The sequence below is a fragment of the Maribacter sp. 6B07 genome, assembly GCF_002700155.1.
GTDB lineage: Bacteria > Bacteroidota > Bacteroidia > Flavobacteriales > Flavobacteriaceae > Maribacter > Maribacter dokdonensis.
On the sequence record NZ_PDUT01000003.1, the window covers coordinates 57672 to 115150 of the forward strand.

60 protein-coding genes (2 of these 60 cut by a window edge) are annotated in these 57479 nt (G+C 34.4%); 20 read left to right on the forward strand and 40 right to left on the reverse strand.

From position 1 onward, the window contains the following. Together CSC80_RS12840 and CSC80_RS12845 are read right to left on the reverse strand one after the other, a co-directional pair. Positions 1-766 carry the 5' portion of a C4-type zinc ribbon domain-containing protein gene (locus tag CSC80_RS12840; protein ID WP_058105943.1) on the reverse strand. 14 nt of this gene lie to the left of the window's left edge, so the window shows 766 of its 780 coding nt (coding positions 1-766); it begins with the start codon at positions 764-766; the stop codon falls past the left edge of the window. A gap of 1 nt (position 767) precedes the next feature. After that, complete coding sequence (locus tag CSC80_RS12845; RefSeq protein WP_099192379.1) at positions 768-1862, reverse strand: Nif3-like dinuclear metal center hexameric protein; 1095 nt, start codon at positions 1860-1862, stop codon at positions 768-770. Between the two features lie 50 nt (positions 1863-1912). On the opposite strand from CSC80_RS12845, the gene lpxK reads away from it, so the two are divergent. Further along, entirely contained in the window at positions 1913-2914 is a 1002-nt protein-coding gene (gene lpxK / locus CSC80_RS12850) for a tetraacyldisaccharide 4'-kinase (protein WP_099192381.1), read from the forward strand. On the opposite strand, the gene CSC80_RS12855 is transcribed toward lpxK, so the two are convergent. The 9 genes from CSC80_RS12855 to CSC80_RS12895 all read right to left on the reverse strand — a co-directional run bounded on the left by CSC80_RS12855 (position 2895) and on the right by CSC80_RS12895 (position 11809). Then, positions 2895-5114 carry a response regulator gene (locus CSC80_RS12855; protein ID WP_099192383.1) on the reverse strand — a complete coding sequence of 740 codons (2220 nt, stop codon included), beginning with the start codon at positions 5112-5114 and terminating at the stop codon, positions 2895-2897. The genes lpxK and CSC80_RS12855 overlap by 20 nt on opposite strands. Further along, a complete protein-coding gene (gap, locus tag CSC80_RS12860) occupies positions 5111-6121 on the reverse strand; it encodes a type I glyceraldehyde-3-phosphate dehydrogenase (protein WP_099192385.1) in 1011 nt (336 codons plus the stop codon). The genes CSC80_RS12855 and gap overlap by 4 nt, the downstream gene beginning before the upstream one ends. 100 nt (positions 6122-6221) lie before the next feature. Then, positions 6222-7097: a lipoyl synthase gene (lipA, locus tag CSC80_RS12865; RefSeq protein WP_099192387.1), complete on the reverse strand. Its 876-nt coding sequence runs from the start codon at positions 7095-7097 to the stop codon at positions 6222-6224. Positions 7098-7198: 101 nt separating this feature from the next. Beyond that, the gene (locus CSC80_RS12870) at positions 7199-7759 is read right to left on the reverse strand and encodes a sigma-70 family RNA polymerase sigma factor (protein WP_058105948.1); all 561 of its coding nucleotides are present in this window, start codon (positions 7757-7759) and stop codon (positions 7199-7201) included. Positions 7760-7801: 42 nt separating this feature from the next. Next, complete coding sequence (locus CSC80_RS12875; protein ID WP_058105949.1) at positions 7802-8005, reverse strand: hypothetical protein; 204 nt, start codon at positions 8003-8005, stop codon at positions 7802-7804. 74 nt (positions 8006-8079) lie between these two features. Further along, positions 8080-8838: an anti-sigma factor gene (locus CSC80_RS12880; RefSeq protein ID WP_058105950.1), complete on the reverse strand. Its 759-nt coding sequence runs from the start codon at positions 8836-8838 to the stop codon at positions 8080-8082. Further along, entirely contained in the window at positions 8835-9398 is a 564-nt protein-coding gene (locus CSC80_RS12885; protein ID WP_058105951.1) for a sigma-70 family RNA polymerase sigma factor, read from the reverse strand. The genes CSC80_RS12880 and CSC80_RS12885 overlap by 4 nt, the downstream gene beginning before the upstream one ends. Before the next feature lie 204 nt (positions 9399-9602). After that, positions 9603-10619: a UDP-N-acetylmuramate dehydrogenase gene (gene murB, locus CSC80_RS12890; protein WP_099192389.1), complete on the reverse strand. Its 1017-nt coding sequence runs from the start codon at positions 10617-10619 to the stop codon at positions 9603-9605. Then, complete coding sequence (locus tag CSC80_RS12895) at positions 10619-11809, reverse strand: pyridoxal phosphate-dependent aminotransferase (protein WP_099192391.1); 1191 nt, start codon at positions 11807-11809, stop codon at positions 10619-10621. Before CSC80_RS12895 ends, murB begins: the two co-directional genes overlap by 1 nt. A 146-nt stretch (positions 11810-11955) precedes the next feature. Here CSC80_RS12895 and CSC80_RS12900 point away from each other — a divergent pair, with 146 nt between their 5' ends. Next, complete coding sequence (locus CSC80_RS12900) at positions 11956-13293, forward strand: aspartyl protease family protein (protein WP_099192393.1); 1338 nt, start codon at positions 11956-11958, stop codon at positions 13291-13293. Between the two features lie 54 nt (positions 13294-13347). Here the strand turns inward: CSC80_RS12900 and CSC80_RS12905 are convergent, their stop codons facing one another. Further along, entirely contained in the window at positions 13348-13740 is a 393-nt protein-coding gene (locus tag CSC80_RS12905) for a DUF1573 domain-containing protein (protein WP_082643031.1), read from the reverse strand. Between the two features lie 193 nt (positions 13741-13933). On the opposite strand from CSC80_RS12905, the gene CSC80_RS12910 reads away from it, so the two are divergent. From CSC80_RS12910 to CSC80_RS12920, 4 genes are all read left to right on the forward strand, one after another. Beyond that, positions 13934-16564 (forward strand): valine--tRNA ligase, encoded by a 2631-nt coding sequence (locus CSC80_RS12910; RefSeq protein ID WP_099192395.1) that lies wholly within the window; start codon positions 13934-13936, stop codon positions 16562-16564. A gap of 123 nt (positions 16565-16687) precedes the next feature. Beyond that, positions 16688-17572, forward strand: coding sequence for a dienelactone hydrolase family protein (locus CSC80_RS12915; RefSeq protein WP_099192397.1), 885 nt, complete (start codon positions 16688-16690; stop codon positions 17570-17572). Positions 17573-17711: 139 nt separating this feature from the next. Then, on the forward strand, positions 17712-17879 hold the full coding sequence (locus CSC80_RS19345; protein WP_027067903.1) for a lmo0937 family membrane protein: 168 nt from the start codon (positions 17712-17714) through the stop codon (positions 17877-17879). Positions 17880-17961: 82 nt separating this feature from the next. Then, positions 17962-18726, forward strand: coding sequence for a creatininase family protein (locus CSC80_RS12920; protein ID WP_201796638.1), 765 nt, complete (start codon positions 17962-17964; stop codon positions 18724-18726). Here CSC80_RS12920 and CSC80_RS12925 read toward each other — a convergent pair. The 7 genes from CSC80_RS12925 to rsfS all read right to left on the reverse strand — a co-directional run bounded on the left by CSC80_RS12925 (position 18720) and on the right by rsfS (position 24035). Beyond that, complete coding sequence (locus CSC80_RS12925; RefSeq protein WP_099192399.1) at positions 18720-19193, reverse strand: doxx family protein; 474 nt, start codon at positions 19191-19193, stop codon at positions 18720-18722. The genes CSC80_RS12920 and CSC80_RS12925 overlap by 7 nt on opposite strands. A gap of 79 nt (positions 19194-19272) precedes the next feature. Continuing rightward, on the reverse strand, positions 19273-19539 hold the full coding sequence (locus CSC80_RS12930; protein WP_099192401.1) for an acyl-CoA-binding protein: 267 nt from the start codon (positions 19537-19539) through the stop codon (positions 19273-19275). Then, positions 19514-20197: a phosphatidylserine decarboxylase family protein gene (locus CSC80_RS12935; RefSeq protein ID WP_058105959.1), complete on the reverse strand. Its 684-nt coding sequence runs from the start codon at positions 20195-20197 to the stop codon at positions 19514-19516. Before CSC80_RS12935 ends, CSC80_RS12930 begins: the two co-directional genes overlap by 26 nt. Then, on the reverse strand, positions 20187-20990 hold the full coding sequence (locus tag CSC80_RS12940; protein ID WP_058105960.1) for a phosphatidate cytidylyltransferase: 804 nt from the start codon (positions 20988-20990) through the stop codon (positions 20187-20189). The genes CSC80_RS12935 and CSC80_RS12940 overlap by 11 nt, the downstream gene beginning before the upstream one ends. Before the next feature lies 1 nt (position 20991). Beyond that, positions 20992-21603: an LUD domain-containing protein gene (locus tag CSC80_RS12945; protein WP_099192403.1), complete on the reverse strand. Its 612-nt coding sequence runs from the start codon at positions 21601-21603 to the stop codon at positions 20992-20994. A 41-nt stretch (positions 21604-21644) separates the two neighbouring features. Then, a complete protein-coding gene (ftsH, locus tag CSC80_RS12950; RefSeq protein ID WP_058105962.1) occupies positions 21645-23648 on the reverse strand; it encodes an ATP-dependent zinc metalloprotease FtsH in 2004 nt (667 codons plus the stop codon). 9 nt (positions 23649-23657) lie between these two features. After that, positions 23658-24035: a ribosome silencing factor gene (gene rsfS / locus CSC80_RS12955; RefSeq protein WP_058105963.1), complete on the reverse strand. Its 378-nt coding sequence runs from the start codon at positions 24033-24035 to the stop codon at positions 23658-23660. Between the two features lie 93 nt (positions 24036-24128). On the opposite strand from rsfS, the gene CSC80_RS12960 reads away from it, so the two are divergent. Further along, positions 24129-24860, forward strand: a complete 732-nt coding sequence (locus tag CSC80_RS12960) for a biotin--[acetyl-CoA-carboxylase] ligase (protein ID WP_099192405.1) — start codon at positions 24129-24131, stop codon at positions 24858-24860. Here CSC80_RS12960 and CSC80_RS12965 read toward each other — a convergent pair. Both CSC80_RS12965 and pyrE read right to left on the reverse strand, forming a co-directional pair. Continuing rightward, positions 24857-25249: an orotate phosphoribosyltransferase gene (locus tag CSC80_RS12965; protein WP_071340078.1), complete on the reverse strand. Its 393-nt coding sequence runs from the start codon at positions 25247-25249 to the stop codon at positions 24857-24859. The genes CSC80_RS12960 and CSC80_RS12965 overlap by 4 nt on opposite strands. A 3-nt stretch (positions 25250-25252) precedes the next feature. Further along, the gene (gene pyrE, locus CSC80_RS12970; RefSeq protein ID WP_058105966.1) at positions 25253-25897 is read right to left on the reverse strand and encodes an orotate phosphoribosyltransferase; all 645 of its coding nucleotides are present in this window, start codon (positions 25895-25897) and stop codon (positions 25253-25255) included. Positions 25898-25904: 7 nt separating this feature from the next. Between pyrE and CSC80_RS12975 the strand changes: the two genes are divergently transcribed. Then, positions 25905-26495: an NUDIX domain-containing protein gene (locus CSC80_RS12975; RefSeq protein ID WP_058106014.1), complete on the forward strand. Its 591-nt coding sequence runs from the start codon at positions 25905-25907 to the stop codon at positions 26493-26495. 2 nt (positions 26496-26497) lie between these two features. Here CSC80_RS12975 and CSC80_RS12980 read toward each other — a convergent pair whose 3' ends face one another. The 6 genes from CSC80_RS12980 to CSC80_RS13005 all read right to left on the reverse strand — a co-directional run bounded on the left by CSC80_RS12980 (position 26498) and on the right by CSC80_RS13005 (position 34095). Beyond that, positions 26498-28240 carry a M14 family metallopeptidase gene (locus tag CSC80_RS12980; RefSeq protein WP_099192407.1) on the reverse strand — a complete coding sequence of 581 codons (1743 nt, stop codon included), beginning with the start codon at positions 28238-28240 and terminating at the stop codon, positions 26498-26500. A 66-nt stretch (positions 28241-28306) separates the two neighbouring features. Beyond that, positions 28307-28711: a response regulator gene (locus tag CSC80_RS12985; RefSeq protein ID WP_058105968.1), complete on the reverse strand. Its 405-nt coding sequence runs from the start codon at positions 28709-28711 to the stop codon at positions 28307-28309. Next, positions 28698-30551 carry a PAS domain S-box protein gene (locus CSC80_RS12990; RefSeq protein WP_099192409.1) on the reverse strand — a complete coding sequence of 618 codons (1854 nt, stop codon included), beginning with the start codon at positions 30549-30551 and terminating at the stop codon, positions 28698-28700. Before CSC80_RS12990 ends, CSC80_RS12985 begins: the two co-directional genes overlap by 14 nt. Before the next feature lie 114 nt (positions 30552-30665). Further along, a complete protein-coding gene (locus CSC80_RS12995) occupies positions 30666-32513 on the reverse strand; it encodes an ATP-binding protein (protein WP_099192411.1) in 1848 nt (615 codons plus the stop codon). A 123-nt stretch (positions 32514-32636) separates the two neighbouring features. After that, positions 32637-33089, reverse strand: a complete 453-nt coding sequence (gene coaD / locus CSC80_RS13000; RefSeq protein ID WP_071340074.1) for a pantetheine-phosphate adenylyltransferase — start codon at positions 33087-33089, stop codon at positions 32637-32639. 31 nt (positions 33090-33120) lie between these two features. After that, positions 33121-34095 (reverse strand): D-alanine--D-alanine ligase, encoded by a 975-nt coding sequence (locus CSC80_RS13005; protein ID WP_091602336.1) that lies wholly within the window; start codon positions 34093-34095, stop codon positions 33121-33123. A gap of 176 nt (positions 34096-34271) precedes the next feature. Here CSC80_RS13005 and CSC80_RS13010 point away from each other — a divergent pair, with 176 nt between their 5' ends. The 4 genes from CSC80_RS13010 (at position 34272) to CSC80_RS13025 (ending at position 37157) form a co-directional block, all read left to right on the forward strand. Then, positions 34272-34862 (forward strand): PASTA domain-containing protein, encoded by a 591-nt coding sequence (locus CSC80_RS13010; protein ID WP_058105973.1) that lies wholly within the window; start codon positions 34272-34274, stop codon positions 34860-34862. Next, complete coding sequence (locus CSC80_RS13015; RefSeq protein ID WP_058105974.1) at positions 34863-35894, forward strand: RluA family pseudouridine synthase; 1032 nt, start codon at positions 34863-34865, stop codon at positions 35892-35894. 90 nt (positions 35895-35984) lie between these two features. After that, complete coding sequence (gene yaaA / locus CSC80_RS13020; protein ID WP_058105975.1) at positions 35985-36746, forward strand: peroxide stress protein YaaA; 762 nt, start codon at positions 35985-35987, stop codon at positions 36744-36746. Positions 36747-36791: 45 nt separating this feature from the next. Beyond that, positions 36792-37157 carry a hypothetical protein gene (locus tag CSC80_RS13025; RefSeq protein ID WP_099192413.1) on the forward strand — a complete coding sequence of 122 codons (366 nt, stop codon included), beginning with the start codon at positions 36792-36794 and terminating at the stop codon, positions 37155-37157. Positions 37158-37159: 2 nt separating this feature from the next. Here CSC80_RS13025 and CSC80_RS13030 read toward each other — a convergent pair whose 3' ends face one another. Beyond that, positions 37160-37288, reverse strand: coding sequence for a 30S ribosomal protein THX (locus CSC80_RS13030; RefSeq protein WP_071340068.1), 129 nt, complete (start codon positions 37286-37288; stop codon positions 37160-37162). A gap of 77 nt (positions 37289-37365) precedes the next feature. On the opposite strand from CSC80_RS13030, the gene CSC80_RS13035 reads away from it, so the two are divergent. Continuing rightward, a complete protein-coding gene (locus CSC80_RS13035; RefSeq protein WP_058105977.1) occupies positions 37366-38034 on the forward strand; it encodes a uracil-DNA glycosylase family protein in 669 nt (222 codons plus the stop codon). Positions 38035-38331: 297 nt separating this feature from the next. Next, positions 38332-40878 (forward strand): phosphoenolpyruvate carboxylase, encoded by a 2547-nt coding sequence (locus CSC80_RS13040; protein WP_099192415.1) that lies wholly within the window; start codon positions 38332-38334, stop codon positions 40876-40878. Positions 40879-40957: 79 nt separating this feature from the next. Here CSC80_RS13040 and CSC80_RS19510 read toward each other — a convergent pair whose 3' ends face one another. Then, on the reverse strand, positions 40958-41101 hold the full coding sequence (locus CSC80_RS19510) for a hypothetical protein (protein WP_167342577.1): 144 nt from the start codon (positions 41099-41101) through the stop codon (positions 40958-40960). Positions 41102-41198: 97 nt separating this feature from the next. Then, positions 41199-42698 (reverse strand): M20/M25/M40 family metallo-hydrolase, encoded by a 1500-nt coding sequence (locus CSC80_RS13045; protein ID WP_099192417.1) that lies wholly within the window; start codon positions 42696-42698, stop codon positions 41199-41201. A gap of 196 nt (positions 42699-42894) precedes the next feature. On the opposite strand from CSC80_RS13045, the gene CSC80_RS13050 reads away from it, so the two are divergent. Further along, a complete protein-coding gene (locus CSC80_RS13050) occupies positions 42895-44631 on the forward strand; it encodes a RagB/SusD family nutrient uptake outer membrane protein (RefSeq protein ID WP_099192419.1) in 1737 nt (578 codons plus the stop codon). Between the two features lie 8 nt (positions 44632-44639). On the opposite strand, the gene trpA is transcribed toward CSC80_RS13050, so the two are convergent. The 10 genes from trpA to CSC80_RS13100 form a co-directional block, all read right to left on the reverse strand. Continuing rightward, a complete protein-coding gene (gene trpA / locus CSC80_RS13055; RefSeq protein ID WP_099192422.1) occupies positions 44640-45404 on the reverse strand; it encodes a tryptophan synthase subunit alpha in 765 nt (254 codons plus the stop codon). A 7-nt stretch (positions 45405-45411) separates the two neighbouring features. Continuing rightward, positions 45412-46596 carry a tryptophan synthase subunit beta gene (trpB, locus tag CSC80_RS13060; protein WP_058105982.1) on the reverse strand — a complete coding sequence of 395 codons (1185 nt, stop codon included), beginning with the start codon at positions 46594-46596 and terminating at the stop codon, positions 45412-45414. Next, complete coding sequence (locus CSC80_RS13065; protein ID WP_074669763.1) at positions 46593-47219, reverse strand: phosphoribosylanthranilate isomerase; 627 nt, start codon at positions 47217-47219, stop codon at positions 46593-46595. Before CSC80_RS13065 ends, trpB begins: the two co-directional genes overlap by 4 nt. Continuing rightward, positions 47216-48007, reverse strand: coding sequence for an indole-3-glycerol phosphate synthase TrpC (gene trpC / locus CSC80_RS13070; RefSeq protein ID WP_099192424.1), 792 nt, complete (start codon positions 48005-48007; stop codon positions 47216-47218). Before trpC ends, CSC80_RS13065 begins: the two co-directional genes overlap by 4 nt. Before the next feature lie 50 nt (positions 48008-48057). Next, positions 48058-49053: an anthranilate phosphoribosyltransferase gene (gene trpD / locus CSC80_RS13075; RefSeq protein ID WP_099192426.1), complete on the reverse strand. Its 996-nt coding sequence runs from the start codon at positions 49051-49053 to the stop codon at positions 48058-48060. A gap of 52 nt (positions 49054-49105) precedes the next feature. Then, positions 49106-49669, reverse strand: a complete 564-nt coding sequence (locus CSC80_RS13080) for an aminodeoxychorismate/anthranilate synthase component II (protein WP_099192428.1) — start codon at positions 49667-49669, stop codon at positions 49106-49108. A 1-nt stretch (position 49670) separates the two neighbouring features. Further along, a complete protein-coding gene (locus CSC80_RS13085) occupies positions 49671-51068 on the reverse strand; it encodes an anthranilate synthase component I family protein (RefSeq protein WP_099192430.1) in 1398 nt (465 codons plus the stop codon). A gap of 262 nt (positions 51069-51330) precedes the next feature. Then, positions 51331-51912, reverse strand: a complete 582-nt coding sequence (locus tag CSC80_RS13090; RefSeq protein ID WP_180268621.1) for a YceI family protein — start codon at positions 51910-51912, stop codon at positions 51331-51333. 29 nt (positions 51913-51941) lie between these two features. Continuing rightward, a complete protein-coding gene (locus CSC80_RS13095; RefSeq protein ID WP_099192434.1) occupies positions 51942-52574 on the reverse strand; it encodes an NAD(P)H-dependent oxidoreductase in 633 nt (210 codons plus the stop codon). 8 nt (positions 52575-52582) lie between these two features. Beyond that, positions 52583-53029 (reverse strand): MarR family transcriptional regulator, encoded by a 447-nt coding sequence (locus tag CSC80_RS13100; RefSeq protein WP_058105990.1) that lies wholly within the window; start codon positions 53027-53029, stop codon positions 52583-52585. A gap of 139 nt (positions 53030-53168) precedes the next feature. On the opposite strand from CSC80_RS13100, the gene CSC80_RS13105 reads away from it, so the two are divergent. From CSC80_RS13105 to CSC80_RS13125, 5 genes are all read left to right on the forward strand, one after another. After that, positions 53169-53477, forward strand: a complete 309-nt coding sequence (locus CSC80_RS13105) for a rhodanese-like domain-containing protein (protein ID WP_099192436.1) — start codon at positions 53169-53171, stop codon at positions 53475-53477. A 56-nt stretch (positions 53478-53533) separates the two neighbouring features. Next, positions 53534-54811, forward strand: a complete 1278-nt coding sequence (locus CSC80_RS13110) for a DUF2851 family protein (protein ID WP_099192596.1) — start codon at positions 53534-53536, stop codon at positions 54809-54811. Positions 54812-54822: 11 nt separating this feature from the next. After that, positions 54823-55050 (forward strand): PspC domain-containing protein, encoded by a 228-nt coding sequence (locus CSC80_RS13115; protein WP_058105992.1) that lies wholly within the window; start codon positions 54823-54825, stop codon positions 55048-55050. 3 nt (positions 55051-55053) lie between these two features. Next, positions 55054-56061, forward strand: coding sequence for a potassium channel protein (locus CSC80_RS13120; RefSeq protein WP_058105993.1), 1008 nt, complete (start codon positions 55054-55056; stop codon positions 56059-56061). Positions 56062-56148: 87 nt separating this feature from the next. Beyond that, on the forward strand, positions 56149-57479 hold the 5' portion of the coding sequence (locus CSC80_RS13125; protein ID WP_074669758.1) for an alanine/glycine:cation symporter family protein. Its footprint extends 280 nt past the window's final position; 1331 of the gene's 1611 nt are visible here — the first part of the coding sequence; it begins with the start codon at positions 56149-56151; its stop codon lies beyond the right edge, outside the window.

The following is a 57479-nucleotide window of genomic DNA, read 5'->3' on the forward strand; positions in this document are numbered from 1 at the left end:
ACATTTTTTGCATTTTTTCACTTTCTTCTTCAGCTAGAACTGGGTCAACTAAAATACGACCACTATGCTCATCTGTAATGATTTTTTTTCTTGAAGCAATTTCAACTTGTACCTGTGGTGGAATTGTAAAGAAAGACCCACCAGATGCACCTCTTTCAATTGGAACAACAGCTAAACCATTTTTAACGTTGTTACGGATACGGGCATATGCCTTAACCAAACGCTCTTCAATTTTATCTTGGAATTTGATTGACTCTTCCAACAACGCTTTTTCTTCTTTTTCCGTTTCGGCAAGAATAGCGTTTAGTTCACCTTTCTTATGCTTTAAGTGTGCCTCACGCTCAGATAAACGTTCTTTGGTATCAGAGATAACAGCTTTCTTTTGCTCTATTTGAGCTTTGAATTCTTTAATGTTCTTTTCAGCTAATTGAATTTCCAATTCTTGGAATTCCAATTCTTTACTAATAGAATTGAACTCTCTACTATTACGAACATTTTTCTGTTGCTCGCCGTATTTTTTAATTAAAGCCTTTGCTTCTTCAATCAGGTTCTTCTTAGCACCAATTTCAAAGTTTATATTCTCTAAATCGGTTTTAAGCTTATCCATTCTCGTTTTTAGGCCAAGGACTTCATCTTCCAAATCTTCTACTTCTAAAGGTAGTTCACCACGAACATTCCTTATTTCATCAACCCTAGAATCAATTAATTGCAGATCATATAATGCTCTTAACTTTGCTTCTACAGACGAATCTTCTTTTTTTGCCATATTAAAAATAATTGATGGGATTTGTTATACTTTCCGATAAATGGATTGCAAAATTAGGAATTTTTTTTGTAAGATAATCAACTAAAAGGTTTTTTGTAAACTGCTCAGTTTCAAAGTGTCCAATATCTGCCAAAATTATTTGATTTTCAGACTCGTAAAATTGATGATATTTAAGGTCAGCAGTAACAAATACGTCTGCTTTGACAGCTTTTGCCGCTCCAATGGCAAAAGAACCACTGCCACCTAAAACGGCTACTTTTTTAATGGGTTTGTTCAATAAATTGGAATGTCGCACCAATTTTGCGTTCATTTTGAGCTTAAGGTCATTTAGAAATTGCATTTCTGAAACCTCTTGGTCTAATTCACCGATCATGCCCATACCAATATCTTGGTTGGTGTTTTCAATAGTTTGTATATCATAAGCTACTTCTTCGTAAGGGTGCGAGGTCAATAGCGCATTAATTATAACGGACTCCCGATCTTTACCAAACACGCATGTGAGCATCACTTCGTTCTCGGTATGTGTAGTTCCAATAGTACCAATGGTGGGGTTTGCACCTTCATTGGCTTTATAGGAGCCATTTCCTTCAACCGAAAAGCTACAATTGGAATAGTTGCCAATGTTACCTGCACCTACCTTAAAAAGCGCATTTTTCACTTCTTCAATAGCATTTTTGGGTACGTACGTAGTTAATTTTTTTATCGTGTTCTTTTGGGGAAGTAGCACTTTTGTATTCGAAAGACCTAGTACCTCACATATTTTGGCATTGACTCCGTAACGGGCATTATCAAGTGCGGTATGGTTAGAATAAATGGAAATATCATTTTTGATAGCTTTAATGACTACACGTTCCACATAATTTTTACCGGTAATCTTTTTTAAGCCACCGAAAATGATAGGGTGAAAACTAACAATAAGGTTACAATTCTTGGCGATAGCTTCATCAACAACATTCTCTAAGGTGTCTAACGTAACCAATATTCCGCTCACTTCATTTGTTGCATTGCCCACCAATAGGCCAACGTTATCAAAATCCTCGGCATAGGGTAGTGGGGCAAATTCTTCTAATATTCGGGTGATGTCTTTTACAGTCATTTTATGGAAAAATAAGATATTCAAAGATAAATTATTATAATTTCGTTCTAATGCAGCTAATACGAAAACTTCTTTTTCCCATATCACTCCTATACGGATTGATTGTTTTTTTTAGAAATCGGTTATACGACATGGGTGTTTTTTCTTCTAAAACGTTTGCTGCAAAAACAATCTCTGTAGGTAATTTAAGCGTTGGCGGTACTGGTAAAACACCTATGATAGAATTACTGGTACGTGAATTAGGTGAAAGTTTTAGAGTTGCTATATTAAGCAGGGGGTATAAGAGAAAAACGAAGGGATTTTTACTTGCCGGTAATCATACCAGTGTAGAAGAGTTAGGTGATGAACCGTTTCAATTAAAAAAGAAATTTCCAAAAGTTGCGGTCGCAGTTGATGCAGATAGAAGAAATGGAATAAACCAATTAATGACAGATATTGATCCCGATGTTATTTTATTGGATGATGCTTTTCAGCACAGAAAGGTAAAACCTGGTTTTTCAATATTGTTAACGGCTTATGATAATTTGTATGTCAATGACTGGTATTTACCTACAGGTGATTTAAGGGATTTTAAAGGAGAGGCAAACCGGGCAGACATTATAGTAATAACCAAATGCCCTTCAGATTTATCCAATTCCGATAAATCAACAATACTTTTACAACTTGCTCCCAAACACTACCAAAAAGTATTTTTTAGTTATTTGGATTATAATAGAGATTTAAAGGGTGTTGAAATGCCACTTGAAAGCTTAAAAACTAAAAACGTGACTTTGGTAACGGGTATAGCCAACCCGACTCCTTTGGAGATGTTTTTGAAATCATCCGGTATTACCTTTGAGCATTTGAAATTCAACGATCATCACTTTTTTACCGATGTTGAAATAGAGGATTTAAAAAAGAAGGAAACGATTCTTACTACTGAAAAGGATTACGTAAGGCTAAAGTCAAAAATTCCAAACCTACATTATATTGAAGTGAAACATGAGTTTCTATACGATGGGAAAGAAGCTTTGAGGCAGGAATTACTGCAGTTTATGACAAAGAATTCTTAGGCTTTTTGTCAAAAATATTTTCACCTATTTTTTGGTAGAAAATCTCTGGCTTAAATGGTTTTGTAACAACATCATTACATCCGGCAGCATAAAAACTTTCTAAACTATCATCTAAAGAAATTGCGGTTAAGGCAATAATAGGAGTGTCTTGATTGAACTTTCTAATTTCTATGGTAGCTTCTTCACCACTAATACCTGGCATGTGTATATCCATTAAAATGGCATCATATACATTTTCTTTGGCAAGATCAACCGCTTCATGACCGTTATTGGCAATATCACTGGTCATATCTCTTTTGGTCAACATTTTTTTGGTAATGACCTGGTTGATTTTGTTATCCTCAACAATCAATAAATGAAGACCTTTAAAGTCATAGTCTTTAGGAGCAATTTCAAAAGCAACATCCTCGGCAAGATCATCAATACTCTTCATTTTAATCTCAAAGAAGAATGAGCTTCCTTCTCCTAAATTACTTTCTAGTTCAATTTGACTATTGAAAAGACCCAAAAGACTTTTTACAATGGTTAAGCCAAGTCCCGTTCCGCCATATTCCCTGTTTATTTGAATGGACCCTTGCTCAAAACCTTCAAAAATACTTTTCTGTTTTTCTTTTGATATGCCTATTCCATTATCTTTCACTTCAAAATAAATGGTGACATCATCTTGATCCTTGTTCAGAAGCTTAGAAATCACCCTAACTTCACCTCCCTTGGTGAATTTGATCGAATTACCGATCAGGTTCATGAATATCTGCGATAACTTTAATGGGTCACTAAGTAAATGGCTAGGTATTTTAGGGTCATATTCTAAAATAAGGTTGGTATTGTTAGATTTGGCACTTTGTCCTAGTGAATTAATTACTTCGTTAATTACCTTTTTTAGATTGAACTCCATATTCAAGGGTTCAAGCTTATTGGCGTCAATTTTATTGATATGTAAAATATCATTAATGAAATTAAGTAAATAATCACCCGAAAATTTTAAAGCTTTTAAATGTTCTTTTTGGTGCTCTTCAGGGTTTTCTTCAAGTAATAAATGGGTGAGACCAGTAACAGCATAAAGTGGAGTTCTTAATTCATGACTTACTGTTGAGAGAAAGTTGGTCTTAGCTTCCATAGCTTGTACTGCACCGTCTCTTGCTATTTGTAGTTCTTTGTTTTTAGTCTGTAAAAGATCGTTGGTCTTTAATTTTATTTGATTGTTTCTATAAAGTGTAACAGCCAATAATGATATGATAATTAAAAAAGCGGATGTTAAAATAGCCGTTAGTTCAGATCTGTTCTGAGATTCCGTCAGTTCTTCAATTTTCTTTTCTTGACGGGCAATCTCTTCAGTTTTATAATTATCCCTTATTTTATCTGCAGTTTTTGCTTCTATTTTATTCTTTTCAACATTGAAAATGGAGTCCTTCAATTGAACTAAATTTTGACTGTTTACCAATGATTTTTGGTATAGTCCTAATTTTTCATAAACCGAGGTTAAGAGAATATTTGCATCTTTAATGTCTTCTAGAAAACCATTATGTTTAGCAACTTCCAAGGCATTCTCGCCATTTTTGGCTGCTTCAGAAAAATTTTCCTGGATTAGATTTAGTTCGGCAAGGGTAAGATATGCTTGACTTGTTAAATATTCTTTTTCAAACAAGTCTGTATTGACCAAAAGTGAATTCAAATTTTTAGAGGCACTATCGTATTTTTCAAGACTTAAATAAACCTTTGCTTCTGTCAACAATAGATTATTGTAAAAATTACGATCGTTATTTAGCTGCTTGGCTTCGTTGAGCATAAATAGGGATTGAAAGTTTCTATTACTTCTATGTAGTAATATAGCTTCAATATACTTGTGCATGCCATCACCGTATGGGTAAGAAATATCTTTTAATAATACGCTGGCACGATCCCAATAGAATTCTGTGTCACCTTCTTTGTCAATTCTTAAATATAAAAGTGCCAGTTCATGAAGACTATCAATTAAACCTTTAATGTCTTCACGTTTTTCTGCTTCATTGGCAGCTGTGTTCAACGTTTCTAGAGCAAGGTCTATTTTGTCTTGATTTTTGAACTTTCGTGCTTGATCAAAATAAGGTTGAATATCTTTTTGGGAAATAGGGTCTTGGGAAAATACGACAGTAGTAGTCGCCAAAATTATAATGGGGACTAATAAAACTTTAATTACTTTATTTAAAAATAAAATTTTCAAATATACTTTTTAAAACTAATGAAGTTAATTAAATCTATAATTCTACTACTATAACCTGTTTCATTATCATACCAACCAATGATCTTAACCATTTTACCTATGACAGAGGTCATTAAAGAATCAAACGTACAAGAATAGCAACTATTGTTTATATCTATAGAAACTATTGGGTCGCTGGTATAGTGAACAATATTTTTAAACTGGTTTTTAGCCGCTTTTTCAAAAGTAGCGTTTATTTCATCAATGCTCGTTTCCCTCTTTACATTAAGGGTAATGTCTGTTAATGAGCCGTTTGGAACAGGTACTCTAATACCGCAACCCCCAATAGTATCCGCTAGTTCAGGGAATATTTTGGTCAATGCTTTTGCAGCACCTGTAGTTGTTGGCACTATAGATTGTGACGCTGCACGGGCCCTTCTTAAATCTCTGTGAGGTTGATCGTGCAAACTTTGATCGGTAGTGTAGGAATGTATGGTGGTAATATATGCTTGCTCTATACCGCAAAGATCATTGATTACCTTGATCATTGGTGCAGCATTATTGGTAGTACAAGATGCGTTAGAAATAATATCATCTGTTGCCGTCAATGAATTTTCATTGATACCAAAAACAATCATTTTAATATCATCTTCGGTTGGCGGTACAGATAGAATTACTTTTTTAGCTCCGTTTTTAATATGGAAAGCAAGGGTTTCCCGATCCTTAAATTTTCCAGAACATTCTACCACTAAGTCAGTATTGGTTAACGCCCAATTTATTTTTGATGGATGAGATTCGTTGTGTAAAATTATGCGACCATCATTGACGATAATATGATTTTCATCACATGAAATATTAAGCGCCGAGGTACCATGAATACTATCATATTTTAGTAAATGTGAAAGTGTTCTGGCATCTGCCAAATCATTTATTGCTACAACATTTAAGTTAGGATGTTCTTGCAAAAGGCGAAATAGGGTTCTACCTATTCTTCCGAAACCATTAATGCCAATATTTAATTTCTGCATTGGTTATCGTAAATTTTTATACTTGTGAAATCGGAAGTTTAATGGAAACCATGGGTTAACAAATAAACTTTGAAAATCTAGGAGCGGTTTAAAAAATAAATTAAAGAATGTGTTTATGTGCTTTGTAAGATGATCTTACCAAAGCGCCACTTTCTACATGTCTAAAGCCCATTTCTAGACCTATATCCTCATATTTTTTAAACTGTTCAGGGGTAATAAACTCTTTTACAGGAAGGTGTTTTTTAGAGGGTTGTAGATATTGCCCAATAGTTACAACATCAACGTCTGCCTTTCGTAAATCTGCCAAAGTTGTTATAACTTCATCTTCATGCTCGCCTAAACCTAGCATAATACCAGACTTGGTTCTATTGATACCTTGTTTTTTTAGATAATTAAGAGCTTCAAGACTACGTTCGTATTTTGCTTGTATACGTACTTTCCTGGTCAGCCTTTTAACGGTCTCCATATTGTGCGATACCACCTCAGGGGCAACAGCAACAATTCTATCCAAATGCTTTTCTATTCCTTGAAAATCAGGAATTAAAGTTTCTAAAGTAGTTGTAGGGTTCATTCTTCTTATGGCCTTAACGGTTTCTGCCCAAATAATAGAGCCCATATCTTTAAGGTCATCTCTGTCTACAGAGGTAATTACAGCATGTTTGATTCCCATTATTTTAATGGACCTAGCTACTTTTTCCGGTTCTGCCCAATCTACGTTTTCAGGTCTACCTGTCTTAACACCGCAAAAGCCACATGATCTTGTACAAACATTACCCAAAATCATAAAGGTAGCCGTACCTTCTCCCCAGCATTCTCCCATATTAGGGCAACTACCACTGGTGCAAATGGTATGAAGATCATACTTATCAACTAAGCCTCTAAGCTGGGTATATTTTTTACCGGTAGGTAATTTAACCCGTAGCCATTTTGGTTTGCCTTTTGGTGGAGCAACATTTTCTTTTACAACTGTTGACATGCGATAATTTTAATACAAATATACGAACTATAAAAATGAGGATAAAGTAGAATTGTATTCTACACAAATGAAGGTGAAAAAATTACGTAATAACCAATATGTTATTTTTTTCTTGCTTCAATAATTTCTGAAAGTAGCTTTTTTGCCCTTAGTAACTTAACCTTTACACTATTAATAGGTTCATTTAATTGAGTTGCTATATCGGCATAGCTCAACTCATTAAAATATCTTAAGTTGATTACCGCTTGATAATGAGGTTTCAATTTTTTGATATCCCTTAGTAAATCGGCTAAATTCTGTTCTTGAATAAGTTGATCTTCCATAGAAGGGGTGGCATCTAAAGCTGAAGTTATGGCCTCTGTGTTGCTATGGGAGTCTAACAAACTCTTTTTTCGCTTTCTCACCAGATCAATATGTATATTCTTTGAAATGGTTATCAACCATGTCTTAAAAACATAAGCATCATTATAGGTGTGAATTTTATCGAACGCTTTTGAGAAGGTCTGTATGGTAATGTCTTCAGAGTCGTTCTCATTTTCGGTACGTTTTAGTTGAAATCCATACACATCGTTCCAAAACATATCCAATAAACGGCTGAACGCAATTTGATTGCCTTGTTTAGCTTTAAGAATTGTTTCTTCTAATTTGTCTGTGTTATTCAAATACCGATATTGTAAACTCCTTGTTTTAAGAAGTAAGTGTACTTATTCTGAGATTAAATCTTTTTTACAATCTTGTTCATCTGGCATTTTGCCACACATACCACAAGCTTGCCCATCTTGATTTAGAAACGGACTTTGGCTGGCACATGTACCTGCAAACTTACCATCTTTTTTAGACCATATTTTAATAGCTATTCCTGCAAAAGCCAATGCTAATAACCCAATGGTCAATAATACTAGTTTCATATGCTGAATTTTATACAAAGATAAAAAATAAAGCCCCAAATATGGGGCTTTAAGAATACTTTATGTGAGTTGACCTAGTAAGCTATGTTGGCAACTATATTTTCTACGGTCGGTGCTTGGTTGTTACCTTTTTGTTCTATGGTAATGTAACCAACGGCATTTTCTGCGTATGGCAGTGCAAGCAACTTTTGTTGGTCTCCTGCTTCCTCTATAATACCCAGATTGATCATTTTGCCATTAACCTCTGCCCACATTTGAAAACACTGGCTTTCTGGAATATTAGGTAATTTGCTAACATTAATATAAGATAGTTTTTTAACAGGATTAATGTATGCCACAGCTTTAAGCTCCTTTGCTTTTTGATTGCCTTTTACGTTATACTTTTTAGTCTGTGGATTGTTAAGTACAATAAATTGGTTGCGCACGTCTTCCAATTGCTCTTTCATATTCTCCTCTAACAATTTTATTTTATTGCTAACAACGCTGTTCTCTTCTTGTAAACTCTGGTTCTGATTCCAGAAGAAAGTTGAAATGCCAATAAATAGTATAGCGGTAATACTAGCTGCAATAGCATAGCTGTAAAATCTTTTTCTGCCTTTACGTTCAGCTTTAATTCTTGCGTTAATTTTATCCTTAAGTCCTTGTGGGGCTTCAATGGCGTGTAACTTAGCAAAAATCTCAAGGTTTTCCTGTAGCTCTGCATAGGTTTCCCTAACTTCAGGGTACATGGCAATGTAGCGCTCCACTTGTAAGCTTTCTAACTCTGTAGTGGTTCCTAAAAGATATTTTTCCAACAAATCTGAATCGAGGAAAATTTTTATTTTGTCTTTCATAATACAATATTTAATATCATGGCTATTACGGCAGGACCATAGATTTTGCCTAATTCGCGCAATCCTATCTTTAATCTAGATTTAATGGTTCCCAATGGTATATCCAACTCATCACTTGCTTCTTGTTGGGTCATGCCTTGAAAGAAAAGAGCTTCTAGTACAATTTGATATTTTTCTTCAATTTTGTCTAGATGTTCTTTTACATCCATTAATTCTGGTCTTGTGCTTTCAACACCTAAAGTATATACGTCTGAAACATCTATTTGGATTTCTTTATCACTTTTTGTGTTTACACTTCTTAATTTATCTATTGCAGTGTTACGTGTAATTCTAAAAAGCCAAGTAAAAAGTTTTGCTTTTTTAGGGTCGTATGAATCTGCTTTCTTCCAAATTTTCACAAACGATTCTTGAACCACGTCTTGCGCAAGTTCTGGATCCCGTACTACTTTATTGGCAACACCCAATAGGGTATCAGCATAGTTATCGTACAAAAGGGAAATCGCTTTTTCGTTTCGCTCTTGTAATAATTCAACAATATGATTTTCTAATAGAGTGCTCATAATTTAAAAAGATGTACATATTTTTTTATAATGGACATCCAAATGCTAAGATTGAACCGTATATGCTTAAACGCTAAATTATAAAATTGATTGTTAAAGTGGCGTTTTCTAAAAATATATATTGAATAAGTGGTCAGCTGGTAACTGCCCACTTTGTTTTTGGTTGGTTTGGTTTGGTAATAACCCCTGTAAATTTTACAGGGGTTATTTTATTAGATTAACCTCTGGACTTATTTCAATTTCAAACTTTCTTTTGACCTCTTCAATAATTTTTGCTGCAAGATCTAGAATGTCTTTACCTGTGGCATTATCATAATTGACCAGTACCAACGCTTGATTTTTATGTACGCCGGCATCGCCAAAACGTTTTCCTTTAAAGCCACATTGTTCTATTAACCAGCCTGCAGGAATTTTATAATAGTCCTCTGATACTTTGTAAAAAGGTGCCTCTGGATATGTTGTGCTGAACTGGGTGAAAATTTTTTTTGTGACAATCGGATTTTTAAAAAAACTACCACTATTTCCTAATTCTTTTGGGTCTGGCAACTTACTTTGGCGAATTGCTATTACGGCATTGGAAATATCTTTTATTGTAGGATTTGAAATAGACTCCTTAAGCAATTGATTTTCTATAGCACCGTAACCAGAATTTATGTTATGATTCTTTTTTGTAAAGGAGAAAGTTACCGATGTAATTACGTACTTGTCTTTGCCTTCATTTTTAAAGAACGAATCTCTATAGCCAAATTGACATTCCTCCTTAGAAAGAGTTACCAATTGTTGATCGTCTATTCTAACAGCTTCACAACTTACAAAACAATCTTTTAATTCTACCCCATAGGCGCCAATGTTCTGGATAGGAGCCGTACCGGTATTACCAGGAATTAAAGACATATTTTCCAATCCGCCAAAATCATGGTCAATTGCCCACATTACCATATTGTGCCAATTTTCTCCGGCCATTACTTTGACGGTCACATTATTGTCATCTTGTGAAACTATCTGCTTGCCCTTTAAATTAACGTGTATAAAAAGAGCATCAATATAGTCTGTAAGCAACATGTTACTACCACCACCAATAAGAATTTTTCTTGGATACGCGTTATTCTCTAAAATATCCTGTAATTCTTCAATAGTGGTTACTTCCACAAAGTATCTAGCCGTGGCATCAATACCAAAAGTATTGTAGTTCTTTAAAGAAAAGTGGTCATAAATGATCATTAACCCTTGTAATTTTTAAGTGCTTCGCTTAAAATGTGTACTGCGCGTTTTAGACTTTCTTTATCCAGAACGTAAGCAATTCTAATTTGTTTTTTACCCAGACCTTCTGTAGCGTAAAATCCAGCTGCAGGTGCTACCATGACAGTTTCGTTATTTAAGCTAAAGTCTTCTAATAGCCATTGCGCAAAATGGTCGGCATCTTCAATAGGCAATTCGGCAATACAATAAAACGCACCTTGAGGTTTCGCAATCTTAATGCCTTCTATTTTTTCAAGTTCAGTAATAAGAAGATTTCTTCGGGCAACGTATTCTTCTTTAACTTCGGCAAAATAACTATCAGGAGTGTCCAAAGCTGCCTCGCTAGCAATTTGTGCGTAGGTTGGGGGTGATAATCGCGCTTGTGCAAATTTGAGAGCCGTTGCAATAAAGTCTTTGTTTTTAGAAACTAAATAACCAATTCTAGCTCCGCACATACTATATCTTTTTGAAACGGAATCAATGACAATGGCGTGTTCTTCTAAGCCTTTTTCCTTTAAAATTGAAGTGTGTGTCTTGTTGTCATATGTAAACTCTCGGTAAACTTCATCGGCAACCAAGAATATATTATGCTTTTTAACCAGTGTTGCTAATTTTTGTATTTCTTCTTTGCTATATAGATATCCCGTAGGGTTACCTGGGTTGCAAATTAAAATAGCCTTGGTTCTTGAGGTAATCAATTTCTCGAATTCCTCGATTGGAGGAAGGGCAAAATTATCTTCAAGCTTAGAAACGACAGGAACCACAGTTACGCCACAGGCAGTTGCAAAGCCATTGTAATTTGCATAAAAAGGTTCTGGAATTATAATTTCATCGTCAGTATCTGCAATGGTATTCATGGCAAAGGACAAAGCTTCAGATCCACCAGTGGTCACTATAATTTCATTGGCATTTACCGGAATATCATTTTTAATATAATATTGGGCAATTTTGCTTCTAAATTCTTCAGAACCTTCGGTACGGCTATATTCCAAGACATTAATGTTGTTGTTCTTTACGGCATCTAATGCTTGTTGAGGAGTCTTTATGTCCGGTTGTCCAATATTTAAATGAATGACTTTAATCCCCTTCTTTTTAGCGCCTTCAGCGAAAGGAACTAGTTTTCTAATGGGTGATTGGGGCATGGTAAGCCCTTTATTTGAGACAGATGGCATATAATTATATTTTACGCAAAAGTGATAAATGATAATGGTACTTACAATTAAATTGTATTTTATTTAAACTTCTATGTGCTGTTAAATATAGCGATCGTATTAAAAATTTACGTATCTTAAAAAGGCTTAACTAATTCATATAGATTATGTTACGTAGATGTATCTTTTTTTTGATTCTCCTTGCTGGTTGTGCGGGTTCATCTGTAAATGCACAAACATACCAACTGCCAAAGGGCAAGAAGTTTCAAAAGGTAAAATTTCAGCTCATTAATAATCTTATGATTATTCCTGTAGAGGTGAACGGAACTGAATTGTCTTTTGTGTTAGATTCTGGTGTGGGCACGCCCATTTTGTTCAATTTGGCGGATCAAGATTCCATTCAGTTGAATAATGTTACTGAGATTACCATTAACGGTTTGGGGGAAGGTGATCCCATTAACGCATTAAAGTCTACTAATAATAGGGTGGAACTGGGTGGTGTAAAGAACCTTTATCAAAATATTTATGTAGTGATGGATGCGGGAATTAATTTTTCTCCAAGTCTAGGTATTCCTGTGCATGGTATTATTGGGTATGATTTATTTAGGGATTTTGTTGTGGATGTCAATTATATCAAAAAGACCATTAAGTTTTATGATCCAGCGCTTTACACATATAAAACGTCTAAGCATACTAGGGTAGTGGACATGTCGGTAATTAGAAGAAAAGCATATTTAGATGCTCATGTGATGGTCAATAAAACCGATGAAATTCCTGTTAAATTATTGTTGGATACGGGTAGTAGTGATGCGGTTTGGTTGTTTGAAGATGAGAGAATTCAACTTCCAAAAAAACACTATCAGGATTTTCTTGGCAAAGGTTTGGCAGGAGATATTTTTGGAAAGAGGACCAAAATAAATCATTTAAAGATTTCTGATTTTATTTTAAGCGATGCCAAGGCAGCATTTCCTGATATGGAAACATTTAATACTATTGCTGATTTTGGTGGTAGAAATGGTAGTCTTGGCGGGGAGATTATAAAGCGTTTTCATGTGGTGTTTGATTATGCTAATGAAAAACTCATACTAACCAAGAATTCAAACTTTGGTAAGCTATTTCAATATAATATTAGTGGTATTGATCTTCAACATGCCGGTATGCGGTATGTTTCAGAAAGAATTACCGATGCTAACGGTGTTGTAAATAGTAATGCAAAATCTTATGGAGATGTTCAAATCTTGCTTCAAGGAGCTACAAGGTTGAGTTTGGTGCCAGAGATAATTGTATCGGGAATTCGTCAAGGGAGTCCGGCACATTCAGCAGGCTTGCGTGAGGGTGATGTAATTTTGGCTGTAAATGGTAAGCGTATTCATAGATACAAATTACAAGAGATCATGCACATGCTTAATGTAAAAAAAGATAAAAGGATAAAGGTTTTGGTAGAGCGTTATGACAATGATTTGTTGTTCAGCTTTGAGTTAAAACCCCTTTTTGATGATCAATAAGACAAAAAAAAGCCCAACTTTTCAGTTGGGCTTTTAATTTTACATCAGTAATTTTTATTTGGTACCGGTAGAAGCTTTTACTTCTCCTTTGATCTTTAAAACTTTTGTTGGTGTATCTGCGTTAGATATTACCGTAATCGCTTTACGAATAGGTCCAACTCTGTTAGTATCATACTTAACTTGAATTTCACCTGTTTTACCTGGTAAAATTGGGTCTTCCGGTTTTTTTGGAATTGTACATCCACAGCTAGAACTTACTTTACTTACAATAAGCGGAGCAGTACCGGTGTTGGTAAATTCAAAAACTCTAACTCCGTCAGAACCTTTTGCTATTTCACCATAATCAACCGTTTCTGACTTAAACTCTATTTTGGCCGCAGTGTCTTGAGCGGTCAAGCTAAATCCTAGTAAGCCTACAAATAATACAAGTACTATTTTTTTCATCATTTTTAATTTTGGGTGGATTTCAAAATTAAATCTTTTCAGATCAACCTCAAAATCCTTTTGTTATACTCTAACGTTACTTATTTTTGTTTCGTATTTAATTTTAGGTAAAATTTAGCTGAAATGACCGTTAGAATGTCAGTTCGGCTTTATTTTTAATAACCACATATTTATTTATTCAAAAACTGTTCCAAATATGGAAATTCCTTCAAAATATAATCCGCAGTCCACAGAATCTCAATGGTATGAGTATTGGATGAAAAACGGATATTTTCATTCGGTTCCCGATGATAGGGAACCTTATAGTATTGTAATACCACCACCAAACGTAACCGGTATTCTTCATATGGGGCATATGCTGAACAATACTATACAAGATGTATTGATCAGAAGAGCTCGTTTATTAGGTAAAAATGCATGCTGGGTACCTGGTACGGATCACGCATCTATTGCTACAGAGGCAAAAGTGGTGGCTAAACTAAAAGAACAAGGTATCAATAAAAATGACCTGACAAGGGAAGAGTTTTTGAAACATGCTTGGGACTGGACACACCAGTATGGGGGTATCATACTAGAGCAGTTAAAGAAATTGGGCTGTTCTTGTGATTGGGACCGTACAGCGTTCACTATGGATCAAGAAAGATATGATAGTGTTATAAAAGTGTTCATAGACCTTTATAATAAAGGATTGATTTATCGCGGTTATCGAATGGTAAATTGGGATCCAGAGGCGCAAACAACCTTGTCTGATGAAGAAGTGGTGTATGAAGAAAAACAAGGTTTGTTGTACTATTTGTCATATGACATAGAAGGTTCAGATGAAAAAGTGACCATTGCTACCACAAGACCAGAAACTATTTTGGGTGATACAGCTATATGTATTAACCCTAACGATGAGCGCTTTACCCATTTAAAAGGTAAAAACGTTATTGTGCCTATTTGTAATAGGGTAATACCTATTATAGAAGATGAGTACGTTGATGTAGAGTTCGGTACCGGTTGTTTAAAGGTGACACCTGCGCATGACATAAATGACAAAGCGCTAGGCGAAAAGCATAACTTGGAGACTATAGATATCTTTAATGATGATGCCACCTTAAATAGTTTTGGTATGCATTACGAGGGTAAAGATCGTTTTGTAGTTAGAAAAGAAATCTCAAAAGAATTGGAGGAAAAGGGTATTTTGGTAAAAACCGAAACCCATATCAATAAGGTAGGTACCTCAGAAAGAACCAAAGCTGTCATAGAACCTAAACTGTCTGATCAGTGGTTTTTAAAAATGGAAGATTTGGCAAAACCCGCTTTAGAAGCAGTGTTGGAAAGTGGAGATGTAAAACTGCATCCAAAGAAATTTGAAAATACATATCGCCATTGGATGGAGAACGTTCGTGATTGGAACATCTCTAGACAATTGTGGTGGGGACAACAGATACCGGCGTTCTATTTTGGCGACGGTCAAGAAGATTTTGTGGTTGCCGCTAATTTAAAGGAGGCATTAGAACTGGCAAAGGAGAAATCTGGCAATTCAGATTTGCAGGAAAGTGATTTAAGGCAAGATGCCGATGTGCTAGATACTTGGTTTTCATCTTGGTTATGGCCAATGAGTGTATTCGGAGGCATTATGGATCCGGATAATGAAGAGGTGAATTATTACTATCCTACCAACGATTTGGTTACGGGTCCGGATATTCTATTCTTTTGGGTAGCTAGAATGATAGTTGCCGGGTATGAGTTTAGAGGTAAGAAACCTTTTGAGAATGTTTATTTCACAGGCTTGGTAAGGGATAAGCAACGTCGCAAGATGTCTAAATCTTTAGGGAACTCGCCAGATGCATTAAAATTAATTGAAGATTATGGAGCGGATGGCGTACGTGTTGGTTTATTGTTAAGTTCGGCGGCAGGTAACGATTTAATGTTCGATGAAGATCTGTGTCAGCAAGGAAAAAACTTTGCCAATAAAATTTGGAACGGTTTCCGATTGGTTAAAGGTTGGGAGGTTGCAGATATACCACAGCCCGAAGCATCAAAACTTGGTTTAGAGTGGTACGAGTCTAAATTGAACAAGACCTTGGTAGAGATTGAGGATCACTTTAGCAAGTTCCGTATTTCCGATGCTTTAATGTCAATTTATAAATTGGTTTGGGATGATTATAGTTCTTCTTTATTGGAGATTATTAAACCTGCATACCAACAACCTATTGATAAAATTACTTTTGATAAGGTAATTCAGCTATTTGAGCAGAACTTGAAATTGTTACATCCGTTCATGCCATTTTTGACCGAGGAGGTGTGGCAGCATATTTCAAAAAGGAGCGAGAGCGAAGCATTGGTGATTGCAAAGTGGCCAACAATAGGTAAAATAGATGAACAATTATTGGAAGAGTTCGATTTTGCCGCTGAGGTTATTGCCGGGATTAGAACTATAAGAAAGAATAAGAATATTCCTATGAAAGAAGCATTGGAATTATCTGTTTTGAATACTGAAAAGGTGAGTGATCGTTTTGATGTTGTCATATCAAAACTTACCAATGTTTCTGATATTGCTTATACAGAAGAGCAGTTAGAAGGTGCATTGACATTTAGGGTAAAGAGTAACGAATACTTTGTACCTATGGAAGGTGCTATAGATATTGAGGCTGAAATTGTGAAAATCAATGAAGAGTTGAAATATACCAAAGGATTCTTACAGTCTGTTCAGAAGAAATTATCTAATGAGCGTTTTGTCAATAATGCCCCTGAAAAGGTAATAGCAATTGAGCGTCAAAAATTAGCTGATGCCGAGGCTAAAATTGAAACTTTAGAAAAGAGTTTAGCAAGTTTAGGCTAATATTCTTTAATAAATAACAAAGCCTCATTCCTATTTTTGGGAGTGAGGCTTTTTCTATTGTTAAAATCATGGACGCACTCAAGTGCTTTTTGTAATTTTAAATAGAACCAAAAAGCTTTGAAAATGAAATCATTAAGAAAAGAGGATATTAAACAAGAAGTGTTCGACCTTTACGATGCCTATGCGCATAATAAATTAGAACGGCGAGACTTTGTGCAAAAACTATCAATGTATGCAGTAGGTGGTATTACTGTACCTTCGTTAATGAGTTTTTTAATGCCAGATTACGAAACTACGTTATTGGTTGATAAAAACAATCCTGATCTTGATTCTGGTTTTATTACCTATGATTCGCCAAAAGGCGGTGGAGAGATTAAGGCATTACTATCAAAACCAAAATCAGCTGACGTAAAGTTACCGGGTATAGTGGTGGTACATGAAAATAGAGGTTTGAATCCGTATATTGAGGATACGGCAAGAAGAGCTGCTCTAGCGGGTTTTATCACGATTGCCCCAGATGCTTTGAGTCCGTTAGGTGGTTATCCGGGAAATGATGATGAGGGTAGGGAGATGCAACGGAAAAGAGACAGAAATGAAATGCTTGAGGATTTTATTGCAGCATTTAATTATTTAAAGAATCATGAAGGGTGTACAGGCAAGATAGGGGTTGTAGGTTTTTGTTTCGGTGGATGGATCTCTAATATGATGGCAGTGAAAGTGCCGGAATTGGCAGCTGCGGTTCCATTTTATGGTGGTCAACCTACGGAAGGAATAGAAGATATAAACGCTCCTTTATTACTGCAATACGCAGGTTTGGACGAACGCGTAAATGCCGGATGGCCTGAATATGAAAAAAAGCTTAATGAGCTGGGTAAAGATAATACAGCCTATTTCTATCCGAATGTTAATCATGGTTTTCATAATACGTCAACTCCAAGATATGACGAACCGGCAGCGGAACTGGCATGGTCGCGAACCATTGATTTTTTTAAGGAAAATTTAATGTAAGTGGTTGGTTTTAAATGTTTATAGTGAAGTGCGTTGATGGTATGGCTCTGATTTAGAGCTAGTAATCAATTGGTTTGAGTTAAGGGTGCAGGGGGAATCCTTTTAAATTTACCATATAAACAATCTAAAAACACACATTATGAGAAGTCTATTATGGTTAGTAGCAGTTATTTGTATAATTATATGGTTATTAGGAATGCTAGGAATTGTTCCTGGACTTGCAACCGGTAGTTTAGTACATATTTTATTGGTGATTGCAGTTATTGTAATCTTATACAACATTATATCTGGTAAAAAAGTCCTGTAAGTACATAACATTAAGTAAATAATATACAGACCCTTGAATTTATTCAAGGGTTTTTTTATGCGTATATAGTATCTTTAATGCTATGATACGACCATATATACTAGCAGAAACAAACTGGAATCATTTAAAGGATGAAAATATAGAACTGGCGGTATTACCGTGGGGTGCAACAGAAGCACATAATTATCATCTGCCATATGGCACAGATAACTACCAAGCTGAAAATATGGTTGAAGCTGCGGGTAAGATCGCATGGGAAAAGGGTAAAAAAGTAATTATTTTACCCACCATACCTTACGGTGTCAATACAGGGCAAAAGGATATTTATTTAGATATGAATTTAAATCCGTCTACCCAACTGGCAATATTGAAAGACTTGGTAAACGTATTAGATAGACAGGGAATTAGAAAACTATTATTATTTAATGGGCATGGTGGTAATAACTTTAAACCGATTGTTAGGGAACTGGGTTTAATGTTTCCAAAGATGTTCATCAGTTTCTGCTTTTTTCCACCAATGTTAGATAAATCTAAATATTTCAAGGAAAAAGGTGATCATGCAGATGAGATGGAGACTAGCCTAATGCTTTATTTAAGACCAGAACTGGTATTGGTGAAAGAATCATGGGGTAGTGGTAGTGCTAAAAAATTTAAGATTAAAGCTTATAATGAGGGTTGGGCTTGGGCAGAACGCCAATGGTCTAAAGTTAGTAGTGACACAGGGATAGGTAATCCAGAGTATGCAACTGCTGAAAAAGGGCAACGTTTTTTTAATGATGTATGTGAAAAATTAGAAGATCTTATCTGTTCTCTTTGTGATGCGGATTTAGAAGATTTATATCATTGATTTTTAATGGCAATCAATTGTTCTGACGGTGGTTCCGTGCTGTCAGTTTTTTCAAGATTGTTGTTTAAATCTATTTTTAAAGATAAAAGGGCACTCAAAATGATTATATTCTTAACTATATATTGCCCTGCCAAAGTAAAAACCAATTCACCTTTGCCAAAAATTTCTTCTGGTAATAAAAATAAAGGAGTAAATGTGAAAAGTATGTGAACTATAGCTATACTGATAAAAATTCTGGGTTTCCAGTTTGCAATGAGAAAGACACCTATTAAGGTTTCAACAACTGCTAATACAATTAAGCTTAAGGAGGAATGCAAAATTCCAAAAGTCAAAATTCCGATTGTATTGGTGGCTAAATCTTCGGCCGGACTTAGATTGGGTATAAATTTTATAAAGCCAAAAAATAGATAAACAAGTCCTATGGAGATTCTGAGAATGTTGAGTTTTAATTTTTCTAGTTGTTTCATTTGGCACGTGTCATATGTTTAAATAAAATTTTAAACTCTACTGCAACAACTATAAATTTAATTTAAATTTTACAAAAGGTCATTGTCCTGTCTTCAATTCTTTCGTAGCTAATTCAATATAAGCTTGCATAGCCTTTTTTTTGCTCATATTCTTGGCTTGAAAAAGGGCGTTTGCCTTAAATGCATTTATCAAGGGAGTTTTACTGCCTGGGTTTTCAAAATTAGCATTCGCTATTTTGTAATAGGCATAAAGTTTTAAAAGAACATCTGCAGGTATAGGTTCAGTATAGTTATTTACCAAATCAACCGTCTTCTCAAATTCAGTATGTAAGTTCGTCTTTTTCATTTGGGTCAATAAAAGTAGCAATACACGTGCCGGCGCCTTTAACTTTTTGGTTAAGTTTTACATTAATTTGGCAGTCTAGTGGTAAAAACAAATCTACTCTTGAGCCAAACTTGATAAAACCGGCATCGTCACCTTGCTGCACACTTTCACCTTCTTCAGCATAATTTACAATTCGCCTGGCCAATGCACCCGCAATTTGTCGGTAAAGAATTTCTCCGAATTTAGGTGTTTTTATGACTACCGTTGTTCTTTCGTTTTCTTCGCTTGATTTTGGGTGCCATGCTACTAGGTACTTACCTGGGTGATATTTTGAGAAAGTAATACTACCGCTTGCAGGGTATCTGGTAACATGTACGTTAACGGGAGACATGAAGATAGATACTTGCCTTCTCTTATCCTTAAAATATTCTTTCTCTTCTACTTCTTCAATAACTACAACCTTGCCATCTACAGGAGACAAAATTTCATTAAAATCTTTTTTGGCCAGTCTTTTAGGGTTTCTAAAAAACTGTAGTATGATTATCAAGATAATTAAGCCAAGTATTTGTACCGTTAGCTTCAGCCATGCTATATCAATAAAGAAATGGGCCAATAGTATACTAACCCCAACAAGTAAAAAAGAAAACAATATTATTTTTTGTCCCTCTCTATGAAACATAACTAAAAATATTTAAAGTTAAATATGCAAACGGTGCTGCAAAAACCAAACTATCCAAACGATCAAGCATACCACCATGACCTGGTAATATGGCTCCACTATCCTTAACGCCAGCTGTTCGTTTGAATTTAGATTCTATTAAATCTCCTAAACTACCCGCAACAACTATAACAGTAGCAAGTATCATCCATTGAATAGGACTAATTAGCTCCTCAAAAGTTGCCATAAGATAAGCTGCTGCCAGTGCAAATATAAAACCTCCTAAAGTACCTTCAATAGTTTTTTTAGGAGAAACTGATGGAAAAAGTTTAGTACGCCCAATACTTTTGCCTACTAAATATGCAAATGAATCATTTACCCATATCAATATAAAAATGCCCATGATCAATAATTTGGCAAATGCATCATTTTTGTAAGGTATCATAGTAAGAAAAATACATCCTCCACCAATATAGAACAATCCTACTATAAATTTTAATGGAGTGTTGAGTACTAAAGGTTTTTTTGTGAAAAGGTTGATCAATAGAAATATATCTACCACGATAGTAATTAACATAAGTATATTAATAACCTGTTGGTCTTTTACCAAATATATAAATGCCCACCAAAGCGCTAAGTATGCTGCAAATATGTGATATCCTTTAAGGCGAACCAATTTTTTATACTCGTAAAGACATGCTAGTCCAAAGGTCATAAATAGAAAATCGAACGCATCGGAGCTTAAAAATACTGCTGACAGCAATAAAATGATATATACAGCCCCAGTTAATGACCTTCGTAAAATTTCTTTCATACTATAAATCTTCCAGTAGTAAAAGATAAAGATTTTTAGTACTACTACCATACGTTAGAAAATCATCTGAATTTTCTGCGGTAGCTTTAAAGTGTTTTAAAGTGGTTATGTTGGCCGGTATTTTTTGGCCATACTTCTTTTTTATGGTCTTAAGACCTTCTCCAATAGATTCTACCAATTGACTTGTAGTCGCAAATACAACTACGTTACTTGGTAATTCATTAACCTTTTTTTCCAGTAATTGGTTAGAGCAAACTAAAATACTACCATTTTGTGCAATTAAATGCTCGCAGGTAGTAAAGAATACTTCGCTTTGTCTAGTATTGTCGGTAAAGGTAATAGGTTCTTTAGAAAATTTTTGGGCTAGCCTTTCATTGAGAACAAAGAAAGGCTCATTCTCCCAATTATTTTCAGTTACGATATTCTGTATGGCTCGTGAAACCTCATTGTCAGAATCGCAATAGATAAATTTACCTCCATTCTGTTTAAAATGAATAGTAAATTTTTCATCAACAGGTATATTTAAATCGGGCATATGGTCACCACGCGTTTCTGCTGTTTCTTTCGAAACTTTCTTCTTGCCGCCACCAAATAAAATATCTAAAAACCCCATTTATACTATTGAACTAATTGCTTATCTAAAGTACTGCAATTTTACTTATTTTCAGTAATTTCTTGCTGCTCTGTAGAATTATTATCCTCTTCTTCTTTAAGTTTCTTTTCGTTTTCTAACGCTAAAATATCTTTTTCAAAATTTCGCTTACCAAAGATTTTTTCCAAATCTTCCTTAAAGATAACCTCTTTCTCCAACAATCGTTCTGCTAAAGTGGTTAGTTTATCTTTATTGTCCGTTAAAACTTTAATGGCACGTTGATACTGTTCTTCAATAATTTTTGAAATTTCGGCATCTATTTTACGAGCGGTGTCTTCGCTATACGGTTTTGAGAATCCATAAGAATCTTGACCTGATGAATCATAATAAGTAATGTTTCCTATTTCATCATTAAGTCCGTAAATAGTAACCATTGCCCTAGCTTGTTTGGTTACTTTCTCCAGGTCACTCAAAGCGCCTGTGGAAATTTTGTTGAAAATCACCTTTTCAGCAGCTCTACCGCCCATAGTTGCACACATTTCATCAAGCATTTGTTCAGGCCTAACGATCAAGCGCTCTTCAGGTAAATACCAAGCTGCTCCTAAAGATTGTCCTCTTGGTACAATAGTAACTTTTACTAACGGTGCAGCGTGTTCTAGCATCCAACTTGTGGTTGCGTGACCAGCTTCGTGGTAAGCAATGGTTTCTTTTTCACCAGGTGTTATAATCTTATTTTTCTTTTCAAGACCGCCAACAATTCTATCTACAGCGTCTAGGAAATCTTGTTTGGTTACCGCTTTCTTTTCATTACGTGCAGCTATTAAAGCGGCTTCATTACATACATTGGCGATATCAGCACCTGAGAAACCAGGTGTTTGTCTTGCCAAGAAATCTAAATCTAAAGTCTCAGCAGTTTTAATAGGTCTTAAATGAACTTCAAAAATTTCCTTACGCTCACGAATATCCGGTAGGTCAACATAAATCTGTCTATCAAATCTACCAGCACGCATTAAAGCTTTATCCAATACATCTGCACGGTTGGTGGCAGCAAGTACTATTACATTGGTGTTAGTGCCAAAACCATCCATTTCGGTCAATAACTGGTTCAATGTATTTTCACGTTCATCATTAGATCCCGTGAAGTTATTTTTTCCTCTGGCTCTACCTATAGCATCAATTTCATCAATAAATATAATTGCTGGAGATTTGTCTTTAGCTTGCTTAAACAGGTCACGTACTCTAGATGCACCTACACCTACGAACATTTCAACGAAATCTGAACCGGATAAAGAGAAGAAAGGTACCTTAGCTTCACCTGCAACGGCTTTGGCCAAAAGTGTTTTACCTGTTCCTGGAGGTCCTACAAGTAATGCACCTTTTGGTATTTTACCACCTAATGATGTATACTTATCCGGATTTCTTAAGAATTCTACAATCTCTTCAACTTCTTCTTTTGCACCTTCTAAACCGGCAACGTCTTTAAAAGAAGTTCTTGTATCTGTCTTTTCGTCAAACAACTTCGCTTTAGATTTTCCGATATTGAAGATCTGTCCACCGGCACCGCCTCCGCCTCCGCCAGACATTCTACGCATTAGATAGATCCAAATACCAATAATCAATACAAATGGTAATAAGGATAAAAGGAAATCTAAAATGGCTGTAGATTCTTTTCCAAATTCAATAATGGTATCTAAGTTGTTCTCTTTTTTGATTTCAGTTATTTCATTTTGAAATATTTGAAGATCACCATAATCTAATGTATACTGAGGTACATTGCCAGATGATGGAAGAAAGGACTTCTCGTTTACATCTTTATGTACTTCTTTTGCGATGGCCTCATCGGTTAAAAAAACCTTAGCTTGATTTGTATTGGTGATGATCAATATCTTTTTTACATCGCCATTTCTCAAATACTGCTGTAATTCTGAAGTAGTCGTTTTTTGTGTGCTAGCTAGGTCATCACTATTGAACAGTTGAAATCCAATAAGTAATACTGCTACCAATCCGTAAATCCACCAAGAACTAAATTTTGGTTTTTTCGGATTTGTTTTGTTTTCTTTTGCCATTTTAATTTTTTATTGATTAACGCTACTTTCTATGGTCGTGAATTTTGCATCACCCCATAAACCTTCTATGTCATAAAATTCTCGAACTTGCTTTTGGAATACGTGGACTACTACGTTTACATAGTCCATCAATACCCATTCGGCATTGTCCTCGCCTTCTACGTGCCAGGGTTTATCTTGAATCGCTTTACTTACTGTTTTTTGGATAGAACCTACGATCGCATTTACATGCGTATTGGACGTACCGTTACAAACTATGAAGTAATCACAAACGGTGTTTTCAATTTCTCTTAAATCTAATAGATTTACATTTTGTCCTTTTACTTCGTCAACTCCTTGTATAATTAATGCAATTAACTCATCTGCGCTAGTTTTATTTTCCTGCATTCAAAAATTTTAATTTTTACAAAGTTATTATTTTTTTGTTCTTTTAGGTCTAGTTTTTAACAATACATTAAAGATTCACAATAAGAACTGTAAATGCAAATAATCAAACTTGATGCCACGCAATCTACAAATACCTATTTAAAAGATTTGTCATTTAAAAGGGAGTTAGATGATTTTACTGTCGTAACTACCAAAAATCAAACTTCAGGTAGGGGGCAGTTAAATGCGAAATGGGAATCTGAGCCTGGTAAGAATCTAGCATTCAGTATATTGAAAAAGAATTTGGATATTCCTATTCAACGAGTTTTTCTTGTAAGTGTTTGTGTTTCATTGGCTATAATAGAGAGCTTAAAAGATTTTGATATACCTGATTTAAGTATTAAATGGCCAAACGACATTCTGTCAGGTAATTACAAAATCGGCGGTATTTTAATCGAAAATATCATAACTGGTTCTAAAATAAAGCGGAGTATAATAGGTTTTGGTTTAAATGTAAACCAAAAATCATTTAAAAGCGCACCACATGCCTCTTCATTAAATGCGATAACCGGTACTGATTTTGATCTTGATGAAATTTATTATTCGCTGATAGAACATCTACATCAAAACATGATCAAACCTTTTCAATTAATGGAAAGTGAATTGTATGCACAGTATCATGCCCATTTATTTAAAAAAGGGCAAATGAGTACGTTCAAGATTCACGATGACATACAAATTACCGGTACAATTGAAAAAGTTTCTATTGACGGTAAATTGGTAGTGAAACTAGTAAATGGTGATTTTCAAGAATTTGGCTTAAAAGAAATACAGTTACTGTATTAGATTTTTGACAAATTTGTTGACAGCGTATTTATGAAATTGGTAATTGGTGATTTGATCATCATGGCCATCATGGCATTAAATTCACCTTTGAAGCTTAAAATAACTTCACTTTGCTGACCATCAACTTCTTGGATGTTTGCCGTTAAGGTGAATGGCAATTTATCACTGGCCGCACCTAAAATTATTTGTTCAAAAGGAGTTTGCTCTTTTTTTTCCAATACAATTTCGGGCATGCCTTTTAAGGCAAAAAGAAATCTATTTTCATTAAGTACTTCGAACTTATCAATGTTTTCTGGCATTAACTGTCTAAAATTAGATAGTTCGTTCAAAAAGTTAAAAGTATCTTCTTTACTTTTTGCTACTTGTGCCTTAGGCGTTTCTATAAACATATATTATTTATTTGTCCATTTAGAAGGGTCTTTCCTCCATTCCATTAAAGTTGCTAATTGCTCTTCTTTTACATAACCAGTGTCAGAAGCTTGTTCAATTAAATGAGCGTAATTGCTTAACGTGTGCAACTCTGTATTTTCTTCTTTAAAATTAGAATCGGCAGTTTCAAAACCATAGGTAAAAATAGCCAACATGCCTTTAACTTTGGCATCTATAGCTTTTAGTGCCTTAACGGCATTTAGGCTGCTTTTACCGGTACTGATCAAATCTTCGATCACAACCACCGTTTGGTGTGCTTCTAAATGACCTTCTATTTGATTTTGACGCCCGTGCGATTTAGGCTCAGGACGTACATATACGAATGGTAGGTTGAGTTTGTCCGCTACCAAAGCACCAATGCCAATTGCCCCGGTGGCAACCCCAACAATACAATCTGGCTTGCCATATAATTGTTCAACTTGCTTAGCCATTTCATCACGAATATAGTTTCGGATGATAGGGTAAGAAAGTAAAATCCTATTGTCGCAATATATAGGAGATTTCCAACCCGAAGCCCATGTAAAAGGATTTTCGGGTTTCAATTTTATTGCATTAATTTGCAAGAGAAGCTCTGCCGTTTTTTTTGCAGTGTTTTTGTCTAAAACCATGACGCAAATGTATAAAGTTTTTGTTAATGAATTGCCTTTGATTTTAACAAATAAACTCTCCGATACCACAAAGGGTGAGTATTTTTTGTTAAATAAGGAGTCTATTGAAGAGGCTATAAGTTCATTGAGGAAGGGGAAGTTGGAGGAAGCGTTCATATACCACCCAAACCACGATGAAATTTTAAAAAAGTTTACGCAAGAAATACCACTGGTTATTGCAGGAGGTGGTGTTGTGTACAATAAGGAAAGAAAAGTTCTTTTCATTTATAGAAATGATAAGTGGGATTTGCCAAAAGGAAAACTTGATAAAGGCGAAACAATTGAAGAGTGTGCCATACGTGAAGTAGAGGAAGAAACAGGGGTCAAAGGCCTCCGATTGGATAATTACTTGCGCACTACATATCATGTTTTTAGACGTAATGGTATTACCAAACTCAAACAAGTATTTTGGTACGAAATGAGTACCGATTATGAGGGTAAATTAAAACCTGAAAAAAAAGAAGGCATTTTTAAAGTTAGATGGAAAGGTCCTGAAAAAATTAAAAAAGCCTTGGAGAATTCTTATGTGAACATAAGAATTCTATTTGAAGAAGATTAAATTCAGTTAGTTATTCTATATATCGGATATTGCATGTAAGCCTCTTCATAGTGTTTACTATGTTTAAATAACCATTTTAGTTGTAGGTACCAGTTGTTCTTAAAATCTAAGTCTTCTATCTTTTTATTTTCAAATTCAGATTTTAGTATGGTATCATTGTTTAGCATCTCTAAAGCGGTGTCCTCAAAAACATAAGGAGAAAATCCTTCTTTTTGTTGTAGAATAGTATCAAAAAAGTTCCAGTTAAAAAATGAATCTACGGCACTAGGCTCCAACGTTTCAATAATATACCTAAGACCGGGTTGATCTACTGGTATTACAATATCACCAGCTTTAAATTCTTTAGTAATATTGGTCACGTTTACAGAAGTATTATAATGAGGATAATGACCTTCGTAAGGTGATGTATACGTACTGTAATCGTCAATTTGATATGATTCGACCAATATCGTGGAATCTTGTTTTAATTCAGTGTACGAAATTTTATTCAAGTCTAATCTTTTAATAACATTGTGCCACTGCTTTCCTAGTACGTATGCTTTTGGTATGCGTATGGAGTCATATGCCTTAAAATAATCTTGGTAAGTTATTTCAGTTTCTATAGGTACTTCTCGGTTATATTTTAGTCTGTTAAAACCAGTAATTTCGCTAGTTAATGTATCGGCCTTAAACCCTTTAAATATAAAATTTGAAACTTTAGTTGTATCTACTTGCCATTGAGTAGGGTAGTAATCATTCTGCTGAAAAGCGTTTTTTGCAGCATTTCTCATTTCTTTTATTTTGCTGCCATCTTTTTCTGCTATGGCAATCATGTTCAACATGAGTTGGTACGTTCCCGCTACACGTTGATCGTAGGGTTTTAGCATATGTGTCTCTACCATCATACCTACGGTATTCCATAGCGTGGTGTACCCCGTAGAGTACCTAGGGTTGTCCAGAAATTGCTGAAATCCATTTTCTGGCGGTGAGTTAAATACATTTACATAGGGCGTAATATCCCACCCGTTGTTCAATAAAGAGTCTTGTAGTTGGGGCATTAGATCATCATGAACATATTTACCCAATTTTCCTCCTAATTTATTGTGCTGGGTAAATAAATGGGTAAGGGTGTATTGATAGTCCGCACCGTTGCTAACATGGTTATCTATAAAAACATCTGGATCAATTAGATGAAAAATCTTGGTAAAGGTTTCTGTGTTTTTGGTATCCGTTTTTATAAAATCCCTATTAAGGTCATAGTTCTTGGCATTACCTCTAAAACCATATTCATCCGGGCCATTTTGGTTGGCACGTGTGGTACTGTTCCTATTAAGGGCGCCACCAACATTATAAACAGGTATGGTAGCAATAATGGTTTCTTTAGGCGTTTTAATTTCATTGCTTGCCAAATCTCTAAAAAGTAACATGGTAGCATCTATACCATCACTCTCCCCAGGATGAATACCGTTATTAATCAATAACATGGTATTGTTCATCGCTAATTTTTTGAAATCGAAATCACCTTTGCTACTAAATGTTACCACATGTAGCGGCTTGCCACTATCAGTAGTGCCAATGGTCTGTATGTTTATAGTTGAAAATTCTTTGGCAAGTTTTATGTAAAAATCTATTACCTGTTCATAGGTAGCCGTTTCGGTTTTATTGGAAGTTTCAAACGGTGTGGGAAAATCTGTTTTGGTATCTTCAATCTTATTCTCGCAAGAAATCAATGAAAAAAACAATAATAGAGGTAGGATCGCTTTCATGAACAATCAATTAAATTGGTTTAAAGGCCATTAATTGATTGTAAAAATAAGGATTACTTTATTGGTTTATGCAACTTGGGTAATTTCTACAATTTTATTTCTATCAATGGGTTTTTGGTTAAAAGTTATGAGATGATGACTTTTACCTTTAAAATATTCCCATTGTTGTTGGTCACGAGGGTCAATTGAAGAGGTGACAATATTAATTCTAATTTTATCGGTAATGGGAAGATTGATGAAAGCTTCTAAAAACTCCCATCCATCCATAATAGGCATATTGATATCTAAAAATATAATTTGCGGAATTTGTTGTTCATTATTAAAAAAATCGATCATAGCGTCTATGGCAATTTTGCCATTTGCATATGATGCAATCGTATTACAATCTACGCTAGAAGAGATTAATTTTCGCAAACCAAAAACGGTAATTGCGTCGTCATCTATAATAGTGATATCACTAATTTTTTTCATTAAAGAAAATTTTAAATTCTGTTCCTTCTCCTTCTACACTACTAACTTCAACTTTACCGTTCATAGCGTCAATTTGGTTTTTGGTTAGGTATAGTCCTATACCTCTGGCATCTTTATGGTCATGAAAGGTTTTATACATACCAAAGAGTTTTTTGCCATATTTCTCCAAATTTATTCCTAAACCATTGTCTTTTATGGTCAATATTGAATAATTATCTTTTTTCTCTGCACTTAATTCAACCTTGGCTTCTCTTTCTGGGTGTTTATATTTTACCGCATTAGAAATAAAGTTGGTTAAAATGCTATCTAAATATGCCGGTACTGAACTTACCGTGAAATCTTCTGGTATGTTATTTTCAATAATGGCATTATTATTTAAAATAAGTGAAGATAAACCTTGCTTAGCATCTGTTATCTTTTCATTTAAATAAAGTTCTTTAATTTCTATATTGGTGTTTGTATTTATTGAAACTACTTCATTTAAATTGTCTAAGGTTTCAAGTAAGCTATTAGAGGCCTTGGTCAACATTTCTACGATCTTTGTCTTTTCATCTTCATCTTTTTCATTTTCTAAAAAGTTCAGCAGCATTGAAAAATTTGCCGAGTGAGAACGTAAATTATGTGAGACTATATGTGCAAAGTTCAGTAGTTTTTTGTTTTGTACCGAGGCAATGTTTATAATGTTTCTTAACTCTTTTTCCTTTTCTTTAAGTTTTGTAATGTCTAAACTAATGCCAACAATGCCATAAGCTATCCCTTTACTGTTTAATAATGGAATTTTAGAACTAAGAAAAGATGTAGACTTGCCGTCTAAAGTTATTTTTTTTGTTTCCTTGCCAATAATAGGTTCAAGGGTATTCATTACTTTTAAATCCTCTTCTCGTATTTTTTCTGCAGCTTTTAAGGGGTACAGGTCAAAATCATTTTTACCAATAATTTCTTTAGGGTCTTTTACGCCTAGGTATTCGCATTCCGCTTTATTGATCAATACCTTTCTGGATTCTGTATCCTTAATGTATACGTTAACAGGTAAATTGTCAATTAGCGTTCTTAACAGTTTTTCATTATCTATAGTTTTAATGTTTGCTTCAACCTGCTCATGTATATCTTGAAAAGTACCTATAAGACCAACCATTTCACCTTTATTATAAATAGGTTTCCCCCCGGCCATTACCCATTTTTCTTTTCCGGCAGCTGTTATGATCTGCAATTTTAAATTACTCCAAGCCTTCCCTTTATTTTGTGCTTCGTACAAAGCCATTGATATAGTATTTCTACTATGTCCCTCTTTGTAATAAAATAAGGCATTTTCAATGTTCGGAGAAAAATTTTGCGGTACCTCGTGTATGGCTTTGGTAGTTTCGCACCAAATAAGTTGGTTTTCGGCAATGTTATACTCCCATCTACCAATTTTGCTAATTTCTGCTTGTTGTTGAAGAAATAGTTCTTTCTTGTTCAATTCAAGCTCATTGTTTACTGCATCGGTAATGTTACTTAATTGAATGATGGCCCCAACGATATTTTCATCAACATCATACCAAGGCGCATTGCTCCACTCGAACCAAAGCTCTTGTCCGTCGCAATCAGTGGCTTTATGAATGCCCATTGGCTGAGGATTACCGTTAAAACAATTTTCTATTACCATTTTCCATTTATGGCTTAAATCGGGAAAAACGTCAAATAAGCTATCAGATTTACAGCACTCATTATTTTTATTAAAAAGACTCGTCCATTTGTCAGAAGTCTGAACAATATTAAAATTAGTATCAATGAAGGCTGTTGGTGCCGGCAATTGTCTAATTAAGTACGAGGCATTTGATGTTAGGGGAACTTTTACCATACCGATGAAATTTCTTACGAATTTAACGGGAATGACATATTTAACTATATAATTGTTGTGAATGCTGCCATTTACGTTGTAAAAGATTTAAAAAACTACTTTTTAATTATGTTTTTACTTTTTGTTAAAATGAAACCTAAAAATAGAACCTTGCCCAGGTGTGCTTTCTACAGTGATTTTACCGTTCATGGCTTCCATTTGGTTTTTTGTGATGTAAAGACCAATACCTCTAGATTCTTTGTTTCTATGAAAGGTTTTATAAAGACCAAAAAGTTGGTCTCCATACTTTTCCAAATCTATCCCCAATCCGTTATCCTCAACGCTTAAAGTGGTATAGTTTTTATCTTCCTGTACGCTTAAAATTATGATAGGTTTTTTCTCTTCACACCTATATTTAATAGAATTGGTAATGCAGTTTGTTAAAATACTATTTAAATAGGCGGGTAATGCCTTAATGGTCGTATCATCTGAAATTTCATTAATGATTTTGCCGTTGGTCTGTTTAAGTAACCCAGCTACATTTTGCTCTACGACAAAAACACTTTCATTAAGGTTTAGTGTCTTTTTTTCATTGTTTAGATTTGATTTTACCGCTACAATTTCCCTAAGACCTTTAATTGTTTCAGATAAATTGTCAGATGCGTTAAAAAGCATGGTCATATATTTATTTCGCTGGGTTAGGCCTTTCTCGTCATTAAGAAAGTTTAAGAGCAACGAAAAGTTAGTCGCATGTGTTTTAAGGTTGTGGGAAACCATGTGGGCAAAATTAAGAAGTTGATCATTTTTTTCTCTTGATGCTGAAATCGTATTCTTTAATTTTTTTTCTAATTTAGTTTGTGTGGTAATATTTTCTATAGTGCAGAGAATAATCCTTTTATTGTTTTTACCCACCACTAAATTACCAGTAACCTTTAAATTTAAATGATGTTTTAGTTTATTGGTGAAGGTGAATTTTACAGGCTTAAATGCGCCATTTTCTTCTAATTGATCTGTTAAACTTTCTAATTTTCCGGTGACTGAAGAATTAACGAATTTTTTAAAGCTTTTGTTTATAAAGGTGGGCTTGTCAAATCCTGATAATTTTAAAAATTGATGATTGACATTTATAAATCTCCCAGTTTCAAAATCAACAATGGCAAGACCTTGAGGAATTTTCTCAAATAATGGGTATTCATTAAGTTCGTCTTCTAATTTTGAAAGTTGAACATCTATTTGATTTTCTTTATCAACCTCTTGAATGGTTCCTATGACTCTAATGCATTTACCATCTTTAAACTTTGGTCTACCAATGGTGTTTACCCAAATAATATTCCCATTCTGTTGTTTAAGTTGAGCTTTTACATTCCAAGGTTTTCCTAGGTTGATAGCCTCTTCCACTGCTTTTTGTATTATTTTTTTAGAGTCATCTATGTAAAAAGCAATGGCATTGTCTAAAGTTGGTTCAAAGTCGGTTTTTACACCATATATTTTATTTACAATTGGTGTCCAGTGTAAAGAGTTGTTAATAATATCAAGCTCCCAACTGCCAATTTTTGCGACAGAACTTTTATTATTAAGTAACAGTTTTGTTTTATTCAGTTCCCGTTCTAATTCTTCTGTTTTTGAAATGGGCTCAACTTTAATGATCACACCAATTATATTTCCATATCCATCTTTCCAAGGATTTAAGTGCCATATGGAATCTTCAGATGAATAATGACAATCTTTAGCGTTGTATTTGAACTTAATGTCCCGTAAACCGTCTAAACTATATTTTAAACGGGTAGAAAGATCTTGAGACAGTTCAGGAAATAGACTTATAAAGTTTTCACCTTCTATTTGGTCAAGATCCAATTGAAAATTGGCAAGCCATCTAGGTGATGCACTCATTAAATTAAAACCAGTATCTATTATGGCAATAGACGATGGAATTTGGTTGATCCAATCTAAAGAAAATGATGAACTATTTTTTGATTTCAGCATAGGTGGAAAGAATTTTCCTACTAAATTATAAGAATATTCTAACCTTGCCTTGTAAATTGTTGTGTTTTTGCGAAAAAGTGTGGTTGAGGTAGCCTTTTATGTTGTCAGGCCGATGAAATGCATCTATTTTCTTACAGAATCGGGTACTAGACCTGTATAATCGCCTCCATTGCGTATTACGTCTCTTACAATAGACGAACTAATGTACGATTTGCCCGATGAGGTCAATAAAAACACGGTTTCTATCTCAGATAACTTTCTATTTGTATGGGCTATGGCCTTCTCAAATTCAAAATCTCCAGGATTACGTAATCCCCTTAAAATAAAATTAGCATCTACTTTCTTACAAAAATCTACTGTTAGTCCTTCATACGACTTAACGGATATAGATGGTACATCTTTGAAAGCTTCCTCAATAAATTTTATACGTTGTTCTAGACTGAACATGTATTTTTTGTCTGCATTTTTTCCTATAGCAATAATTACTTCATCAAATAAAGTAATACCTCTCATAATAATATCATGATGACCTAAGGTCAATGGGTCAAAAGAACCAGGAAAAATTGCGCGTCTCATATATTGGTTTTACTTTCTAAATATAGGTAATTTAAGACAATGCCTCTGTTATAGCATGTTCAAATAACATGCCTAGGTCAATACCTGCCTCTTTTGCTTGTTGAGGTAAGATACTTTCAGTGGTTAAACCCGGTGTAGTGTTCATTTCCAATAAATAAGGCACGTCACCAATAAAGATGAATTCACTTCGGGAAAAACCGGTCATTTTTAAAACATCGTATATTTTCTTGGAGGCTTGAGTAACATTTTTCAATTGTGTATCATTAATTCTAGCAGGGGTAATTTCTTGTGATTTACCTTCATACTTGGCTTCGTAATCAAAGAAATCGTTTTCAGAAACAATTTCGGTAATAGGGAAAACAGTTGTTTCTCCCTTCAGTTTTAAAACACCTACGGATACTTCGGTTCCTTCAAGAAAACCTTCAATAATAATTTCATCGTCTTCTTTGTATGCTGTTTCAATGGCACTTTTTAGGTCTTTGGCTTCATATACTTTGGTGATGCCATAACTACTTCCAGATTTGTTCGCTTTAACAAAACAGGGAAGTTTTACTTTTTCTATGATCTCATTTTCATTGATATCATCGCCTAAGTTTAAGTAATAAGATGGAGCTGCTTTAATGCCGTAAGGTTTAAGAACACTTAATAGATCCCTTTTATTAAAGGTAAGGGCGGCCTGGTAAAAATCACATGAAGTATGTTTTAGTCCTAAAAGTTCAAAATAGGCTTGCATTAAGCCATCTTCACCCGGTGATCCGTGAATAGCATTGAAAATACAATCAAACGTTACCGATGTGCCATTAAGGGGAATGGAAAAATTATTCCGGTCAATGGGGGTTTCCTTTTCATTATCATCGACATGAACCCATTTATCCTTAAAAATATGAATTCTATAAAGGTTGAACTTTTCTTTATCTAGGTAATTATAGACCACATTACCACTTTTAAGCGATATTTTATATTCACTAGAATAGCCGCCCATTATAATTGCAATATTTTTTTTCATCTATTTGGTCAGTTAAGAATGCTTTAGCAAAGATGAAGCATTGAAATAAAATATAAAAGAAAACCTTTAGCATTCATCAAAGGGAATATATTTTTATGGATATGATCTAACTATAGATCTATGCGCATGAATTGGTACGGGGGCATTTACTATATTTGTCGGGTCAAATAATATCTATGAGGAATTTTTTCAATTTTTTAAAAAGCAAAACTTTTTTAATTCAACTAGGTCTTGCGGTACTGGTATTGATAATCACCATTTTCCTTGTGTTAAGGTACTTGAACAGTACTACTAATCATGGTGAGTTTGTAGAAGTGCCAGACTTTTCTAAGAAGTCTGTCATGGAAATGAGAAAATCTATTGAAGAGGCCGGTTTGCGATATGAAGTGTTGGACTCTGCAAATTACAATCCAGATTATCCTAGATTTTCAATCATAGAACAAAACCCTACGGCAGGATCAAAAGTAAAGGAAAATAGAAAGGTGTATTTTACGGTAAATCCTTCTGGGTATAAGAAAGTTACCGTTCCTCAAATAATTCAAGTGACCAAGCGTAATGCCTCTTCAATGTTAAAGGCAGTTGGTTTAGATGTACAAAGGGTTACCTATATAGATGAGTTGGGTAAAGATATGGTGTACCGTATAAAATTTAAGGGTAAGGATATTAAGCCCGGTGATAAGTTGCCAAAAACATCTAAGATAGAATTGATCTGTGGAAATGGTAGTATTACCGAAAGAGCCATTATTAAATCTGAATCAGAAGATTAGATGGAAGAGAACATGGAGCGCCCTGAGAATGAAGATGGCGAACTTTTTGAACATCATAGAGTTGTAGCGTCTAAAGGTCAAGTACCTTTAAGAGTGGATAAGTTTTTAATGAATTTCATTGAAAATGCTACGCGAAATAAAATTCAACAATCTGCGAAAGATGGTCATGTTTGGGTCAACGATCAGATTGTAAAATCTAACTACAAGGTAAAGGCAGGTGATGAGGTAAAGGTTCTTTTTGAGCATCCACCGCATGAGTTTTTATTGGTTCCAGAAGATATACCTTTAGATATTGTTTATGAAGATGATGTATTATTGGTGGTGAATAAACCTGCAGGCATGGTTGTACATCCCGGGCATGGTAACTATTCAGGAACCTTAATTAATGCCTTAATACATCATACAGATAATTTGCCATCTAACAGTAACGAGAGACCCGGTTTGGTGCATCGTATAGATAAAGATACATCGGGCTTACTGGTCGTAGCAAAAACTGAAGCCGCAATGACCCATTTGGCCAAGCAGTTTTTTGACAAGACTTCAGAAAGGGAGTATATAGCTTTGGTTTGGGGTAATATTGAAGAAGATGAAGGCACTGTGGAGGGTCATGTAGGTAGAAACCCTAAAAATAGATTGCAAATGCATGTTTTTCCTGAAGGGGAAGAAGGTAAAGAAGCAGTTACCCATTTTAAGGTTTTGGAAAGATTAGGTTACGTTACTTTAGTATCATGTAAACTAGAAACGGGTAGAACACATCAAATTAGGGTTCATATGAAATATATAGGTCATACCCTTTTTAATGATGAGCGTTATGGTGGTGAAAAAATATTGAAGGGAACAACCTTTACAAAGTATAAACAATTTGTAGAAAATACCTTTAAACTATTGCCTAGACAGGCATTACATGCCAAAACTTTAGGTTTTGTACATCCTGTTACGGGTGAGCATATGAGTTTTGATTCTGAAATACCAGATGATATGGCCAATGCAATTGAAAAATGGCGTAGCTATAGCAAGAACAGTACAGCATAAGATTTTTCAATACCACTATTTAAACTCTTTTATATCTTTTGTAGGTCTTCAAGTTGATCATGTTTATTTTTGGAGAATTAAAATTGCATTATGAAAATTGTTATTTCTCCGGCAAAGTCATTGAACTATGAAAGTGACTTGCCAACAACTAAATATACATCGCCAGAATTTATTGAAGATGCTGAAAAGCTGAATAAAATATTAAAGAAGAAAAAGCCAAAAGCACTTTCTGAATTGATGTCCATTTCAGATAACTTGGCACAATTAAACTGGCAGCGTAATCAAGATTTTACAACACCGTTTACACCTGAAAATGCCAGACCGGCAATTTATGCCTTTAGCGGTGATGTATACCAAGGCCTAGATGCTTATACGTTAACCGAAGAGAAGATTGAAATTTTACAACAATCGCTCAGAATTCTTTCGGGGCAGTATGGTATATTAAAACCTCTAGACCTTATGCAACCTTACCGTTTAGAGATGGGAACATCTTTAAAAATTGGAAGAAAGAAAAACCTATATGAATATTGGGGAGAAAGGCTTACCGATCATTTGAACAATGAAATGGAAGAAGGGGAGCTATTGGTGAACTTAGCCAGTAACGAATATTATAGTGCATTAAAACCGAAAAAAATTAAGGCAGATATTATTACTCCGGTATTTAAAGATTGGAAGAATGATAAGTTAAAGATAATTAGCTTTTTTGCCAAAAAAGCTAGGGGTTCTATGGTGAGGTATATTATTGATACAAATGCAAAAACTCTTGAAGATATAAAAGGTTTTAATTTAGATGATTATCAGTTTAGTAAAGAGCATACTTTAAAAGAAAATCAACCCGTTTTCATTAGATAAAATATTATTATCTCTTTTTCGTTCTAAAGGTATAACAATACGTCTATGAAAAGGGTTTATTTGCTATCTGTAATTATCGTTGTCCTATTATTCTCGTGTACTGATAGGGATGATGAGGTTAATCTTGTCAATATTCGTATTCACAATAACACAGAACTTTTTTTTAGTGAAGTAAGAATTGCGGATAAAGATACTGTGTATGAGAATATTGCGGCAGATGAGTTTTCAACTTATATGGAGTTTGAAACTGCATTCGCCAATCCTGCAATAGCGATACTTACAGATTCAACAAGTCTTAACTATTTTCCAACAGATGTTTTATCAGATTCCTTACCTATTGGTTTTTATACCTATGAAATATCTTTGGATGTAGATAACCAAGTAGATTTAACCTTTAGAATAGACGATTAGAACTATTTCTTTTTACTGATTTTTATTTTTTCTTCTACGGTAGGTCTCTTTTTAATTTTACGAGGTCTTCTTGCCCCGTAAGAATTATTAGATATTTTTCCTTTTTTAGATTTTCTGTCTCCTTTACCCATAATATTGTTCTTTCTATTAAAGTAAGTAATTTAGTCATGATCGGTCATTTTAATAGGCTCAAGAGAATAAATCACTAATGCAAAAGATTTTTAAGCATATTCACCCATATGAACCATTTATTGACAATTCTACTGAAAAACTTATAGTGGGGACCTTACCGCCACCTCGTTTTACTACCGGTGATTTAAAAGAAGGAGATGTAAACTTTTGTTACGGAAGCAGGGACGGGCAGCTATGGCCTATTTTAAATAAAATCTTTGATCTTAATTTGAAATTTGAAACCACTAGTAAAGCTATTGATCAGCGCAAAATATTTTTGAAGGATAGAAAAATTGGCATATGCGACATAGTAGCTTCTGCAGAAAGAGAGAAAATTGATGCTTCTGATTTAGGTATGCAGAATATAGCATTAAGAAATGTTCTCGGGTATCTAGAAGAATATCAAAAAATACACACGCTTTTATTTACAGGTGGTAATAGTAAAAATGGACCGGAATATTTTTTCCGAAAACATTTAAAGGAAAGTGCGGTAGCGTTAAAATTGATTTCTAATCAGGTGCCTAGAATTCATGAGTTTGTACACCCAAGTACTAATAAACTCATAAGAACGGTTTCGTTAACGGCACCTTCTGGTGCAGCAAATAGGGCAGTAGGTAGTTTGGATTTGTATAAGAAAATGAAAAGTGAAAATCCTAAATTCAATACTATAGACTTTAGAGTGTTACAGTATAAAAAATATTTTTAATAGAGGTGATGGTTCTGTAAGTGGATAAACTAAAAAGAGTCTTGCTTTTAAGACAAGACTCTTTTACGAGAACACTATATGAAAATGAAAAAATTTTTTACTTATTTACATTGTAAAGATATATAGGCACTACTGTTTTTTGGAATATTTGTTGTCAATACAGACAATTTTGTGGTATACTTCTAGGAATATGATATTTCACAAAAATCATTCTCTAAATTCTCTTGGAATAGCGATATTTATGATTCGAAATTTAAAGAGTTTGTCGTAATGGTACGACTAAAAGTTTTTTAATATATGCAACAAAAAGAAAGATTAGCAGAATTTAAGAAATCTGTTCAAAATAAATTTAATGTTTACAATAGTCTATTCTTAAACCTTCCTTACGAGAATATTGAAAATGTAGGTATGTTGATTCCTTTATTACTGAATCAATCTGAAAAGGGGTTAAGTGACGGACTAAACCCAAAAGAAATTCTTGAGAATTTTTTCGAGAATTTTGTTGAAATAAAATCAGAAAAAGAACAAATAGACTTTATGTTTCGCATCATACAGTATGTAGAAAGACAAGTTGTTCTTTATGATAGTGTAGAAGATGCGGCGTTCCCAAAGTTACACAAGCATTCTAGTTCATTGTCATTAAAAGATTATTTTCAGTTGGTTGAAAAAAATAAATCTTGGGATACTATTTGGGACAAGTTGAGTACGTTCAGTGCACGTATAGTTTTAACGGCGCACCCAACACAATTTTATACTCCGGCAGTTTTAGATATCATTACAAACCTTAGAACTTTAATATTAGAAGATAAAATTGATGAAATAGATGTAGGTCTTCAACAACTAGGTCTTACGTCTTTGATCAATGCAAAAAAACCGACACCTTTAGATGAAGCGAAAAATATAATCTACACGCTAAGACATGTATATTATGATGCAATTGGTGATATGTATGCTTATATCAAGGGTAGTACAGGGTCAAAGAATTTTGAAAATCATGATATTGTCAAGTTAGGTTTTTGGCCTGGCGGCGATAGAGATGGAAATCCGTTTGTAACTGCAGATATCACCAGAGATGTAATGAACGAGCTTCGTTTAACGTTAATGAAGTGCTATTATAATGACCTTAAAGGTTTGGTGCATAAACTTACCTTTAAAGATGTACAAGAACCGTTGCAGAAGCTTAGGGGTAATTTGTACACGGCCATGTTCGATAGTTCTAAGGATATTGGTTATGAAGATTTAATTGTTCCTTTAGAAGAAATACAATCCATATTAATAGAAAAATACCAAAGTCTTTATCTAAAAGATTTGGAAAAATTTATTGATAAGGTAAAGATATTCAAGGTGCACTTTGCTACAATAGATATACGCCAAGACCATAGTATGCATACCAAAGTAATGGTAGAAGTATTAAAAAAGAATGGTTTTATAAATGATGAGCTAAGTGAGTTATCTGACGAGGAATTATTGGATATTCTTTTGCATAAGAATTTAAATTTGGTATCAGATGATTATGAAGAAGATATTGTAAAAGATACTATTAAGAACATACTTCAATTACAGACCATACAGGCTAAAAATGGAGAAGAAGGATGTAATAGATACATTATCAGTAATTCTGAAGATAAGTATTCCATTTTGTTTGTTTACGCACTGTTTAGATGGTGTGGCTGGGCAGACAAAGAAATAACGTTTGATATAGTGCCGTTGTTCGAAACAATGAACGGAATGGATACAGCTCAAGATACCATGAAGTTTTTATTCAGTTTACCTGAGTATATGGCCCATTTAGAAAATAGAAATAAAAAGCAGACTATAATGCTTGGATTTTCCGATGGAACTAAAGATGGGGGCTATTTAAAAGCCAACTGGTCAATTTTAAAGACAAAAGAAGAGCTTTCAGAGGTTTGTGATCAGAATGATATTGCTGCCGTATTTTTTGATGGTAGGGGAGGTCCACCGGCAAGAGGAGGTGGAAAAACGCATCGTTTTTATGCTGCCCAGACCAATAAAGTGGCGAACAATGAAATTCAATTAACTATTCAAGGGCAGACCATAACAAGTACTTATGGTACCAAAGAACAGTTTATTTATAATAGTGAGCAACTATTGACCGCCGGATTGTCTAACACAATTTTAGGAAAAGAAATTGTTATATCTGATGCTGATAGAGAGTTGATTGAAGAGCTGTCAGAACTAAGTTTTAAAAAGTATGATGATCTAAAACACCATGATAAGTTTATGCCGTACTTGGAAAACATGAGTACGCTTAAATATTACACAAAAGCAAATATTGGTAGTAGACCTGGAAAAAGAGGAAATAAGGCTAAACTTGAATTGTCTGATTTAAGGGCAATTTCATTTGTAGGGTCATGGAGTCAATTAAAGCAGAACGTACCAGGTTATTATGGTATTGGTACTGCTCTTGAGAAACTTGAAAAAGATGGAAGATTTGAAGAGGCCAAAAGGTTGTACCAAGAAGTACCGTTCTTTCAAGCTTTGATGATGAACAGTATGATGAGTCTTACCAAATGTTATTTTGAATTGACCAGTTACATGAAAGAAAATAAGGAGTATGGTGCTTTTTGGGAGATTCTTCATGCAGAATATGAATTATCTAAAGCAATGCTTCTAAAACTATCTGGCATGGAAATATTAATGAAGAAAGAAGCAATTTCTAGGGAGTCCATCAAAATTCGTGAGAGTATAGTCTTGCCTTTATTGGTTATTCAACAATATGCGCTTCAAAGGATTGGAGAAGGTACGGAGTATAAAGAATTGTACGAAAAGATTGTTACCAGATCACTATACGGTAATATCAATGCTAGTAGAAACTCAGCATAGTTTTTTATAAAATAACATCCTAATAAAAGCCCGATTCAAAACATTGAATCGGGCTTTTTACTTTGTAGTATAAAGTGTACTATTTTTTATTCTGTTGATTTTTAATAGTCTCTTTATCTATATCAAAATCGTTTGTTTCTATATTGGTATTCCCCGTCGGATTTGTTGGGTTATTCTGTTCTACTTTTCTTTTAAACTTTTTATTATCTTTTATAATTCCCATAATTTCAATTTTTTAGGTTCATATTTAAGATAACAAATTGAAAATGAGAACTCCGTTAATTGGTTGATAAACCTTTGTTATAGAATGTTAAACTAAACTATTCAGTTTCACTTGGGCTAAGTAATGCATAAAACAATTTTATACCATACGCTATTTGTCCAATTTTTAAATTCTCATTGGGGCTATGTTGATTGTTATCTGGGTTTACCATGGGAATTATGAATGCAGGAATTTTTAGTTCATTGATAAATGGTGAAATAGGAACAGTACCACCCATTATACGGATTTGAACAGGTTTTTCTCCAAATTTGGATTCCATGGTTTTAACTATGTTATTTCCAAAAGGGTTATTTAGATCGGTTCTAAAAGCATCCGTAACTGAGCCTTCCTTAATAGTAACAATTTTATCAAATTTTAGGCGGTCTTCCATAGTGGGTTCCGTACTCATTACATGAAAACCTTGATTTTTTATGTGTTCTTTTACAAGGTTTTTAAGTTTTGTACCATCACTTTCAGGTACTAACCTGAAATCTAATTCAGCTGTGGCGGTGGCCGGCACAATTGTTCTTGCTTTTTCTCCAACCCAGCCAGAGCCTAATCCTCTAATGTTTAAAGAAGGGTATTGCAATGCTTCTTGATAAAACCCGCCAACCTTTTCTGGGTTAGAGATGGCTAAATTGCTATTGATAACATCGGCATTGTCCGGAACGCTTTTTAAAATAGCTAATGTTGCATCATCTAATGAGATTCCATCATAATATCCTTTTATAAGAACTTTGCCATTGGCATCTTTCATTGTTGCTAGTAGCTGTGCCAACTGAAAACCAGGGTTAGGAGCGTAGTTTCCGTAATGACCACTATGTTGCGGTTTTATAGGACCATGGGTCGTAATGGATAATGTTGTGATTCCTCTACAACCATAAACTATTGTTGGTTTCCCGGAAACATGAACCGGACCATCGTTTATCACCAAAAAATCGGCTTTCAATAAATCTTTATACGTACGCACCGCTTGTGGTAATGGTGCGCTACTTTTTTCTTCTTCGCTATCTAGAATTACCTTTACATTAAAAGGTATGTCTATAGCATCTTTTTTAAGAGCATCTATAGCATTTAAGAACATGATAATAGGACCTTTATCGTCTGAAGTTGATCTTCCAAAAAGGCGCCAGTCATAATTTATATCGTCGTTAAGTTCTGAGAAAGATTCAGTTTTCCAATCGTCTTCGGTTTTAGATTTTAAAACTACTTTATACGGATCTGGTTGATCCCATTTTGTAGCGTCTACAGATTGCCCATCTAAATGCATATAGAACAAAATAGTTGGCTTGTTGTCGTCCATTGGTAGAGCGGCAAAAAATAATGGTAGCCCTTCGGTTTCTAAAATGGTACTATTAAATCCACGTTCAGTGAATTTTTTTCTCAGCCAATAAAGGTTAGAATCAATATCGTCCGCATTTAATGCATCATTAGGTATAGCTACAAATTCCCTTAATTCGCCAATAGCATTCGCTACTTTAGATTTTATTAAAATGGAGTCTTGAGAATGGGCGGTAAAAAATAATAAAAGGAATGTAAGTGTAAGAAGTTTTTTCATGGTCGTTCATGTAAATATATTCTTTAAAAGTAAGGAAAATAGAGAGAATAATCTGTGTTGGTACCAATAACATGGTATACGGAAAATTATAAATTAATTTAAAAAAATGATGCAATAATAATATTCTTATTTAATGCGAATTTTAATTTTTGAATTAAAAAATTGTATTACTTTGATAGGTTATAAATTGTAAATAATGAAAAATTTCATCCAATATTTCTTATTGTTTTTTGTGCTTTATTCATGTTCTGATGATAATACAATTTCTGAGATAGAAGAGATTGATTCTGGAAATATTGAAGTTACTGTTTTTCTGGGATCCGATGCAGCAATTGGTGCTGTTGTAACTACTAATCCAGAAACAAGAACATTGGTAGTAGGAGAATCTGGTGTAGTGGTATTTAATACTATTGATACGGGAAATTATATAGTCAACGTTGTGTTGAACCAAAATCCTGATTTTGTATATTTTCAAGAAGTTGTACTTACTAATAATGTTACTGAAAAGATAGTTTTTAATATCCCTGAAATACCCGAATTAACTGAGCAAGATTTGGACGTTGATTTTTTATTGAATGTATCCTATAATAATTTGAGCTCAATATTTAATGCAGATGCATATTTATCATATTGGGGGGATACTGGTACGGATATATTAAAAGCTAATCCAAATTTTAATGGTGAACTGGTTGATTTGGATGCCTATTCTTTTAATGCTCAATCTACTGTTATAAATCAGGTATGGGCAGAACATTATATTCAAATAAGGGGCTTGAATTTGGGAATCGACTATTTAATGGATTCTTCAAATGTTGTGTCCAGTGAGATAGATAGAAAAGAATTAGAAGCACATTTTAAATTTTTGAGAAGCTTATTATATTTCAATCTAATAAAAATATATGGCAATCCTCTTTTAAGCGTAACAGCTGAAATAGATTTAAGCGGTCCGCCAAACTATCCTCAAAATCCAAGTACCACCTACTCACAAATAGAAGAAGATTTGCTTTATGCAATTGAAAATTTACCAGTTTTAAATAGTAATGATCAGGCAAATCAGTGGAGCGCAAGATTTTTGTTGGCCAAAGTCTATATGACCATGGCCGGTTTTCCTTTAAATGAATACGGTAAATACGGCAGTGCTTTAGAACAGTTGAAAATTCTGCAAGGGCAGTATGAATTAATGTTAGATTATAATTCAGTTTTTAACGAAGAAAATGAAGCCTCAAATAGAGAAATTCTCTTTAAAATAACTTTTGATGGAGGTGAAGATTCCAAAAGTTCGTTTAACGATTATTGGGGACCTTTGGGTATTGCTTCAGAAGATGCACTGTTACTTGTTTCTGGTTTTGAAAATTCATTCAATAGTTCCATGTTATTTGAAAATCCTGTTAGTTTTCCGATAGAAATTGAAGACAATCGGTTTAAGAATAACATAGCGACATTCTCTATTTCTGGTAATAATGTGGTTAATGAAGTAGATCCAAAGAATTGGAGACCATTAAAATGGTATAACGGAGAATTGCCTGATGCAGATTTTGAGTCTACATCGTTTGACTATCCTGTTTTTAGATATGCAGATGTATTGTTGTTGTTAGCAGAAGCTGAGAATGAAGTAAATGGACCAACTCCTTTAGCTTATGCAGCGATTAATCAAGTTCGGGAAAGAGCATTTGGGAACGAGAACAATGTGCCTGGAAATCTTAATAAGGATCAATTCTTTGATGTAATTTATTTAGAGCGAAAATTAGAATTATGTTTTGAAGGCCATAGACGAGACGATTTAGTTAGATGGAACAAACTTCAAGAAGTTATAGATGGTTTTAACTCTACTAATGACTTTTCTAAAGATTACCAACCTCACGAGTACGTTTGGCCAATACCGCAATCGGAAATAGACTTAAATCCTAATGCGGTACAAAACCCAGGTTATTAGAAGGTTGCTTATCGAATAGTATTCACAAATTCTGAAATGGAGTTTACACCATTAGCCGTTAAATGTTTAATAAAGGCAGAACCAATTATTGCACCTTTAGCGGTTTTGGTTGCTTGCTTAAATGTTTCTTCGTCTTTAATTCCAAAACCGACAATTTGTGGGTTCTTTAAATTCATTTTGGCAATGCGCTCAAAATAACTTTCTTGCTCTTGACCAAAGCCGGATTTTGATCCTGTAACACTTGCAGAACTTACCATATAGATAAATCCGTTAGAGGCATTGTCTATTTGGTGAATACGGTCATCACTGGTCTGCGGTGTAATTAGAAATACGTTTAAGAGTCCGTGCTTTTTAAAAATTTCCTCGTATTCTTCCTGGTAAACATCTAGCGGTAAATCTGGTAAAATGAGTCCGTCAATTCCAATTTCTTGACACTTTTTACAAAATGCCTCAACACCGTATTGTAATATGGGATTAAAGTATCCCATAATAATCAATGGTATAGAAACCGTTTTACGAATATCTTTCAGTTGACTAAAAAGAATTTCGGTGGTCATTCCATTTTTCAAAGCGGCGGTAGAACTTTCCTGAATTGTTGGTCCGTCTGCCAAAGGATCACTGAACGGTAATCCTATTTCAATCATATCAACACCGTTCTTTTCTAAATCTTCAATAATTTTTACCGTATCGTTCAATGATTGGTAACCGGCCGTAAAATATATAGATAGAAGCTTTTTATCTTCTTTTAATTTTGATGTTATTCTATTGCTCATAATAAGGTTATGCTAACTTAAAGTAATCAATATATGTGTTCAGGTCTTTATCTCCACGGCCGGAAAGGCTAATAACGACGACATCATCTTTTTTGAATTTCCTATGTTCAAAAATGGCAAATGCATGTCCTGTTTCTATAGCGGGAATAATACCTTCTAATTTTGATAATTCCAATCCTGCAGCCATGGCTTCATCATCTGTAGCCGAATAAAACTCTGCACGACCAGATTTGTAAAGGTGAGAATGCATAGGACCAACGCCAGGATAATCTAATCCGGCAGAAATAGAGTAAGGCTCGGTAATTTGTCCATCTATGGTTTGCATCAACATGGTTTTACATCCATGAATGATTCCTACTTTTCCAAGGGCGGATGTTGCTGCGCTCTCACCAGAATCCACGCCTTTACCTGCAGCTTCAACTGCAATAATGCCAACCTCAGGCTCGTGTAGAAAATGATAATAGGTACCTGCGGCATTACTGCCACCACCAATACAAGCTACCACGTAATCTGGGTTTTCACGACCTTCTCTCTCTTTTAACTGCCATTTTATTTCCTCGGATATTACCGATTGAAAACGAGTGACCATATCTGGGTAAGGGTGTGGACCAATGGCAGAACCAATGATATAATGGGTGTCTACCGGATTGTTGATCCAATCTCTAATGGCTTCGTTGGTAGCATCTTTAAGTGTTCTACTTCCAGATTTTGCAGGTCTAACTTCGGCACCCAACATTTTCATACGGGCAACATTTGGCGCTTGGCGTGCAATATCTATTTCCCCCATGTAAACAATACATTCCATACCCATAAGAGCACAAACGGTTGCCGTAGCCACACCGTGTTGTCCAGCACCGGTTTCGGCAATAATTCTAGTTTTGCCCAACTTTTGAGCCATAAGAATTTGACCTATGGTGTTGTTCACTTTATGTGCACCAGTATGATTAAGATCTTCTCTTTTTAAGTATATTTTGCAACCATGTTTTTCAGAAAGGCGTTTGGCAAAATATAGGGGGGAAGGTCTACCCACATAATCTCTTAACAGCTGATGAAACTCTTTTTGAAAAGAATCTTCATGCATCAATTTTAAATAATTTTGGCGTAGTTCCTCTACATTTGGGTACAACATTTCCGGTATATAGGCACCACCAAATTCACCGTAGTATCCTTTTTCGTCAGCATTATAATTCATAGCGCTTCTTTAAACTTTTGTAATTCTTCAATATTTTTTAACCCTGGATCTATTTCAAATTTGCTATTTACATCAATGGCATAGCAGAATTTAGACTCGGGTGATTTCATAAACTCATTAATTTTATCAAGACTGTTCAAACCAATTCCCCCACTTAAAAAGAAAGGCTTGTTAGAAGGATAATTCTTAAGGACAGACCAATTAAAGGTATAGCCATTGCCCCCAGGAAGTTTCCCTTTAGTATCAAAAAGATAAAAATCGCACACATCTTCATAGGGCATTAAACTTTCAAAATCAAACTCATCTTTAATGGAAAATACTTTAATGATCTCAATTTTTTTATTCAACTTCATAAGTTCCTCTGCAACTTGTCTACAATATTCAGGGCTCTCGTGACCATGCAATTGAAGACCCTGTAATTGATGTTTTTTGACCAACGTAATAATATAGTCTATATCGGCATCAACAAAAACGCCTACTTTGTTGATAGTGTGTGGTAATTCGGGAATTTCCCCATCAAAAAATCTAGCGGAATGTTCCCAAAATATAAAACCAAGATAATCTGGTCGCAATTGTGCAACTTCAGAAGTATTTAGTTTCATACCGCAGATTTTGAGTTTCATCTTATTTCTTTTAGATCTTTAATAAATTGAATGGCACTATCGCCTGGAATATCGGTTTTCATAAAATTCTCTCCGATTAAAAATCCTTTATAACCAAACGTTTTTAATTCCTTAATTGCTTCAATAGAACTTATTCCGCTTTCAGATACTTTTACAAAATCATCAGGAATTAGGGATGAAAGCGATTTACTGGTCTCTAAGCTAACTTCAAAAGTCTTTAGATTTCTATTATTGACTCCCAACATATCTATGCTGGGCATGATTGATTTATGAAGTTCGTCTTCATTGTGTACCTCTAATAAAACATCTAAACCTAAACTTTTTGCCAATTCAGAGAATTTTTTTATTTCTTCTCTAGTTAGCACGGCAGCAATAAGAAGAATAACATCTGCGCCATAAGCTTTGGCTTCTATGATTTGGTATTCACTAATTATGAACTCCTTACGTAATAACGGTAACTGTGCCGATGCCCTTGCAATGATCAAGTCTTCTAAAGAACCACCAAAATATTTAATATCGGTAAGCACGCTCATACCACAAACACCCGCTTTTTCATACCCCATGGCAACCTGCCCAACATTTGCATTTTGATTGATGCTTTCTTTGGATGGTGATCTTCTTTTAAATTCAGAAATAATACCGGTGTCACTATCTTTAAGAGCTTGAGCCAGTGAAAAAGTCTCTCTGTTGAATAATACAGAATGTTCATATTGTGAAGAAGGGAAAATCAAATTTTTCAATTCTACTTCCTTTCGTTTATCCGCTACAATTTTGTCTAGAATATTCATTACATGTGTGTTTAGATAGTCTCATTTCATTGAGACAGAAAGTGTGCTGTTTAATTTTTGCTCAACTCTTGTATTTTCTTCAATGTGTTCAATCCTTTTCCACTTAGCAAAGATTCTTTGGCTTTTTCAAATCCTTGAATAGGAGTTAGGTTATTTACTGTGGCTATGGCAATACCGGCATTGGCACAAACTACATTATTTTGCGCTTCTGTGCCTTTACCTTGTAATACATTCATAAAAATTTGAGCAGAAGATTCAATGCCGTCACCGCCGACAATATCGGTTTGTTTAATTTCCGGCACACCAAAATCAGAAGGCTTTAGCATTGTTTCGGTATGGTTAGAAATGGTTTTGGTATTTCCTGTCAGTGATATTTCATCATAACCGTCCAAGGCATGTAATACGGTGAAATTTTTATCTGTTTTTTGATATAGGTATCCGTACATACGAGCTAATTCAAGATTAAAAACACCTACCATTTGGTTTTTTGGAAATGCCGGATTTACCATAGGCCCCAACATGTTAAAGAATGTTTTTACCGCCAGATCTTTACGAATAGGGGCAACGTTTTTCATAGCCGGATGAAATAGGGGCGCATGTAATACACAAATACCAGCCTCATCAATACATTTTTCTAAAAAGTCGGCATTGTTACTGAACTTAATTCCTAAAAACTCCATTACATTACTACTTCCGCATTTAGAGGAAACACCATAGTTGCCATGTTTGGTAACTTTTACACCGGCACCGGCAGTAACAAAAGATGCCAATGTAGAAATATTAAAAGTGTCTTTGCCATCTCCACCAGTACCGCAAAGATCTATGGGGTTGTAAGCAGATAAATCTACTGCCAAGCATAAATCTAGCAATGCATCTCTAAACCCTTCTAATTCTTCAATGGTAATACTTCGCATCATATAAACGGTCAAAAAAGCTGCTATTTGACTTGTATTGTAGTCGCCTTTAGCAATATTGACCAATATGCGCTTTGCATCTTCTTTGGAAAGTATCTCGTGATTTATGAGCTTATTTAATGTTTCTTTCATTTTTCAAATACTATACAGTTCAACCTTAAGTTTAGTTCGCTTTAATTATGATTTAAGCGTTCAGCCAGTTCTCTAACATTTTTTTTCCTTGAGGAGTAAGTACGGATTCTGGATGAAATTGTACCGCATGTACGTCGTATTTTTTGTGTTGTAAAGACATTATTTGTTCGTTTTCATCTACTGATGTTGCTTCTAGAACATCTGGTAAATTAGTGTCTACGACCCATGAATGATATCTGCCAACTTCTATTTCTTTGGGAATATCTTTAAAAATTACGGCATCTTTGGTAATGTTGATCTTAGTGGCTATGCCGTGGTATACTTCCTTTAGATTGATCAATGATCCTCCAAAAACTTCCGCTATTGCTTGTTGACCTAGGCATACCCCAAAAATACTTTTGGTTGGGGCATACTTTTCTATAATTGGTTTAAGAAGTCCGGCTTCATCTGGAATACCAGGTCCGGGAGATAATACAATTTTATCAAAAGCATCAATCTCTTCAAGTGTAAGTTGGTCATTACGCTTTACTACGACCTCGCATTCCAATTCTTCTAGATAATGAACAAGGTTATAAGTAAAGCTGTCGTAATTGTCTATGACTAATATTTTTTTCATTTTAAATGTCTTCTGCTATTTCTAAAGCCTTGGTTAATGCACCTAGTTTGTTATACGTTTCTTGTAGTTCACTTTCTGGGTCAGAAGCAGCAACAAGACCTGCACCAGCTTGATAATGGAGATTATGATTTTTGCTTAAAAACGTTCTGATCATTATGGCATGGTTAAAGTTTCCAGAGAAATCCATAAAACCTATGGCTCCACCATAATAGCCCCTGCTAGTCTTCTCATATTTTTCAATAAGCTGCATGGCCATATGTTTTGGGGCGCCACTCAATGTACCTGCAGGAAAAGTGTCTGCCACCACTTTCATGGTAGGTATATCTGGTTTTTTCATGCCTGTAACTTTAGATACCAAATGGATCACGTGAGAGAAAAACTGTACTTCCCTATAATTCTCGACTTTAACTACATTACCATTTCTGCTCAAGTCGTTCCTAGCTAAATCTACCAGCATAACGTGCTCACTGTTCTCTTTGTCATCGGTCTTTAGCTCTTTGGCGAGTTGTGCATCTTGTTCATCATTACCAGTTCTTTTAAAAGTACCGGCTATAGGGTGAATTTCGGCTTTGCCTTCGCTTACAATAAGTTGCGCTTCAGGTGAACTTCCAAAAATTTTAAAATCCCCGTAATCAAAATAAAACAAATAGGGCGAAGGATTTACCGAGCGCAAAGCTCTATAAACATTAAATTCATCACCTTTAAAACCTTGCGAAAAACGTCTACTTAAAACCAACTGAAATACATCGCCACGTTGACAGTGTTTTTTTGCCAAAGCAACATGCTCTCTATATTCCTCATCTTCAAGATTAGACTTTCGATCACCATCTATTTTAAAGTTGTAAGTGGCAAAATTTCTAATATTTAGTAGTTGTTCCAGTTCTGGAATGTTATTATCTGTATTATAGCAATGCGCAAAAAGGTATGCCTCGTTTTTGTAATGGTTAATTGCAATAATGTTTTGGTAAACCGCATAATACACATCTGGTATGCTTACCGAATCTGATTTTCGAGATATTTCCAAATCTTCAAAATACCGAACTGCATCATATGACATATAACCAAATAGTCCATTATTAATGAATTTATAATCATTGCTATCTGCCTTAAAAGCTTTGCTGAAAGAATCAATACTTTCAACAACGTCTATTTCTGGTGTTATTTGAATTTCTTCAACCACACCATCCGGAAATTGTTTTGTAATGATTTCGTTTTCCACTTTAATGGATGCAATTGGATTGCAGCAGATATATGAGAAACTGTTGTTATTGGCATGATAGTCGCTACTTTCCAAAAGAATACTATTTGGAAAACGGTCTCTAATTTTTAAATAAACACTTACCGGTGTTACCGTATCGGCAAGAATTTTTTTATGGTATGTTTTAAATTGATAGGCCATAGGTACTTTTATAAAATAAAGAAGGCTTGTCGTGATGACAAGCCTTTATATAGTTTTACTACAATGATGCTTTGCTCACGATTTTTTTCGTAAGTTGTTCCACCACCAAGTATTTGCGATTAAATTTTTCATTGAGGTTCAAATATAAAAAGGAAATTTAAACTTACAAACTTTACCTTATCAAAAATAAAAATCCCTTTGAATATATCTCAAAGGGATTTTAAATTGTTGTAATTCCACAAGTTTTATAGCTATCTAAAGCTTATAGTGCTAAATCTACCACTAAATCAAAGTCATTATAAATAGCTTTGTCACCTAAATTATCAAAAAAGCTTCCTGAGCCATATTTAATATCATATTTAGTTCTATCTATTTTAAGCGTAGCTGAAGCCTTATTTTCAAACATAGATACAACTAAAGTAACAGGCTTGGTAATTCCTTTAATTGTAAGGTCACCGGTTACCGTATATGAGTTATCGTTCATGGGTTTAACCGAAGTAAAAACCAATTTAGAAGTTGGGTTACTTTCAACACCAAAGAAATCTGCAGACTTCAAGTGTCCCTCTAATTTTTCTTTTCCTTTTCCTGCTTCTAGGTCGGTAACAACTATAGAAGTCATATCAACTACGAATTCTCCACCAACTAATTTTTTGCCCTTCATTTCTAAGTGACCAGATTTTAGATTAATGTTTCCATCATGTGAACCAGTAACCTTATATCCTTTCCAGGTAATTTTACTTTCGCTGACTTTTACTTCTTTCTTTTCGCCATCAATTGGGGTGGTAGCGGTTGCAGAGAAGCCAAAAACTGCTACGAATACTAAACTTAATAATGATTTTTTCATGTTTCTAATTTTAAATGATTGTGTTTAATTTATATGTGTGTAATTATTTGTTCTTGTGAATATCTCACCTTTGGGTAGTGTTGCGTATCGTCTTCGGTTGATCTATAACCGACAGCTAAAACTACTGCTGCGTTTAGACCTTTTTTGGTTAAGCCCAAAATTTTATTATACTGTTCTTTATTAAAACCTTCCATTGGGCAAGTATCTATTTCCATTTCTGCAGCAAGGGTCATTAAGTTTCCTAACACAATATATGCTTGGTTAGATGACCATTTATTTTTATCGTCATTAGGTAGGTCTAATAGTGCAGATTTCATACTTTGGGAATACCCCTCAAGATCTTCTTTTGTAACCCCTCTAGTGCTTATGATATTATCTATATAATCGTCAATTAATGCTTCGTCAAAATTAGATTTGTTAGCAAGAACGAAAAGGTAAGATGAATCGGTAATTTGTGGTTGGTTGTATGAAGCTTTTCTTAACTCTTGTCTAATATTATCATTTTTAATAACATAAATTTCATAAGGTTGTAAACCATAAGAGGAGGCTGTTAGTTTTGCCCCTTCTAGTAAAGTGTCTAGATCAGCCTTACTAACTTGTTTAGAGCTATCGAATTTTTTAGTGGCATAGCGCCAGTTTAATTTATTTAATATCGTATTCATAGTTGTGCTTAAAATTTATCTAATAATTCATTGAATTGATGTAACTCTTCTTCTGTAAAATTTTTAAGCATATTTTCTTCTGCTTCAAAAAGTATTCCATCAATTTGTTTTAATATGTTCAATCCATCTTCGGTAATTACAATTTCTACTTTTCTTCTATTTTTTTCGCATACGGTTCTGTTAACATACCCCTTTAAAATTAGCTTATCTACTAAGCGGGTAGTGTTACTCATTTTAGTAACCATTCGCTCATTAATGGTAGAAAGATTTGCAGGTTTTCCATTTTGCCCTCTTAATATTCTTAGTACATTAAACTGCTGAACCGAAATGTCAAATGGCTTCAACACCATAGAAACTTCCTCATTTAGTTTATTGGCTACCAGAGCTACATGAATTAATGTCCGTTTGGCCAACGGCATTTTTTTGTTTGTTTTTAAAATTTCCTCTACATTCATGTGTGTACAATAATTGTATATACAAATGTATAGTTATTTTGTTAGGATTAGTGATTGTTCAGATTAATTTTTTGTTAAAAATAGTTGTGAGGTATAAATAAATAAAAATCGATTATTTTTACGGTATATAATTTACACTATGGCAGATTTATCACAACAAGAATGGGAAGAGCAATTGGAGAATGATTCTAATGCAATAATTCTCGATGTAAGAACAGAAGAAGAAGTAGAGGAAGGTATAATTCCTAATTCAATTAATATAGATATCTATAAAGGACAAGAGTTTGTGGCTGAACTTGAGAAGTTAGATAAGACCAAAAATTATTATGTGTATTGTAGGTCTGGTAATAGAAGTGGTCAAGCTTGTGCAATTATGAAGAATTTAGGTTTTGATAAGGCTTTTAATCTTCAAGGCGGATTTATGAATTGGGAAGGTGAAACCGCTTAATTTTATTTCTTTAAGAAAATATGCCCGCTTTACAGCGGGTTTTTTATTTTTATGAAATGAAGGAAGATTTGCTTCATTTTATATGGAAGTACAAAAAATATCCAGTAAATGGATTAGAAACTACATCTAATGAACCCGTTTACATAAAGTCTGCAGGGATCCATAATCATTTAAGTGGTCCTGATTTTTTTAACGCGCAAATAGAATTGAATGGTCAATTGTGGGCAGGTAATGTTGAGATACATGTAAAATCATCAGACTGGTATGCGCATAACCATCAAGAAGATCGTAATTATGATAATGTAATTTTACATGTAGTATGGGAAGATGATATAGGTGTATATAGAAAAGATGGAGGTCAAATACCAACACTTTCCCTTAAGAACTATATTCCTGTGCAAGTGCTGGAGAATTATCAAAAATTGTTCAATGTTAAAAACCATAGGTTCATAAACTGTGAAAATGATTTTGACACGGTTGACGGATTTATAAGGAATAATTGGTTAGATCGCTTGTTTATAGAGCGTTTGGAACAAAAATCGGTCTACATTAATGAATTATTGTGCTATACCAATAATAACTGGGAACAAGTTTTATTTTTAATGTTATTAAAATCTTTTGGGTCAAAAATTAATCGTGAAATATTTGTTGAAATAGGCAAGTCTATTGATTTTTCGATCATTAGAAAATTGTACAAAAAGCCATTTCAAATGGAAAGCTTGCTTTTAGGGCAGGCAAATTTATTGGAAGTTGCTATAGATGATGATCAGTACTTAAATGAATTAAAAAAGGAATATACTTTTCTGAGCCATAAGTTTAATTTGATCCCGGTTTTCAAGTCCCCAGAATATTTTAGGCTTAGACCAATGAACTTTCCTACCATAAGATTAGCCCAATTGAGTGCCATTTATGCTGAGAATAATAATTTATTCCATACATTGATTGAAAATAATGAGTTAGATTTTCAGGAATATTTTAAAGTAGGTACTTCTCAATATTGGGATACCCATTATAATTTTGGTAAGAACTCTAAAAAAGGCAAAAAGAAAATATCAAATTCATTTTTAAATTTATTGATCATTAATACCATAATACCTTTAAAGTTTGCTTACAATAGGTATAAGGGCGCTCAGGATAATGAAGGTTTATTTAAAATGATGGCTAAAATTAAAAAGGAAGAAAACAGTATTATAGCTAACTTTGATAAATTAGAAACATCAATCTTTAGTGCTAAAGATTCTCAAGCCTATCTTCAATTGTACAATAATTACTGTACAAAAGATAAATGTTTAGATTGTGCCATAGGTGCATCTTTATTGAATGTAAAAGTCTAATTTTATACGCAATGAATGTATTCTATAAATTATTGCTTTATTTTCAAAAAAGAGGATTCGAAGTGTGCGGTAGAATTGCCGAGCGCTTGGGTATAAGGGCAAGAGTGGTTAGAACTTCTTTTATTTATCTGACCTTTGTAACGGTAGGTTTTGGTTTTGCTCTTTATCTTTTTCTCGCCTTTTGGTTGAAAATTAAGGATCTTGTTTATACCAAACGAAATTCAGTCTTTGATCTGTAATGTATGATAAACTTATTTCGGTCTAAAATATATTTGGCACTGACATTAATGCTAATGGTTTTGACCTTTGGTGTGTTGGGCTATAGGTTTATTGCAGATTATAGTTGGGTAGATGCTTTTTATATGACTATAATTACGGTCACCACTGTAGGGTTTTCCGAAGTAAGGCCTATGGGACCAGAAGGCAAAATCTTTACAATAATTCTTATAGTTACAAGTGTATTTATAGTTGGTTTTGCAATATCAATAGTCACCGAATACCTACTTTCCAGAAATTCAGTAGAACTGCTTAAAAAGAAGAAAATGAAGAATGCTATCGAAAATTTAAATCAGCATGTGATCGTCTGTGGTTTTGGGCGAAATGGAATGCAAGCGGCAGAAAAATTAAAGGCGTATAGGCGACCTTTTGTGGTAATAGAAAAAGATAAGGAGATAATAGAAAGGTTTGAAGATGACGTATTGTTTATTGAAGGCGATGCAAATGATGATGATGTGCTATTGCAGGCAGGTATAGAGCGAGCAAAATTTTTAATAGCAACATTACCTGATGATGCAGCTAATCTGTTTGTAGTTTTATCGGCAAGGCAAATGAAGAAAAATCTGTTCATTATAAGCAGAGCTTCTTTAGTGAATTCTCAGAAAAAATTGTTTTTGGCAGGTGCTAATAAAGTAATTATGCCAGATAAAATAGGTGGAGACCATATGGCATCCTTAGTAGTGATGCCAGATTTAATAACATTTATGGACAAGCTTTCTACAGAAGGTGAAAATACTACTAACCTAGAGGAAGTGGCAATAGAAGATTTTTCGGATCAAATAGAATGTAACTCTTTAAGGGATTTGGATTTAAGAAGAAAAACAGGATGTACCATAATAGGTTACATATCACCTGATGGCAATTATATCATCAACCCAGAAGCGGATATGGAACTGCAACCAAAAAGTAAGGTCATTGTGCTGGGAAGACCAGAACAAATTAAAAAATTAAATGAGATGTTCCATATAGAATAATCATCTTTCTATCATATATATTTGATTGCATCCATTATTTTTAGGATATTGCTAGACTAACTGACTAATTCAAAAATTTTAAAACTTATGAAGTATAGACTTCTAACTCTATTAACACTGTTAATACCATTTCTTTCAATTGCACAAGAAAAAGGTTTGGATGAAAAAGTAAATGACGCCTTTATGCCTTTTGCAACATGGTGGGAAGCTACAGTATTGACTTCTATTCCAATTGCTGGGTATAACATACCAATTGTATTGATTCTTTTAATAGCAGGAGCTACCTTTTTTACCATTTATTTCAAATTTCCGGGTATAACTAAATTTCCATTGGCAATTAATGTTGTAAGGGGTAAATATGAGGAAATTGAAAAATACGGGCTGGAAAAAGTTCAGCAGCATATGACCGAAGATGGTGATATACCTGATACTATTAGAGACGAAAGTGAAGAGGGTGAGGTAAGTCACTTTCAAGCTTTGGCAACTGCTGTTTCTGGTACAGTAGGTCTGGGTAATATAGCGGGGGTTGCCGTAGCAATTGCTTTGGGTGGTCCTGGGGCAACATTTTGGATGATCGCTTGCGGACTTATTGGTATGTCAACGAAATTTGTAGAATGTACTTTAGGGGTTAAATATCGTGATGTAGGTCCTGATGGCACTGTTTACGGTGGTCCAATGTACTATTTGTCGCGTGGACTTAGTGAAAGTAACTTTAAGTTTTTAGGTAAAATATTAGCCGGTATCTTCGCTGTGCTATGTGTGGGTGCATCTTTTGGTGGTGGTAACGCTTTTCAATCTAATCAAGCTGCCGTACAATTGACTTCAATGTTAAATTTAGAAGGTGGGGCTACAGGTGTAATTATTGGAGTAATACTTGCGGTATTGGTAGGTATTGTAATCATTGGAGGAATTAAAAAGATTGCCAGTGTTACAGAAAAGATAGTTCCTTTTATGGCAGGTATTTATGTATTGGCTTCTTTGGTAATCATATTTGCAAACATAAAGTATATAGGTGATGCGTTCGGGATGATTTTCGCTGGTGCGTTTTCTCCAGATGCTGCAATTGGTGGTATTATTGGGGTTATCATTGTAGGTTTTCAAAGAGCGGCTTTCTCTAATGAGGCTGGTGCAGGGTCTGCTGCAATAGCACACTCGGCGGTAAAGACAAGATATCCGGCAAGTGAAGGTATAGTAGCGTTATTGGAACCGTTTATTGATACCGTGGTCATTTGTACCATGACCGCGTTAGTGATCATTTTCTTTAATATGGATGCCGGTGCTTTTGATTATGGTAATGGTATTGGTAGTACCGTAATGTTAAATGATACTGGAGCATATGTTGGTGGTGTGGACTTAACTTCAATGGCATATGACTCTGTAATACCTGGGTTTAGATATGTACTTACCATTGCAATTAT

What these genes read in the sequence shown, in the direction of transcription:
- CSC80_RS13080 (WP_099192428.1), bottom strand. Translation starts at nt 49,669, where the DNA reads ATGAAAAAAATATTAGTCATAGACAATTACGACAGCTTTACTTATAAC.
- CSC80_RS12925 (WP_099192399.1), bottom strand. Translation starts at nt 19,193, where the DNA reads ATGAAACAACTAGAAAAATTAAAACTCAACATTCTCAGAATCTCCATA.
- CSC80_RS12845 (WP_099192379.1), bottom strand. Translation starts at nt 1,862, where the DNA reads ATGACTGTAAAAGACATCACCCGAATATTAGAAGAATTTGCCCCACTA.
- CSC80_RS12930 (WP_099192401.1), bottom strand. Translation starts at nt 19,539, where the DNA reads ATGAAAAAGACGAACTTACATACTGAATTTGAGAAGACGGTTGATTTG.
- CSC80_RS12935 (WP_058105959.1), bottom strand. Translation starts at nt 20,197, where the DNA reads ATGTTTCATAGAGAGGGACAAAAAATAATATTGTTTTCTTTTTTACTT.
- CSC80_RS12910 (WP_099192395.1), top strand. Translation starts at nt 13,934, where the DNA reads ATGGAAATTCCTTCAAAATATAATCCGCAGTCCACAGAATCTCAATGG.
- CSC80_RS13120 (WP_058105993.1), top strand. Translation starts at nt 55,054, where the DNA reads ATGATAAACTTATTTCGGTCTAAAATATATTTGGCACTGACATTAATG.
- CSC80_RS12940 (WP_058105960.1), bottom strand. Translation starts at nt 20,990, where the DNA reads ATGAAAGAAATTTTACGAAGGTCATTAACTGGGGCTGTATATATCATT.
- CSC80_RS13085 (WP_099192430.1), bottom strand. Translation starts at nt 51,068, where the DNA reads ATGGCCTATCAATTTAAAACATACCATAAAAAAATTCTTGCCGATACG.
- CSC80_RS12875 (WP_058105949.1), bottom strand. Translation starts at nt 8,005, where the DNA reads ATGAAACTAGTATTATTGACCATTGGGTTATTAGCATTGGCTTTTGCA.
- CSC80_RS13105 (WP_099192436.1), top strand. Translation starts at nt 53,169, where the DNA reads ATGGCAGATTTATCACAACAAGAATGGGAAGAGCAATTGGAGAATGAT.
- pyrE (WP_058105966.1), bottom strand. Translation starts at nt 25,897, where the DNA reads ATGGTTTTAGACAAAAACACTGCAAAAAAAACGGCAGAGCTTCTCTTG.
- CSC80_RS13110 (WP_099192596.1), top strand. Translation starts at nt 53,534, where the DNA reads ATGAAGGAAGATTTGCTTCATTTTATATGGAAGTACAAAAAATATCCA.
- CSC80_RS12900 (WP_099192393.1), top strand. Translation starts at nt 11,956, where the DNA reads ATGTTACGTAGATGTATCTTTTTTTTGATTCTCCTTGCTGGTTGTGCG.
- CSC80_RS13045 (WP_099192417.1), bottom strand. Translation starts at nt 42,698, where the DNA reads ATGAAAAAACTTCTTACACTTACATTCCTTTTATTATTTTTTACCGCC.
- CSC80_RS12980 (WP_099192407.1), bottom strand. Translation starts at nt 28,240, where the DNA reads ATGAAAGCGATCCTACCTCTATTATTGTTTTTTTCATTGATTTCTTGC.
- CSC80_RS13100 (WP_058105990.1), bottom strand. Translation starts at nt 53,029, where the DNA reads ATGAATGTAGAGGAAATTTTAAAAACAAACAAAAAAATGCCGTTGGCC.
- CSC80_RS19510 (WP_167342577.1), bottom strand. Translation starts at nt 41,101, where the DNA reads ATGGGAATTATAAAAGATAATAAAAAGTTTAAAAGAAAAGTAGAACAG.
- trpA (WP_099192422.1), bottom strand. Translation starts at nt 45,404, where the DNA reads ATGAGCAATAGAATAACATCAAAATTAAAAGAAGATAAAAAGCTTCTA.
- CSC80_RS13115 (WP_058105992.1), top strand. Translation starts at nt 54,823, where the DNA reads ATGAATGTATTCTATAAATTATTGCTTTATTTTCAAAAAAGAGGATTC.
- lpxK (WP_099192381.1), top strand. Translation starts at nt 1,913, where the DNA reads ATGCAGCTAATACGAAAACTTCTTTTTCCCATATCACTCCTATACGGA.
- CSC80_RS13090 (WP_180268621.1), bottom strand. Translation starts at nt 51,912, where the DNA reads ATGAAAAAATCATTATTAAGTTTAGTATTCGTAGCAGTTTTTGGCTTC.
- CSC80_RS19345 (WP_027067903.1), top strand. Translation starts at nt 17,712, where the DNA reads ATGAGAAGTCTATTATGGTTAGTAGCAGTTATTTGTATAATTATATGG.
- CSC80_RS13065 (WP_074669763.1), bottom strand. Translation starts at nt 47,219, where the DNA reads ATGAAACTCAAAATCTGCGGTATGAAACTAAATACTTCTGAAGTTGCA.
- CSC80_RS12965 (WP_071340078.1), bottom strand. Translation starts at nt 25,249, where the DNA reads ATGTTTATAGAAACGCCTAAGGCACAAGTAGCAAAAAGTAAAGAAGAT.
- CSC80_RS13005 (WP_091602336.1), bottom strand. Translation starts at nt 34,095, where the DNA reads ATGAAAAAAAATATTGCAATTATAATGGGCGGCTATTCTAGTGAATAT.
- trpB (WP_058105982.1), bottom strand. Translation starts at nt 46,596, where the DNA reads ATGAATTATAATGCTGACGAAAAAGGATACTACGGTGAATTTGGTGGT.
- yaaA (WP_058105975.1), top strand. Translation starts at nt 35,985, where the DNA reads ATGAAAATTGTTATTTCTCCGGCAAAGTCATTGAACTATGAAAGTGAC.
- CSC80_RS12915 (WP_099192397.1), top strand. Translation starts at nt 16,688, where the DNA reads ATGAAATCATTAAGAAAAGAGGATATTAAACAAGAAGTGTTCGACCTT.
- CSC80_RS13025 (WP_099192413.1), top strand. Translation starts at nt 36,792, where the DNA reads ATGAAAAGGGTTTATTTGCTATCTGTAATTATCGTTGTCCTATTATTC.
- lipA (WP_099192387.1), bottom strand. Translation starts at nt 7,097, where the DNA reads ATGTCAACAGTTGTAAAAGAAAATGTTGCTCCACCAAAAGGCAAACCA.
- CSC80_RS12945 (WP_099192403.1), bottom strand. Translation starts at nt 21,603, where the DNA reads ATGGGGTTTTTAGATATTTTATTTGGTGGCGGCAAGAAGAAAGTTTCG.
- CSC80_RS12905 (WP_082643031.1), bottom strand. Translation starts at nt 13,740, where the DNA reads ATGATGAAAAAAATAGTACTTGTATTATTTGTAGGCTTACTAGGATTT.
- ftsH (WP_058105962.1), bottom strand. Translation starts at nt 23,648, where the DNA reads ATGGCAAAAGAAAACAAAACAAATCCGAAAAAACCAAAATTTAGTTCT.
- CSC80_RS13035 (WP_058105977.1), top strand. Translation starts at nt 37,366, where the DNA reads ATGCAAAAGATTTTTAAGCATATTCACCCATATGAACCATTTATTGAC.
- CSC80_RS12995 (WP_099192411.1), bottom strand. Translation starts at nt 32,513, where the DNA reads ATGCTGAAATCAAAAAATAGTTCATCATTTTCTTTAGATTGGATCAAC.
- rsfS (WP_058105963.1), bottom strand. Translation starts at nt 24,035, where the DNA reads ATGCAGGAAAATAAAACTAGCGCAGATGAGTTAATTGCATTAATTATA.
- coaD (WP_071340074.1), bottom strand. Translation starts at nt 33,089, where the DNA reads ATGAGACGCGCAATTTTTCCTGGTTCTTTTGACCCATTGACCTTAGGT.
- CSC80_RS13010 (WP_058105973.1), top strand. Translation starts at nt 34,272, where the DNA reads ATGAGGAATTTTTTCAATTTTTTAAAAAGCAAAACTTTTTTAATTCAA.
- murB (WP_099192389.1), bottom strand. Translation starts at nt 10,619, where the DNA reads ATGATCATTTATGACCACTTTTCTTTAAAGAACTACAATACTTTTGGT.
- CSC80_RS12920 (WP_201796638.1), top strand. Translation starts at nt 17,962, where the DNA reads ATGATACGACCATATATACTAGCAGAAACAAACTGGAATCATTTAAAG.
- CSC80_RS12985 (WP_058105968.1), bottom strand. Translation starts at nt 28,711, where the DNA reads ATGAAAAAAATTAGTGATATCACTATTATAGATGACGACGCAATTACC.
- trpD (WP_099192426.1), bottom strand. Translation starts at nt 49,053, where the DNA reads ATGAAAGAAACATTAAATAAGCTCATAAATCACGAGATACTTTCCAAA.
- CSC80_RS12960 (WP_099192405.1), top strand. Translation starts at nt 24,129, where the DNA reads ATGCAAATAATCAAACTTGATGCCACGCAATCTACAAATACCTATTTA.
- CSC80_RS12895 (WP_099192391.1), bottom strand. Translation starts at nt 11,809, where the DNA reads ATGCCATCTGTCTCAAATAAAGGGCTTACCATGCCCCAATCACCCATT.
- CSC80_RS12880 (WP_058105950.1), bottom strand. Translation starts at nt 8,838, where the DNA reads ATGAAAGACAAAATAAAAATTTTCCTCGATTCAGATTTGTTGGAAAAA.
- CSC80_RS13015 (WP_058105974.1), top strand. Translation starts at nt 34,863, where the DNA reads ATGGAAGAGAACATGGAGCGCCCTGAGAATGAAGATGGCGAACTTTTT.
- CSC80_RS12990 (WP_099192409.1), bottom strand. Translation starts at nt 30,551, where the DNA reads ATGGTAAAAGTTCCCCTAACATCAAATGCCTCGTACTTAATTAGACAA.
- trpC (WP_099192424.1), bottom strand. Translation starts at nt 48,007, where the DNA reads ATGAATATTCTAGACAAAATTGTAGCGGATAAACGAAAGGAAGTAGAA.
- gap (WP_099192385.1), bottom strand. Translation starts at nt 6,121, where the DNA reads ATGCAGAAATTAAATATTGGCATTAATGGTTTCGGAAGAATAGGTAGA.
- CSC80_RS13095 (WP_099192434.1), bottom strand. Translation starts at nt 52,574, where the DNA reads ATGAATACGATATTAAATAAATTAAACTGGCGCTATGCCACTAAAAAA.
- CSC80_RS13040 (WP_099192415.1), top strand. Translation starts at nt 38,332, where the DNA reads ATGCAACAAAAAGAAAGATTAGCAGAATTTAAGAAATCTGTTCAAAAT.
- CSC80_RS13030 (WP_071340068.1), bottom strand. Translation starts at nt 37,288, where the DNA reads ATGGGTAAAGGAGACAGAAAATCTAAAAAAGGAAAAATATCTAATAAT.
- CSC80_RS13050 (WP_099192419.1), top strand. Translation starts at nt 42,895, where the DNA reads ATGAAAAATTTCATCCAATATTTCTTATTGTTTTTTGTGCTTTATTCA.
- CSC80_RS12975 (WP_058106014.1), top strand. Translation starts at nt 25,905, where the DNA reads ATGTATAAAGTTTTTGTTAATGAATTGCCTTTGATTTTAACAAATAAA.
- CSC80_RS12885 (WP_058105951.1), bottom strand. Translation starts at nt 9,398, where the DNA reads ATGAGCACTCTATTAGAAAATCATATTGTTGAATTATTACAAGAGCGA.